This is a genomic window from Kitasatospora sp. NPDC098652 (assembly GCF_044760155.1).
GTDB lineage: Bacteria > Actinomycetota > Actinomycetes > Streptomycetales > Streptomycetaceae > Kitasatospora.
Map to the genome: position 1 here is coordinate 92,241 of NZ_JBIWAQ010000004.1, position 57,671 is coordinate 149,911.

The 57,671-nt window shown below is 73.0% G+C and carries 40 protein-coding genes, 3 tRNA genes and 1 pseudogene (1 of these 44 only partly in view); 11 read left to right on the forward strand and 33 right to left on the reverse strand.

Features of this window, described 5'->3' with window-relative positions:
- Window positions 1-21 precede the first annotated feature (21 nt).
- The 6 genes from ACIQWA_RS11260 to ACIQWA_RS11285 all read right to left on the reverse strand — a co-directional run bounded on the left by ACIQWA_RS11260 (window position 22) and on the right by ACIQWA_RS11285 (window position 3,332).
- Window positions 22-94: transfer RNA gene (locus ACIQWA_RS11260), tRNA-Glu, on the reverse strand.
- Window positions 95-120: 26 nt separating this feature from the next.
- A tRNA-Glu gene (locus ACIQWA_RS11265) sits at window positions 121-193 on the reverse strand.
- Window positions 194-252: 59 nt separating this feature from the next.
- Window positions 253-324, reverse strand: a tRNA-Gln gene (locus tag ACIQWA_RS11270).
- A 251-nt stretch (window positions 325-575) separates the two neighbouring features.
- Window positions 576-2,075 carry a glutamate--tRNA ligase gene (gene gltX / locus ACIQWA_RS11275; protein ID WP_360233049.1) on the reverse strand — a complete coding sequence of 500 codons (1,500 nt, stop codon included), beginning with the start codon at window positions 2,073-2,075 and terminating at the stop codon, window positions 576-578.
- The gene (locus ACIQWA_RS11280; protein ID WP_360233045.1) at window positions 2,068-2,868 is read right to left on the reverse strand and encodes a fumarylacetoacetate hydrolase family protein; all 801 of its coding nucleotides are present in this window, start codon (window positions 2,866-2,868) and stop codon (window positions 2,068-2,070) included. Before ACIQWA_RS11280 ends, gltX begins: the two co-directional genes overlap by 8 nt.
- 245 nt (window positions 2,869-3,113) lie before the next feature.
- The gene (locus ACIQWA_RS11285; RefSeq protein ID WP_360233043.1) at window positions 3,114-3,332 is read right to left on the reverse strand and encodes a hypothetical protein; all 219 of its coding nucleotides are present in this window, start codon (window positions 3,330-3,332) and stop codon (window positions 3,114-3,116) included.
- A 639-nt stretch (window positions 3,333-3,971) separates the two neighbouring features.
- Here ACIQWA_RS11285 and ACIQWA_RS11290 point away from each other — a divergent pair.
- The 8 genes from ACIQWA_RS11290 to ACIQWA_RS11325 all read left to right on the forward strand — a co-directional run bounded on the left by ACIQWA_RS11290 (window position 3,972) and on the right by ACIQWA_RS11325 (window position 15,035).
- Window positions 3,972-7,859 carry a nitrate- and nitrite sensing domain-containing protein gene (locus tag ACIQWA_RS11290; RefSeq protein ID WP_402481000.1) on the forward strand — a complete coding sequence of 1,296 codons (3,888 nt, stop codon included), beginning with the start codon at window positions 3,972-3,974 and terminating at the stop codon, window positions 7,857-7,859.
- A 10-nt stretch (window positions 7,860-7,869) separates the two neighbouring features.
- Window positions 7,870-8,283 (forward strand): roadblock/LC7 domain-containing protein, encoded by a 414-nt coding sequence (locus ACIQWA_RS11295; protein ID WP_030291361.1) that lies wholly within the window; start codon window positions 7,870-7,872, stop codon window positions 8,281-8,283.
- Window positions 8,284-8,444: 161 nt separating this feature from the next.
- Entirely contained in the window at window positions 8,445-8,870 is a 426-nt protein-coding gene (locus ACIQWA_RS11300; protein WP_350508230.1) for a DUF742 domain-containing protein, read from the forward strand.
- Complete coding sequence (locus tag ACIQWA_RS11305; protein ID WP_360233037.1) at window positions 8,851-9,429, forward strand: ATP/GTP-binding protein; 579 nt, start codon at window positions 8,851-8,853, stop codon at window positions 9,427-9,429. The genes ACIQWA_RS11300 and ACIQWA_RS11305 overlap by 20 nt, the downstream gene beginning before the upstream one ends.
- Before the next feature lie 436 nt (window positions 9,430-9,865).
- Window positions 9,866-13,228 (forward strand): nitrate- and nitrite sensing domain-containing protein, encoded by a 3,363-nt coding sequence (locus ACIQWA_RS11310; protein WP_402481004.1) that lies wholly within the window; start codon window positions 9,866-9,868, stop codon window positions 13,226-13,228.
- Between the two features lie 10 nt (window positions 13,229-13,238).
- Window positions 13,239-13,652: a roadblock/LC7 domain-containing protein gene (locus ACIQWA_RS11315; RefSeq protein ID WP_097236138.1), complete on the forward strand. Its 414-nt coding sequence runs from the start codon at window positions 13,239-13,241 to the stop codon at window positions 13,650-13,652.
- 161 nt (window positions 13,653-13,813) lie between these two features.
- On the forward strand, window positions 13,814-14,470 hold the full coding sequence (locus ACIQWA_RS11320; RefSeq protein ID WP_402481007.1) for a DUF742 domain-containing protein: 657 nt from the start codon (window positions 13,814-13,816) through the stop codon (window positions 14,468-14,470).
- Window positions 14,451-15,035, forward strand: coding sequence for an ATP/GTP-binding protein (locus ACIQWA_RS11325; protein ID WP_360233028.1), 585 nt, complete (start codon window positions 14,451-14,453; stop codon window positions 15,033-15,035). The genes ACIQWA_RS11320 and ACIQWA_RS11325 overlap by 20 nt, the downstream gene beginning before the upstream one ends.
- Window positions 15,036-15,213: 178 nt before the next feature.
- Here ACIQWA_RS11325 and cimA read toward each other — a convergent pair whose 3' ends face one another.
- The 4 genes from cimA to ACIQWA_RS11345 all read right to left on the reverse strand — a co-directional run bounded on the left by cimA (window position 15,214) and on the right by ACIQWA_RS11345 (window position 20,223).
- Window positions 15,214-16,836, reverse strand: coding sequence for a citramalate synthase (gene cimA / locus ACIQWA_RS11330; RefSeq protein WP_402481011.1), 1,623 nt, complete (start codon window positions 16,834-16,836; stop codon window positions 15,214-15,216).
- 387 nt (window positions 16,837-17,223) lie between these two features.
- Complete coding sequence (locus ACIQWA_RS11335; RefSeq protein WP_402481014.1) at window positions 17,224-18,336, reverse strand: branched-chain amino acid aminotransferase; 1,113 nt, start codon at window positions 18,334-18,336, stop codon at window positions 17,224-17,226.
- A gap of 215 nt (window positions 18,337-18,551) precedes the next feature.
- A complete protein-coding gene (locus ACIQWA_RS11340; protein ID WP_402481017.1) occupies window positions 18,552-19,589 on the reverse strand; it encodes a 3-isopropylmalate dehydrogenase in 1,038 nt (345 codons plus the stop codon).
- Between the two features lie 46 nt (window positions 19,590-19,635).
- Window positions 19,636-20,223 carry a Uma2 family endonuclease gene (locus ACIQWA_RS11345; protein WP_402481020.1) on the reverse strand — a complete coding sequence of 196 codons (588 nt, stop codon included), beginning with the start codon at window positions 20,221-20,223 and terminating at the stop codon, window positions 19,636-19,638.
- A 157-nt stretch (window positions 20,224-20,380) separates the two neighbouring features.
- Here ACIQWA_RS11345 and ACIQWA_RS11350 point away from each other — a divergent pair, with 157 nt between their 5' ends.
- On the forward strand, window positions 20,381-22,855 hold the full coding sequence (locus tag ACIQWA_RS11350) for a YfhO family protein (protein ID WP_402481021.1): 2,475 nt from the start codon (window positions 20,381-20,383) through the stop codon (window positions 22,853-22,855).
- Between the two features lie 337 nt (window positions 22,856-23,192).
- On the opposite strand, the gene ACIQWA_RS11355 is transcribed toward ACIQWA_RS11350, so the two are convergent.
- The 22 genes and pseudogenes from ACIQWA_RS11355 to ACIQWA_RS11460 form a co-directional block, all read right to left on the reverse strand.
- Window positions 23,193-26,543, reverse strand: coding sequence for a S8 family serine peptidase (locus ACIQWA_RS11355; protein ID WP_402481023.1), 3,351 nt, complete (start codon window positions 26,541-26,543; stop codon window positions 23,193-23,195).
- Between the two features lie 255 nt (window positions 26,544-26,798).
- Complete coding sequence (locus ACIQWA_RS11360) at window positions 26,799-26,957, reverse strand: hypothetical protein (protein WP_360233010.1); 159 nt, start codon at window positions 26,955-26,957, stop codon at window positions 26,799-26,801.
- A gap of 290 nt (window positions 26,958-27,247) precedes the next feature.
- A complete protein-coding gene (gene serA / locus ACIQWA_RS11365) occupies window positions 27,248-28,834 on the reverse strand; it encodes a phosphoglycerate dehydrogenase (RefSeq protein WP_402481593.1) in 1,587 nt (528 codons plus the stop codon).
- Window positions 28,835-29,067: 233 nt separating this feature from the next.
- Window positions 29,068-30,066: a ketol-acid reductoisomerase gene (ilvC, locus tag ACIQWA_RS11370; RefSeq protein ID WP_360233004.1), complete on the reverse strand. Its 999-nt coding sequence runs from the start codon at window positions 30,064-30,066 to the stop codon at window positions 29,068-29,070.
- A 106-nt stretch (window positions 30,067-30,172) separates the two neighbouring features.
- Window positions 30,173-30,697, reverse strand: a complete 525-nt coding sequence (gene ilvN / locus ACIQWA_RS11375) for an acetolactate synthase small subunit (RefSeq protein ID WP_097236150.1) — start codon at window positions 30,695-30,697, stop codon at window positions 30,173-30,175.
- A gap of 36 nt (window positions 30,698-30,733) precedes the next feature.
- Window positions 30,734-32,581, reverse strand: a complete 1,848-nt coding sequence (locus tag ACIQWA_RS11380) for an acetolactate synthase large subunit (RefSeq protein ID WP_360233001.1) — start codon at window positions 32,579-32,581, stop codon at window positions 30,734-30,736.
- 329 nt (window positions 32,582-32,910) lie between these two features.
- Window positions 32,911-35,844, reverse strand: coding sequence for a putative bifunctional diguanylate cyclase/phosphodiesterase (locus ACIQWA_RS11385; RefSeq protein ID WP_402481595.1), 2,934 nt, complete (start codon window positions 35,842-35,844; stop codon window positions 32,911-32,913).
- 477 nt (window positions 35,845-36,321) lie between these two features.
- Entirely contained in the window at window positions 36,322-39,369 is a 3,048-nt protein-coding gene (locus ACIQWA_RS11390) for a helix-turn-helix transcriptional regulator (protein ID WP_402481028.1), read from the reverse strand.
- Between the two features lie 134 nt (window positions 39,370-39,503).
- Entirely contained in the window at window positions 39,504-39,662 is a 159-nt protein-coding gene (locus ACIQWA_RS11395; protein ID WP_360232995.1) for a hypothetical protein, read from the reverse strand.
- Window positions 39,663-39,918: 256 nt separating this feature from the next.
- Window positions 39,919-41,427 (reverse strand): Asp-tRNA(Asn)/Glu-tRNA(Gln) amidotransferase subunit GatB, encoded by a 1,509-nt coding sequence (gatB, locus tag ACIQWA_RS11400; RefSeq protein WP_402481031.1) that lies wholly within the window; start codon window positions 41,425-41,427, stop codon window positions 39,919-39,921.
- Between the two features lie 72 nt (window positions 41,428-41,499).
- The gene (locus tag ACIQWA_RS11405) at window positions 41,500-41,757 is read right to left on the reverse strand and encodes a hypothetical protein (RefSeq protein ID WP_360232989.1); all 258 of its coding nucleotides are present in this window, start codon (window positions 41,755-41,757) and stop codon (window positions 41,500-41,502) included.
- The gene (gene gatA / locus ACIQWA_RS11410) at window positions 41,754-43,247 is read right to left on the reverse strand and encodes an Asp-tRNA(Asn)/Glu-tRNA(Gln) amidotransferase subunit GatA (RefSeq protein ID WP_360232986.1); all 1,494 of its coding nucleotides are present in this window, start codon (window positions 43,245-43,247) and stop codon (window positions 41,754-41,756) included. The genes ACIQWA_RS11405 and gatA overlap by 4 nt, the downstream gene beginning before the upstream one ends.
- A gap of 5 nt (window positions 43,248-43,252) precedes the next feature.
- Window positions 43,253-43,549: an Asp-tRNA(Asn)/Glu-tRNA(Gln) amidotransferase subunit GatC gene (gene gatC, locus ACIQWA_RS11415; RefSeq protein ID WP_030057414.1), complete on the reverse strand. Its 297-nt coding sequence runs from the start codon at window positions 43,547-43,549 to the stop codon at window positions 43,253-43,255.
- Between the two features lie 195 nt (window positions 43,550-43,744).
- Window positions 43,745-45,496, reverse strand: a pseudogene (locus ACIQWA_RS11420) (putative bifunctional diguanylate cyclase/phosphodiesterase); the annotation flags it as partial.
- Between the two features lie 385 nt (window positions 45,497-45,881).
- Entirely contained in the window at window positions 45,882-48,170 is a 2,289-nt protein-coding gene (gene ligA, locus ACIQWA_RS11425; RefSeq protein ID WP_402481035.1) for an NAD-dependent DNA ligase LigA, read from the reverse strand.
- Window positions 48,171-48,189: 19 nt separating this feature from the next.
- A complete protein-coding gene (locus ACIQWA_RS11430) occupies window positions 48,190-49,200 on the reverse strand; it encodes a methionine synthase (RefSeq protein WP_360232977.1) in 1,011 nt (336 codons plus the stop codon).
- Window positions 49,201-49,276: 76 nt separating this feature from the next.
- Window positions 49,277-49,966 carry an SDR family oxidoreductase gene (locus ACIQWA_RS11435; RefSeq protein ID WP_402481038.1) on the reverse strand — a complete coding sequence of 230 codons (690 nt, stop codon included), beginning with the start codon at window positions 49,964-49,966 and terminating at the stop codon, window positions 49,277-49,279.
- A gap of 13 nt (window positions 49,967-49,979) precedes the next feature.
- Window positions 49,980-50,504, reverse strand: a complete 525-nt coding sequence (locus ACIQWA_RS11440) for a TIGR00730 family Rossman fold protein (protein ID WP_402481040.1) — start codon at window positions 50,502-50,504, stop codon at window positions 49,980-49,982.
- A 57-nt stretch (window positions 50,505-50,561) separates the two neighbouring features.
- On the reverse strand, window positions 50,562-51,023 hold the full coding sequence (locus ACIQWA_RS11445) for an NUDIX hydrolase (RefSeq protein ID WP_402481598.1): 462 nt from the start codon (window positions 51,021-51,023) through the stop codon (window positions 50,562-50,564).
- 78 nt (window positions 51,024-51,101) lie between these two features.
- Entirely contained in the window at window positions 51,102-52,286 is a 1,185-nt protein-coding gene (locus ACIQWA_RS11450; protein WP_402481043.1) for an alpha/beta hydrolase family protein, read from the reverse strand.
- A 121-nt stretch (window positions 52,287-52,407) separates the two neighbouring features.
- On the reverse strand, window positions 52,408-53,544 hold the full coding sequence (gene mnmA, locus ACIQWA_RS11455) for a tRNA 2-thiouridine(34) synthase MnmA (protein ID WP_402481046.1): 1,137 nt from the start codon (window positions 53,542-53,544) through the stop codon (window positions 52,408-52,410).
- Window positions 53,545-53,594: 50 nt separating this feature from the next.
- Window positions 53,595-54,776, reverse strand: coding sequence for a cysteine desulfurase family protein (locus tag ACIQWA_RS11460; protein ID WP_402481049.1), 1,182 nt, complete (start codon window positions 54,774-54,776; stop codon window positions 53,595-53,597).
- 183 nt (window positions 54,777-54,959) lie between these two features.
- On the opposite strand from ACIQWA_RS11460, the gene ACIQWA_RS11465 reads away from it, so the two are divergent.
- A complete protein-coding gene (locus tag ACIQWA_RS11465) occupies window positions 54,960-55,736 on the forward strand; it encodes an IclR family transcriptional regulator (protein ID WP_360232958.1) in 777 nt (258 codons plus the stop codon).
- On the opposite strand, the gene ACIQWA_RS11470 is transcribed toward ACIQWA_RS11465, so the two are convergent.
- Window positions 55,642-56,301 carry a trimeric intracellular cation channel family protein gene (locus ACIQWA_RS11470; protein WP_360232955.1) on the reverse strand — a complete coding sequence of 220 codons (660 nt, stop codon included), beginning with the start codon at window positions 56,299-56,301 and terminating at the stop codon, window positions 55,642-55,644. The two genes, ACIQWA_RS11465 and ACIQWA_RS11470, sit on opposite strands and share 95 nt — an antisense overlap.
- 129 nt (window positions 56,302-56,430) lie before the next feature.
- Between ACIQWA_RS11470 and ACIQWA_RS11475 the strand changes: the two genes are divergently transcribed.
- A protein-coding gene (locus ACIQWA_RS11475) for an acyltransferase family protein (protein WP_402481052.1) crosses the window boundary here: on the forward strand, window positions 56,431-57,671 show its 5' portion. The gene runs 178 nt beyond the window's last position; 1,241 of the gene's 1,419 nt are visible here — the first part of the coding sequence; the start codon lies at window positions 56,431-56,433; its stop codon lies off the right edge, out of view.

A 57,671-nucleotide genomic window follows, 5' to 3' on the forward strand; every position in this document is an offset into this window, starting at 1 on the left:
GGCGATCCCTTGCGGGATCAGTACCCCCGACCGGATTCGAACCGGCGCTACTGCCGTGAGAGGGCAGCGTGCTAGGCCGCTACACAACGGGGGCTTCCAGGCGATCCCTTGCGGGATCAGTACCCCCGACCGGATTCGAACCGGCGCTACTGCCGTGAGAGGGCAGCGTGCTAGGCCGCTACACAACGGGGGCTTGGATCTTCATTTGTACTGCTGGTGTACTGCTGGGTGATCGTTGCCGATCGTACAGCGCTGGGGTACCAGGACTCGAACCTAGACTAAATGAACCAGAATCACTCGTGCTGCCAATTACACCATACCCCACCAGAGTTGAACCCCTGCGGGCCCTTCTCAGGCGTTGCGCCTCTCGGTCGGTCCCGTTCCGAGGGGCTTTCGCTCCCTCGTCCGTTCCCTCCCGGGCGGCGCAGAAAGAACATTACCCGACGTCTGCCCTGGCTCCAAAATCGATAACCGCAGGCAGCGGCGGGGAGGCCGTCCGGTGACCTCCGGGTGCGCCGCGGGCCCGGCACGGAGCCGGGCCCGCGGGCTGCTCAGGAGGCGCCTGCGCGGCCCGTTCAGGCCGCCGGCAGGGCGTCCAGGGCGGAGCGGAGCCGGCGCAGCGTCTCGGGGCGGCCGAGCAGCTCCATCGACTCGAAGAGCGGCGGCGAGACCCGGCGGCCCGTGACGGCCACCCGCAGCGGCGTGAAGGCGAACTTGGGCTTGATGCCCAGGCCCTCCACCAGGGCCTCGCGCAGCGCGGCCTGGATCGGCTCCGGGGTGAAGTCCGCGAGCTCCTCCAGCGCCTTGACGCTGGCCTCCAGCACCGGGCGGGCGTCCGCGGTCAGCACCTTGGCGGCGTCGTCCGGGTCCACCGCGAAGTCGGCCGGGTCGACGAACAGGAAGCCGGCCATGTTGACGATCTCGCTCAGCACGACCATCCGCTCCTGGGTGAGCGGCGCGATCCGGGCGAGCAGGTCCAGCTGCTCGGCGGTCGGCTCGGCCGGCAGCAGGCCGGGGCCCTGGAGGAACGGCACCAGGCGGCGGACGAAGTCCTCCGGGGCCAGCCGGCGGACGTGCTCGGCGTTGATCGCCTCGCACTTCTTGAGGTCGAAGCGCGCCGGGTTGGAGTTCACCTTGGCGACGTCGAAGGCGGCGACCATCTCGTCCATGTCGAACAGGTCGCGGTCCTCGGCCAGCGACCAGCCCAGCAGGGACAGGTAGTTGAGCAGGCCCTCGCGGATGAAGCCGCGCTCGCGGTACAGGTTGAGCGAGGACTGCGGGTCGCGCTTGGAGAGCTTCTTGTTGCCCTCGCCCATCACGTACGGCAGGTGGCCGAAGCGCGGGGTGGTGCCGTCGCCGACGCCGATCTCGGCGAGCGCCGCGTACAGCGCGATCTGGCGCGGGGTGGAGGACAGCAGGTCCTCGCCGCGCAGCACGTGGGTGATGCCCATCAGGGCGTCGTCCACCGGGTTGACCAGGGTGTACAGCGGGGCGCCGTTGGCCCGGACGATGCCGTAGTCCGGGACGTTCTCCGGCTCGAAGGTGAGCGTGCCGCGCACCAGGTCGTCGAAGGAGATGGTCCGGTCGGGCATCCGGAAGCGCAGGATCGGCTCGCGCTTCTCCAGCTTGTAGACCGCGACCTGGTCGTCGGTCAGCTCGCGGCAGTGGCCGTCGTAGCCGGAGGGCTTGCCGGCCGCGCGGGCGGCCTCGCGCCGGGCGTCCAGCTCCTCGGTGCTGCAGTAGCAGTGGTACGCGTGGCCGGCCTCCAGGAGGCGGCGGGCGACGTCGGCGTAGATGTCCATCCGCTGCGACTGGCGGTACGGCGCGTGCGGGCCGCCGACCTCCGGGCCCTCGTCCCAGTCCAGGCCGAGCCAGCTCATGGCCTCCAGCAGCTGGCCGTACGACTCCTCGGAGTCGCGGGCGGAGTCGGTGTCCTCGATCCGGAAGACCAGCTTGCCGCCGGTGTGGCGGGCGTAGGCCCAGTTGAACAGGGCCGTGCGGACCATGCCCACGTGGGGGTTGCCGGTCGGGGAGGGACAGAAGCGAACCCGGACGGCCGGGTCAGTGTTAGCCACGCTTGATCACCTTGTTGGTGAGAGTGCCGATGCCTTCGATGGAGACGGCGACCTCGTCGCCGACGTTGAGCGGGCCCACCCCTGCGGGCGTGCCGGTGAGGATGACGTCGCCGGGCAGCAGCGTCATGGCCTCGGAGATGTGGACGACCAGTTCGGCGACCGAGCGGATCATCAGGGAGGTGCGGCCGGTCTGGCGGAGCTCGCCGTTGACCGTGCAGGTGATCGCGAGGTCGGCCGGGTCGAGGTCGGTCTCGATCCACGGGCCCAGCGGGCAGGCGGTGTCGAAGCCCTTGGCCCGGGCCCACTGGCCCTCCCGCTGCTGGACGTCCCGGGCGGTGACGTCGTTGGCGCAGGTGTAGCCGAGGATCACCTCGGGCACCCGGTCCAGCGGCACCTCGCGGCACATCCGGCCGATCACCACGGCGAGTTCGGCCTCGTGGTGAACGTCCGAGGAGAACGGCGGGTACGCGATGTTCTCGGTCGGGCCGATCACCGAGGTGGACGGCTTGAAGAAGGTGAGCGGGACGTCCGGGACGTCGTTGCCCAGCTCCGCCGCGTGCGCCGCGTAGTTGCGGCCGACCGCCACGATCTTGTTGGGGAGCATCGGGCTGAGCAGCCGGACGTCCTGGAAGCGGTAGCTCTCACCGGTGGGCTGGGGTTGGCCGAACGGGTGACCGGCCAGCTCGTGCACGACCAGCGAGTCGGGCCGGGACGGATCCCCCTCGACCACGCCGAAGGAAACGCTGCCGGCGGCAGGGCTCCCTTCCCGGACGGAAAACCTGGCAATGCGCACGGTTGGGCTACCCCTCGCTTCGTCGGCCGCCCGGGGCGCCCCCGGGCGCTGCTGGGCGCCTCGCCCGCCACGGGCGCGGCCCCGTCAATCGCGCCCAGGCTATCGCGTGGGGCCTCCCGTGACCGCTTTGCCCCTGTTCAGCGCGGTTGGGGCGGACGGCCTCCCGACGGCCTCCCCGGGACGCACCAGGGCGCCGCCACCGCTGCTCGCGGTGACGGCGCCCTCGGGTCGCGCCCGGGTCGGGGTCAGTCCCGGGGGGTGATGACCGGGGCGACCATCAGCTGGGTGCGGCGCGGGTTGGCGGTGACGGCCGGCAGCTCGGTGCCGTAGGTGACGACGTCCTCGGGCTTGCGGGCCCCGGGGATCCTGCTGAAGTCCTCGACCGAGGCCAGCGTGGTCCGGCGCGGGTTCGCCGTGGAGCGGCAGGACAGCGTCGACTTGGTGGCCTTCTTCGCCAAGGACATCGAGAGCACCTCGTGGTCGTGGCCGGGCGGTCCGCCAGGGATCCGCACCGGCCTGCGTGATTCCGATTGATTCGGAGGGGTTCTGGGCAGGCTGATCGGGGCCGTGCTCCGGAGACAGCCAAGGTTACGAGATCTCTTTCCATACCGGCCGTGACCAAAGCTACACATTCACCTGTGATTTTGCTCACAAATTGACGCACAAATCACGAATATCCGACATATCGCCGGATCGGAATTTCCCGACAATTCGCCCGGAACGGGCATTCCGGCAGGTCTGCGACTCTTGTCGATCTCCGGCCACGTTGGCATGTATCCGGCGAGTGTCCGAAAAAGGCGGTATTCCGGTCCGGTTACCGCACAGTCAGTGAGATCGCGCATGCGGTCGGTAGTACCCGGCGCCCGGTTCCGGCGGCCCTTGTTGGGATTCCCTCGCTGTGCTGGAATGCCACGGACCGTGGGTAGGGAGCAGTCCACCCCGGCGACCCGCTCTCCCGGACCGGCCGGGGTGCGGAAGGAAACTCGACACCGTCCAGGCCGTGGCGACGCGGCGGGACGCCCGGTCCAGAGGTTGCGACGCCAGTGCAGGGACGTTTCAAAAGGGGTAGCGGCGCCGCGGGTAACCCGGAGTCGCGCGAGCCTGTGGCAGCCCCTCAACAGGCGGCGGCCCCCGGCGGCCCGGCCGACCCCGTGACGCCCGAGGCCCCCGCCCGGCCGGAGGACGACGGCCAGGAACGGAAGTCCGCCCGGGACAAGCTCCGGACCACCCTGACCAGGCGCCGCGCCACCGGTCTGAGCCGGCTCGCAATGCGCAACTGGCGCATCCGCACCCGCCTGATCGCCCTGCTCGCGCTGCCGGTCATGGTCTCGCTGGTCCTCGGCGGCCTGCGCATCCAGACCTCGATGCAGAACTCGCAGCAGCTCGCCCAGATGGCCAACCTCTCCGACCTGGCCAAGAAGGCGACCAACCTCGCGGACGCCCTGCAGACCGAACGCGACATCAGCGCCGGCTACATCACCAACCGGCCGAACGACCCGCTGGACGACGAGATCATCGCCGCCCGCAAGAGCACCGACGACCTCAGCCGCACCTTCACCGCCTCCTCCGACAAGTTCGAGAACCTCCAGCTCTCCGGCGGGAAGGCGCTGCTGTTCCAGATCCGCAAGGACCTGAACTCGATCGCGGACGCGCGCAACACGCCGTACCAGAACAACCAGAACATCCAGGCGACGATCACCGCCTACGACGTGATCATCCGCGACCTCCTGGGCATCACCCAGGACATCGCGCTCGCCTCGAACAACCAGGACCTGCTCATCGCCACCCGCGCGCTGCAGCAGTTCTCGCTCGCCAAGGACGCCACCTCGCAGCAGCGCGCGCTGATCAGCGCCGGTCTGGGCAACCCCAAGGCCCCCGACCTGAGCGCGAGCGACGAGTCCTTCGGCATCCGCCTGCGCACCACGTACGACAACGCGCTCACCAGTTTCAACAACATCTACACCTCGCACGACCTGGACAACCTGCGCGGCCAGCTGAGCTACAACAACGTCATCGCCGAGGCGGACCGCTACTCGCGCTCGATCCTCCAGCCGGGCGGCATCCACCAGACCGAGGCGGTCTCGTACAAGGACTGGTACGAGAAGGCCACCACCAAGATCACGGCCGAGCGCCGGATCGAGGCCAAGCTGATCGAGGACCTCGACGGAAAGGCCCAGGACCTCCAGTCCCAGGCCGACACCGAGGCCCTGATCATCGGTGCCGCCGTCGCCCTGACCCTGATCATCGCCCTCGGTGGCGCCGGTCTGATCGCCCGCTCGATGGTGCGCTCGCTGACCCGCCTGCAGACCGCGGCCGAGGACGTCGCCGAGCGCCGCCTGCCCGAACTGGTCAAGACGCTCTCCGAGAGCGACCCGCACGACGTCGACACCACGGTCGAGCCGGTCGCCGTCGACTCGACCGACGAGATCGGCCACGTGGCCCACGCGTTCGACATGGTGCACAGCGAGGCCGTCCGCCTCGCCGCCGAGCAGGCCCTCCTGCGCGGCAACATCAACGCGATGTTCACCAACCTCTCGCGCCGCAGCCAGGGCCTCATCCAGCGCCAGCTGTCGCTCATCTCCGAGCTGGAGAGCCGCGAGGCCGACCCGGACCAGCTGGCCAACCTGTTCAAGCTCGACCACCTCGCGACCCGCATGCGCCGCAACGGCGAGAACCTCCTCGTCCTCGCCGGTGAGGACCCGGGCCGCCGCTGGACCCGCCCTGTCCCGCTGGTCGACGTGCTCCGCGCCGCCGCCTCCGAGGTGGAGCAGTACGAGCGCATCGAACTCGCCGCCGTGCCGTCGGCCGAGGTCGCCGGCCGCGTCGTCAACGACCTCGTCCACCTGCTCGCCGAGCTGCTGGAGAACGCCACCTCGTTCTCCAGCCCGCAGACCCGCGTGCGGGTCACCGGCCACGCCCTGCCGGACGGCCGGGTGCTGGTCGAGATCCACGACACCGGCATCGGCCTCAGCCCGGACGACCTGGCCGAGATCAACGAGCGCCTGGCCAACCCGCCGACGGTGGACGTCTCGGTCTCCCGCCGCATGGGCCTCTTCGTGGTCGGCCGCCTGTCCCTGCGACACGGCATCCGGATCCAGCTGCGTCCGAGCGACTCCGGCGGCACCACCGCGCTGGTCATGCTCCCGGTCGACGTCACCAACTCCGCCGACCGGCGCGGCCCCGGCGGCCGTCCCGGCCCCGGCGGGCAGGGCAAGCAGCAGCGCGCGGCCGCCCCGACGCCGCGCCAGCAGCGCCAGGTCCCGCCCGGCCGCCAGAACGGTCCGGCCGCGCTCGGCCAGGGCCCGGCGGGCGGTGCCCCGCAGGGCGGCCGTCCGCAGCTCGGCCAGGGCGGTCCGGCCGCCCCCGCCGCACCGACCGGCCCGGGTGCGCCCGGCGGCCGTCCCGGCGGGCCGGCCGGACTGCCGACCCGTCAGGTCGGCCAGTCGCTGCGCGAGACCCCCCCGGCCCCGCAGGGGCAGCAGTCCGGTCCGCAGGGCCAGCCCGGTCAGCAGGGCCCGGGTCAGCCGGGTCAGCCGGGCCGGCGCGGCCAGGGCCGACCGGCCCAGGCACCGCAGGGGCCCGGCCAGCAGCTCCCCGGCCAGCCCGGTCCGCAGGGCCGGCAGGGTCCGCAGGGGCCGCAGGCGCCCGGTCAGCCCGGTCAGCCCGGCCAGCCCGGCCAGCAGATCCCCGGCCAGCCCGGTCAGCCCGGCCAGCCGCAGCAGTCGCCGCAGGGCGCGCTGCCGCAGCGCGCCCCCGGCCGTCAGGGCCCGCCGCAGGGCGGCCCGAACGGCCTGCCGCGCCGCGGCCAGGGCCGCCCCGGCCAGGAACGTCCGCGCCCCGGCGGCGAGTTCGACGGTGCTCCGGGCGCTCCCGCGCCGCGGACCGGCGAGCAGCCGCAGCACGGCCGCCCCGGCGGTCCCGGTGCCCCGCAGCAGGGTGCCCGTCCGGGCAACCGTCCGCAGGACGGCCTGCCGCAGCGCGCGCCCGGCCAGCAGGGCCCGCAGGGCGCCCGGCCCGGCCAGCAGGGTCCGCAGGGTCCGCAGGGCCAGCGCCGTCCGCAGCGTCCCGGCCCGGAGGCGCCCCAGCAGGGTCGCCAGCCCCAGCCCCAGCTGCCCCCGCAGCAGCAGCCCCAGCCGCTGCCGTCGGCCGAGCCTGCGCCGGTGGAGAGCACCCAGCAGTTCGCCCGGCCGCGCTTCGAGGCCAGCCAGATCGACCCGCGCGACCCGCTGGGCCTCGGCCTGGTGGAGCCGGTGCTGCCGAACGTGCCCGGCCCGGCCCAGCCCCAGCAGCCGCAGCCGTTCCCGCAGCAGCAGGCGCCCCAGCAGCCGCAGCGTCAGGAGCCGATGGCCCTGCCGACCGGCCCGTCCGAGGCCACCGGCGAGCAGCCCTGGTACCCGCAGCAGGCCGACGGCCAGCCGCAGGGCCGGCCCCGCTCGTACCAGCCGCGCCGCCCCGGCACCTCCGCGCCGGACCTCCAGCAGCCGGACCTCCAGCAGCCGGGCCGGCCGCAGCGGGCCCCGCAGCAGCAGCCCCGGCCGGAGCGCCCCCAGGCCCCGCAGGCCCAGGCGCCCCAGCAGCAGGCGCCCCAGCAGCAGGCCCCGCAGGGCCAGCCGCTGCCGCCGCAGCCGGGCGTCGGTGACGCGCCCTGGCGCCCGTCCGCGAACGACGAGCGCTGGCGCCGTGCCGAGCAGGTCCGCGAGCCCTCGACCAGCGGGGTCACCATGTCCGGCCTCCCCCGGCGGACCCCGCAGGCCAACCTAGTCTCCGGCACCGCCGAGGCCTCGCCGCTGACCGGCCCCCAGGTCTCCCGGGCCCCCGAGGAGGTCCGCGGCCGCCTGACCAACCTGCGCCGCGGCATCCAGCAGGGCCGGCGGGCCGGGGCCGAGCAGGCCGCCAACCAGCCGGGCGCCCAGCATGGTGCCCAGCAGCCCGGATTCGATAGTTTCGGTGGCCGGAGCGACGGCAACGGCGCAGATCACCAGGAGCGTTGAGTTGAACCAGATGAGCCAGGCCGCACAGAACCTGAACTGGCTGATCACCAACTTCGTGGACAACACCCCCGGGGTGTCCCACACCGTGGTGGTCTCCGCGGACGGCCTCCTGCTGTGCATGTCCGAGGGGTTCCCGCGTGACCGCGCCGACCAGCTCGCCGCCGTCGCCTCCGGCCTCACCTCCCTCACCTCCGGCGCCAGCCGGATCTTCGAGGGCGGCGAGGTCAACCAGACCGTCGTCGAGATGGAGCGCGGCTTCCTGTTCCTGATGGCCATCAGCGACGGCTCCGCCCTCGCCGTCCTGGCCGCGCCCGACTCCGACATCGGTCTGGTCGGGTACGAGATGGCCCTGCTCGTCGACCGGGCCGGCGCCGTCCTCACCCCCGCACTCCGCGCGGAACTCCAGGGCAGTCTCCTGCACTGACCGGAACCCACGCGGACCATCCACCGTTCCACCCCGCACCGGGTCCGACCCGACCGGACCCGGCGCCTCACCCTCAGCTACCCTCAGGCAGCTGATCCCGCCTCAGCTGGCACCGCCCCAGCTGGAACCGGCTGCCCAAGGCCGCAGCACAAGGAGGACCCATGACCCCGCCCTCGACACCCGCCGGCCCGTACGGCAACGGGTACGGCAGCGGCTACGGCGGGCAGCAGTCCGACGGCTACGAGCAGCAGCCGCTGGTCCGCCCCTACGCGATGACCGGCGGCCGGACCCGCCCCCGGTACCAGCTCGCGATCGAGGCCCTGATCTCGACCACGGGCTCGGCGGAGCGCACCACCGGGCTGCTGCCCGAGCACGCCCGGATCGTCGGCCTCTGCCGCGAGGTCAAGTCCATCGCGGAGATCTCCGCCCTGGCCGGCGTCCCGCTCGGTGTGGCCCGCATCCTCGTGGCCGACCTGGCCGAGGCCGGTCTCGTCGCCATCCACCAGCCCGCCGCCGCGGGCGAGTCGGGCGGAACGCCCGATGTCACGCTGCTCGAAAGGGTCCTCAGTGGACTTCGCAAGCTCTAACGGACCCGCCCGTGCGACGACCTCCGCGAAGATCGTCATCGCGGGCGGCTTCGGCGTCGGCAAGACCACGCTCGTCGGCGCCGTCTCCGAGATCAACCCCCTGCGCACCGAAGCCGTCATGACCTCGGCCTCCGCCGGCATCGACGACATCAGCCACGTCTCCGGCAAGACGACCACCACCGTCGCCATGGACTTCGGCCGCATCACCCTCGACGAAGACCTCATCCTCTACCTCTTCGGCACCCCCGGACAGGACCGCTTCTGGTTCATGTGGGACGACCTCGTCCGAGGCGCCATCGGAGCCGTCGTCCTCGTCGACACCCGCCGCCTCGCCGACTGCTTCCCCGCCCTCGACTACTTCGAGAACAGCGGCCTGCCCTTCGTCGTCGCCCTCAACGGCTTCGACGGCCACCAGCCCCACACCGCCGACGAAGTCCGCGAAGCCCTCCAACTCGGCCCCGACACCCCCGTCATCACCCTCGACGCCCGCCGACGCGACAGCGCCAAGAGCGCCCTCATCACCCTCGTCGAACACGCCCTCCTCGCCCGACTCCGCTAGCGCACCGGGCACACGGGCACCGGCGGGCGCGCGAGCACCCGCGGGAACCGGGCGGCCCCGGCGAACCGTCACACTGACGGGGCGCCGGGGCGGCGGTGCTTTACCGGCCGGTGTCCTCCCGGGGCCGCGCGCAAGACCCGTGTATAAGCAGCGGATAACAGTTCGGTAGGCATTTTGTGATCAACAATGACGCAGCGTGGCGAATCAGCGTCACTCAGCGCCAGATCACCACGGTTTTGCTCCGTCATGTCGTTGATTGTCCGTATTGTTCCGGCGCGGGTGCCTTGCGACGGCTGTTTGTCCCCCATCCCTGCACGTGCTGAAATTCCAGCTACCCCTGAACATCCCGCGCCGGTCGTCCGGCGGCGGGCCAGGGCCCCGGGGGTAGCGCTGGATTGATCCATGGCCGGCAAGTCGGCCGAGAGGTAGTAGTCGAGTGAGGCGTAAGCAGCAACCCGCCCCGCAGCGGCGCTCCGAGCCCCGCCAGAGCGCGCCGAACGGCAGCGCCGCGGAACCGGCCGGATTCTCCGCGTTCACTCCCACCGAGGAGCGCCAGACCACCCCGGCCCCCAAGCCCCCGACGGCCTCCACGGAGCCCCGCACGGGCGCCGCGGGCCAGTCCGGCGAAGGCGGGTCGTCCAGCCGGTACGACTTCCTCCGCCCGCGCAACTGGCGCGTGCCGACCCGACTGATCGCGATCCTGCTGATCCCCGTGATCATCAGTCTCGTCTTCGGCGGTCTGCGAGTGAACACCTCGGTCGACGGCTACATCAAGGCCTCCCGGGCCGAGAAGACCGCCGAGCTCGCCAAGGCGGCGACCGAACTCGCCGAAGCGCTCGAGAACGAGCGCGACAAGACCCTGATACCCCTGATCACCGGGCAGGACCCGAACAACGAGGTCGCCAAGCGCCGCGCCGACACCGACGCCGCGCTCAAGGCCTACAACGCCGCGTACGACGCCTCGGACAAGTCCGGCGAGCTCCCGCGCCGCCACGAGGCCTTCCAGACCCTGGTGATCGACCTCCCGCACCTGCGGCAGGCCGCCTACGGCAAGGAGCTGTTCGCCAGCGCCACCGCGAACGCCTACTCGGCGATGTTCGCGCCGCTGCTGGCCTACGACAACTCGGTCGGCAACGGCTCCGCCAACGCCACCAGCAAGGGCCGCGCGATCTACGCGATGTCGCTGGCCAAGGCCTCCGCCTCGACCCAGCGCTCGCTGATGCTGAGCCTGCTGGTCGGTGCCTCGCAGGGCGTGACCACGCGCTACGAGAACCAGGACATGACCCAGCAGATCCTGGTCGCGGAGAAGCTGGAGCAGGTCTCGCTCTCCGAGTTCAACACCGGTGCCGCCCCCGAGGACGCCCGCAAGTACGCGGACGCCCAGGTCGCCCTGGCCACCGCCCAGGACCGCTCGGCCTACAAGATGCCGAACGGCGCCGCGCCCACCATGCAGGGCCTGCTGGCGCTCGCCGCCAACTACGCCGAGGCCGCCGCCATCGGGCAGCAGAAGGGCAAGGCCGCCGCCGACGCCGCGTACGCCGAGGCGAAGAACGCCGGTCTGACCCCGGACAACTGGAACCAGGCCGCCGGAAGCCACATCCAGGCCCTGCGGAACACCGAAGTCGCGCTGCTGGACGCCGTCCTCAGCGACTCCCGCGACCTCAAGGACAACGCGCTCTACGACGCCATCCTCAACACGGTCATCGTCGTCGCCGCACTGATCCTGGCCGGCCTGCTGACCGGCTACGTCGCCCGCTCGATGATCCTCGGCATGCGCACCCTGCGCAGCGCCGCCCTGGAGATCGCCGACCACCGCCTGCCGGACCTGGTCGAGAAGCTCTCCAAGACCGACCCGGACCGGGTCGACACCTCGGTGACCGCGATCCCGCTGCACGGCAAGGACGAGATCGGCGAAGTCGCCCGGGCCTTCGACCAGGTCCACCAGCAGGCCGTGGCGCTCGCCGCCGAGCAGGCCCTGCTGCGAGGGAACGTCAACGCGATCTTCACCAACCTGTCGCGCCGCAGCCAGGGCCTGATCCAGCGCCAGCTGGCGCTGATCACCGACCTGGAGAACAACGAGGCCGACCCGGACCAGCTGGAGAACCTCTTCAAGCTGGACCACCTCGCGACCCGTATGCGCCGCAACGGTGAGAACCTCCTCGTCCTCGCCGGCGAGGAGGCCGGCCGCCGCTGGAACACCCCGGTCCCGCTGGTCGACGTGCTGCGCGCCGCCGCCTCCGAGGTGGAGCAGTACGAGCGCGTCGAGCTGTCCGGCATCCCCGAGGTCGAGGTCGTCGGCGCCGCCGTGACCGACCTCGTCCACCTGCTCGCCGAGCTGCTGGAGAACGCCACCTCGTTCTCCAGCCCGCAGACCCGGGTGCTCGTCAACGCGACCCGCCTGCCGGACGGCCGGGTGCTGGTCGAGATCCACGACAAGGGCATCGGCCTCACCGCCGACGACTTCGCGGAGATCAACGAGAAGCTGGCCGAGCCGCCCACGGTCGACGCCACCATCTCCCGCCGCATGGGCCTCTTCGTGGTCGGCCGGCTCTCCCAGCGGCACGACATCCGCGTCCAGCTCCGCCCGTCCGGCGAGTCCGCCGGCACCACCTCGCTGGTCATGCTCCCGCCGTTCGTCACCAAGTCCGCGGTGGCGCCGGAGCCGGAGGAGCAGTTCACCGTCTCCCGGATCTTCGCCGACCAGGAGCCGACCTCCGAGTGGGCCCCGGACAACCGCAACCGCAGCGCCGCCGAGCTCGGCTTCGACGACCACCTCACCGGCATCGGCAACGCCGGCTCCTCCGGGTTCAGCCCGGCCCTGGAGGCCGTCCAGCGCTCGCAGCGCCTCGACCAGGTCCGCCGCGCGGCCCTGGAGGGCGGCCCGCAGGAGCAGGTGCTGGACGCCGAGGTCGAGGAGGACTACCAGCAGGGCTACGACCAGTACGCCCCGCAGCAGGACTACCAGCAGGGCGCCTACTCGGACGACCGGTACAGCGCCGACGACCAGTACGGCTACGACCAGGGCGGCTACCAGCAGGACGAGTACGCCCAGGACGGCTACGGCCAGTACCCGCAGCAGGGTTACGACCAGGGCTACGCCGACGACCGGTACGGCTACGACCAGGGCGGCTACCAGCAGGACGAGTACGCCCGGGACGGCTACGGCCACCAGGCCCAGGAGGCCCCCGCGGGCCACCCGTACACCCCGGAGCCGCCCGCCCTGCCCGCCGCCGAGCCCGCGCCGGCCCCCGCCACCACCCTGCCGTCCGGGCTGCCCCAGCGCCGCCCCGGCCAGCAGCTGGCGAGCGGCCCGGGCAGCGCCCCGGCCGGCCTGACCCCGTCCGGGGACACCCCGAACTGGTTCGCCGGCGCCAAGGACACCTCGTCGGCGCCCGTCGAGTCCCGCGGCCACGACGTGTCCGCACTGGGCGGCTACGGCCCGACCGGCCCGACCGCCTCCCCCTGGCAGTCGCCGAACGACGGTGACTGGCAGCGGGCCGAGCAGCTGCGCGAGCCCTCGTCCGCCGGCACCACCGGGGCCGGACTGCCCCGGCGCGTGCCCAAGCAGAACCTGGTGCCCGGCAACGCCAAGCCGACCCCGCAGGAAGGGCCGCAGGTCTCCCGCAGCCCCGAGGAGGTCCGTGGCCGCCTCACCAACCTGCGCCGCGGTGTCGAGCAGGGCCGCAGCGCCGGCAACACCGGAAGCTTCCGGATCGACCCCGATCAGGTAGACCAGTCCGGCAACGGACAGAACCGGAGCACCGATCTCTTCGGCGGCTCGAACCACCAGGAGCGTTGAGTTGACTCAGATGAGCCAGGCCGCACAGAACCTGAACTGGCTGATCACCAATTTCGTGGACAACACCCCTGGGGTGTCCCACACGGTGGTGGTCTCCGCGGACGGCCTCCTGCTGTGCATGTCGGAAGGCTTCCCGCGCGACCGCGCCGACCAGCTCGCCGCCGTCGCCTCCGGCCTCACCTCCCTCACCTCCGGCGCCAGCCGGATCTTCGAAGGCGGCGAGGTCAACCAGACCGTCGTCGAGATGGAGCGCGGCTTCCTGTTCCTGATGGCCATCAGCGACGGCTCCGCCCTCGCGGTCCTCGCCTCCCCCGACTCCGACATCGGTCTGGTCGGGTACGAAATGGCCCTGCTCGTCGACCGGGCCGGCGCCGTCCTCACCCCCGCGCTCCGCGCAGAACTCCAGGGCAGTCTCCTGCACTGACGGTTCGTCGGATACCGTCCAGGTATTCGAAGTACCTCCGCGTCCTTCCCGGGCCCGCTTCGGCGGGCTCGGGTTCGGACGTTGTACGGCCTTCGCACCACCGGCTCCGGACTCGTACCGAAGCCCGCACCGCACCGCCGCACCTTGTGAGGAGAGGAACCGTGACACCGCCCGACGACCGCAGCGGCCAGTACGGCGTTCCGTACCCTGGCACGGGCCACGACGCCTTCGGAGCACCCGGCGCCGGCCACGGTCAGCAGTACGGTCGGCACCAGTACGGGCAGCCCCAGCAGCACCCGTACGCCCGGCCCGAGGAGCAGTACGGCCAGTACGACCCGTACGCCCGGCCGCAGCCCGCCTTCGACACCCCGCCGCCCGGCTACCCGACGCCGCCCGGCCAGGTGCCCGCCCAGGACCCCGGCCACCGGCCGACCCAGGAGCCCGGGCACGTCGAGGAGTTCGAGGACGAGCAGGACTCCGGCCCGCTGATCCGGCCGTTCGCCATGACCGGCGGTCGCACCCGGCCCCGCTACGAACTCGCGCTGGAGGCCCTGGTCTCCGCCGACGTCGATCCGCAGCGTCTGGCCACCCTCCTCCCCGAGCACCAGCGGATCTGCACGCTGTGCACGGAGGTCAAGTCCGTCGCCGAGGTCTCGGCACTGCTCTCACTTCCCCTGGGAGTCGCCCGGATCCTCGTGGCCGACCTGGCCGAGGCCGGCCTCGTCGCCATCCACCAGCCCGCTTCCGGGGGCGAATCCGGAAACCAGCCCGACGTCACGCTGCTCGAAAGGGTCCTCAGTGGACTTCGCAAGCTCTAACGCGGCCGCCCCCACCCGCGCCACCACCTCCGCGAAGATCGTCATCGCGGGCGGCTTCGGTGTCGGCAAGACCACGCTCGTCGGCGCCGTCTCCGAGATCAACCCCCTGCGCACCGAAGCCGTCATGACCTCGGCCTCCGCCGGCATCGACGACATCAGCCACGTCTCCGGCAAGACGACCACCACCGTCGCCATGGACTTCGGCCGCATCACCCTCGACGAAGACCTCATCCTCTACCTCTTCGGCACCCCCGGACAGGACCGCTTCTGGTTCATGTGGGACGACCTGGTCCGAGGCGCCATCGGAGCCGTCGTCCTCGTCGACACCCGCCGCCTCGCCGACTGCTTCCCCGCCCTCGACTACTTCGAGAACAGCGGCCTGCCCTTCGTCGTCGCCCTCAACGGCTTCGACGGCCACCAGCCCCACACCGCCGACGAAGTCCGCGAAGCCCTCCAACTCGGCCCCGACACCCCCGTCATCACCCTCGACGCCCGCCGACGCGACAGCGCCAAGAGCGCCCTCATCACCCTCGTCGAACACGCCCTCCTCGCCCGACTCCGCTAGGGGGCGCAGGAGGGCGCGACGGCCGGGGCCTCGCGGCAGCAGCGCCGCACGGCCGCAGGGCGTCACGGCAGCGGTGCCTCACGGCAGCGGTGCCTCACGGCAGCGGCCCGCCGGACCCGTTTCGGGTCCAGCGGGCCGCCGTCGGGCCGCCGTCGGGTCTCCGTCGGGCCGGGCGCGGTCAGGCGGACGGCTCCGAGCGCTCCGCCGGCTCCAGCCCGGCCCGGATCAGGCCGTAGGTGTACGCGTCCTCCAGGGCCAGCCAGGAGGCGGCGACCACGTTGTCGGCCACGCCGACCGTGGACCAGCTCGCGGTGCCGTCGGTGGACTCGATCAGCACCCGGGTCTTGGAGCCGGTGCCGTGCTGGCCCTCCAGGATGCGGACCTTGTAGTCCACCAACTCGAAGGTGGCCAGCGGCGGGTAGGTGCCCTCCAGGGCCGTCCGCAGCGCCTGGTCCAGCGCGTTGACCGGACCGTTGCCCTCGCCGACGGCGATCCGGCGCTCGCCCTTGGCCCACAGCTTCACCGTGGCCTCGTTGCCGGAGACCCCGCCCGGGCCCTGCTCGCTGATGGTCCGCCAGGACTCCAGGCGGTAGAAGCGGTCCCGGCTGCCGCGGACCTCGTCGCGCAGCAGCAGCTCGAAGGAGGCGTCGGCGGACTCGTAGGTGTAGCCGAGGTTCTCCTGCTCCTTCACCTTGGCCACCACCCGGCCGGCCAGGTCGCGGTCGGTGGAGAGGTCGTAGCCGAGCTCCTTGCCCTTGAGCTCCACCGAGGCCCGGCCGGCCATGTCGGAGACCAGCATCCGCATGGTGTTGCCGACCAGTTCGGGGTCGGTGTGCTGGTACAGGTCCGGGTCGACCTTGATCGCCGAGGCGTGCAGGCCGGCCTTGTGGGCGAAGGCCGAGAAGCCGACGTACGGCTGGTGGGTGGACGGGGTCAGGTTGACCAGTTCGGCGATCGCGTGCGAGATCCGGGTCATCTCGGCCAGCCGGCCCGCGGGCAGGACCCGGCGGTCGTACTTCAACTCCAGCGCGCCGACCACCGGGAACAGGTTGGCGTTGCCGACCCGCTCGCCGTAGCCGTTCGCGGTGCACTGCACGTGGGTGGCGCCCGCGTCCACCGCGGCCAGGGTGTTGGCCACCGCGCAGCCGGTGTCGTCCTGGGCGTGCATGCCGACCCGGGCGCCGGTCGCGGCGATCACGTCCGCGACGGTGTCCCGGACGCCGGCCGGCAGCATCCCGCCGTTGGTGTCGCACAGCACCACCACGTCCGCCCCGGCCCGGTGCGCGGTGCGCACCACGGCGAGGGCGTACTCGCGGTTGTCCCGGTAGCCGTCGAAGAAGTGCTCGCAGTCGAGGAAGACCCGGCGGCCCTGGCCGCGGAGGAACTCGACGCTGTCCCGGATCATCTCCAGGTTCTCGTCCAGCGTGGTGCGCAGCGCCAGCTCGACGTGGCGGTCGTGGGCCTTGGCCACCAGGGTGACCACCGGCGCGCCGGAGGCGACCAGCGCGGCCAGCTGCGGGTCCTCGGCGGCCTTGCCGCCGGCCCGGCGGGTGGCGCCGAAGGCGACCAGCTGTGCGTGGCGCAGCTCCAGTTCGGCGGCGGCGCGGGCGAAGAACTCGGTGTCCCGGGGGTTGGCCCCCGGCCAGCCGCCCTCGATGAAGCCGACCCCGAACTCGTCCAGGTGCCGGGCGATGGCCAGCTTGTCCGCCACCGTCAGGTTGATGCCCTCACGCTGCGCGCCGTCGCGCAGGGTGGTGTCGAACACGTGGAAGCTGTCGTCGGTACGGCTGACCTCGGTCATGACCCCTGGTTCTCCGTTCGGGGAGGTTGGTACTGCTCTGCCGGATTTCTCGTCCCGGCTCCACTGTCCAGGATCCCGCGCGCGGCCCCGGTGTCCCCGGGCCCCTTGTGGGGGCCCTCGGCCGGTCCGGGCTGTGCTCACCGGGACGGAGCCCAGAAAGCGAAAAGACCCCTCGCGGGTGCGAGAGGTCTGCGCGCGGGTCTGGACGCTCGTGGTCGCTCCGCATCGGGTCCTGCGGGAGCGGTCACTGCGGACCGGCGCGCCTGCTGCCAATAATCAGCGAAAGCGAGGACACGCCCGCAGTCTGGCACAGCCTCCGGGATCCGGCCCGCCCGTCTCGCGATGCGGAACGGGGCAGGCCGGAGGGGGTGCCCGGCGTCCGCGGAATCAGACGATCTTGTGCAGCCAGCCGTGGGTGTCGGGGCTCTGGCCGCCCTGGATGGCCAGCAGGGCCTTGCGCAGCTCCATGGTGACCGGGCCGGGCTCGCCGGTGCCGACGGTCCAGTCGGCGGCCGCGGACTTCACCGAGCCGACCGGGGTGATGACGGCGGCGGTGCCGCAGGCGAAGACCTCGGTGAGGGTGCCGTCGGCGTTCGCCTGCTGCCACTCGTCGGTGGAGATCTTCCGCTCCTCGACCGCGTAGCCGAGGTCGGCGGCGAGCTGGAGCAGCGAGTCGCGGGTGATGCCGGGCAGCAGGGCGCCGGACAGCTCCGGGGTGACGATCTTCGCGCCCTCGCCCTCACCGAAGACGAAGTACAGGTTCATCCCGCCCATCTCCTCGACCCACCGGTGCTCGGCGGCGTCGAGCCAGACCACCTGGTCGCAGCCCTTCTCGGCGGCCTGGGCCTGGGCGACCAGCGAGGCCGCGTAGTTGCCCGCGCACTTGGCGGCGCCGGTGCCGCCGGGCGCGGCGCGGACGTACTCCTTGGAGAGCCAGACCGAGACCGGCTTGACGCCGCCCGGGAAGTAGGCGCCGGCCGGCGAGGCGATGATCATGAACAGGTAGGAGTTCGCCGGACGCACGCCCAGACCGACCTCGGTGGCGAACATGAACGGGCGCAGGTAGAGGCTCTGCTCCGGCTCGTTCGGGACCCAGGCCCGCTCCTGCTGGACCAGCAGCTCGACCGCCTCGACGAAGGCCTCCACCGGCAGCTCCGGCATCGCCAGACGGCGGGCCGAGGCCTGGAAGCGGAGGGCGTTGGCCTCGGGGCGGAAGGTCGCGATGGAGCCGTCGGCCTGGCGGTAGGCCTTGAGGCCCTCGAAGATCGCCTGACCGTAGTGCAGGGTCATGTTCGCCGGGTCCATCTCCACCGGCGCGTACGGGACCAGCTGCGCGTCGTGCCAACCACGGCCCTCGGTCCAGCTGATGGTGACCATGTGGTCGGTGAAGACGCGGCCGAAGCCGGGGTTGGTCAGCCGGGCCTGGCGCTCCGCTGCCGACAGCGGGTGGGCGGAGGGCTTGAGGTCGAACGTGATGGGCGCCTGGGTGGGCGTGCTCATGGCTGTTTCCTTCACCGTGGGGTTCGTTCGGGCCGCCACCGCCGAAGGAACGATACGGCTCTCCAACGCCGGAACGAACGCACAACGGCACGGCCCCACTGTCGATACTCGCATCCAGAGGGCCGTGCCGAACAGTTGCCCGCCCCTTGGGGAGCTGCAAACTGCGGTTATGCGGAGCGGCCCGGCCGGCCGGATCCGCTCGGGTTCCGGCCGGCCTAGCCGGCTACTCGCTCGGCGAGCGCGTCGCCGACCTCGGAGGTGGAACGGGCGGCGGAGCGCTCGGCGAGGTCCGCCGCGACGGCGGCCTCGACCCTGGCGGCCTCGGCGGCGAAGCCGAGGTGCTCCAGCAGCATGGCGACCGACAGCACGGTGGCGGTCGGGTCGGCCTTGCCCTGGCCGGCGATGTCCGGCGCCGAGCCGTGCACCGGCTCGAACATGGACGGGAACTCGCCGCTCGGGTTGATGTTGCCGCTCGCAGCCAAGCCGATGCCGCCGGTGACGGCCGCGGCCAGGTCGGTCAGGATGTCGCCGAACAGGTTGTCGGTGACGATGACGTCGAAGCGCTCCGGCTGGGTGACGAAGAAGATGGTCGCCGCGTCGACGTGCAGGTAGTCGGTGGTGACCTCGGGGAACTCCTCGCCGACCTCGGCGAAGATCCGCGTCCACAGGTGCCCGGCGTGCACCAGCACGTTGTTCTTGTGCACCAGGGTGAGCTTCTTGCGCGGCCGCGCCTGGGCCCGGCGGTAGGCGTCGCGCACCACGCGCTCGATGCCGTACGCGGTGTTCAGGCTGACCTCGGTGGCCACCTCGTGCGGGGTGCCGGTGCGCAGCGAGCCGCCGTTGCCGACGTACGGGCCCTCGGTGCCCTCGCGGACGACCACGAAGTCGATCGCCGGCTGACCGGCCAGCGGGGAGGCGACCCCGGGGAAGAGCCGGCCCGGCCGCAGGTTGATGTGGTGGTCGAAGGCGAACCGCAGCTTGAGCAGCAGCCCGCGCTCCAGCACCCCGGACGGGACGCTCGGGTCCCCGATGGCGCCCAGCAGGATCGCGTCGAAGGCCTTGAGCTCGGCCAGCACGTCGTCCGGCAGCGTCTCCCCGGTCCGGTGGTAGCGCCGGGCCCCGAGGTCGTACTCGGTGGTCTCCAGCTTCACGTCGGCGGGGAGCACGGCGCCGAGGACCTTGAGGCCTTCGGCCACCACCTCCTGGCCGATGCCGTCACCCGGGACAACTGCGAGACGAATGGTGCGAGACATGCTCGGACCCTACTCCCGCGTCCCAGGTACTGACACCTCGCGTCCACTATTCGGACGGGTCGATCAGGTCGACCTCAACCGGAAACGGCCGATCGACCTTCAGCTGCTTGTGGTAGATGCCGGTCAGGCCATAGGCCCTGGTGGCCGGGTCCAGCTCGTACACGTAGACGACCGGGCGGCCCTCGTCATCGTCCTCGACCCTCCAGAAGTGGGCGATTCCAGCAGCGGCATACTTCCGGGGCTTGGTGTCACGGTCACGTTCCTGCGACTCCTCAGACACAACCTCCACCGCCAGCAGCACATCCTCCGGTTGGCAGGAGGTCACCTTTCGTCCCTTGGGGCTGGTGTTGGCCCGCTTGTCGACGATCAGAAGATCCGGTTCCAGCCTGTTGCGCCGGTTCAGCGTGACCGTCATCTCTCGCCACACAGCCCATCCGGGCGGAACCGCCGCCACCAGCGCCCACTCCAGAATCCGGAGCGTCGACATATGGAACATGGTCTGCGGACTCACGAAGATCAGGCTCCCGTCGATCAGCTCGGTGTGCGGCGGGAGATCCGGCAGCCGGTCCAGGTCTTCGGCGGTGTATCCGCCGACCGGCGGGCGAAGCCAGTCGGGGTACTGCTCGATGCTCATGGTTCCTCCCATACGGGCATCCTGGCGGCCTTCTCAGGCTACTCGGCAAAGCGTCCTCGGGCGTCACTCCTTTGAGGGGGCGCGGGTGGCCAGGGGTGCGCCGGGGGCGCGCTTAGGGTGGCGGGGTCCGGGATTCCTGGCAGAACGGGGCGCGTGGGTGAAGGCCGAACGGCGGCGGGAGGTGCTGGTCTGCGGGGCCGCGGCCGGGCTGGCGATGGGTGCTTTCGCATTGGCCGCGGCGGTGCGCGGGCGGTGGCCGGGCGGGGCCGGCGCGATCGCCGTGCCGTACCACGCGCACCTGTGGGACCTGCTGCACGGGCAGGCCACCGGGGACCTGCTGTTCAACTGGAACAGCGGCTACGGCGTCCCGTTCCTGGCGGACTTCTTCGCCTACCTGATGAACCCGTTCTCCTGGCCGACCGCGCTCCTCCCCCGCGACCAGGGGCAACTCGCCGTCTTCCTGGTCGCCCTGGCCACCATCGGCCTGGGCACCGCCCTGATGGCCCACCTGCTCGGCCGGCTGCACCCCGGCCCCCGGTGGCTGCGGGTGTTCGCCGCCGTCGGGTACGGGCTCTGCGCCTGGGTGCTGGACATCGGCGGCGGGGCGCCGATGTGGCTGTGGGGCCTGGTCTCGCTGCCGCTGCTCGGCCTGGTCGGGGACTGGTGCCTGCACGAGCGCCGCTGGGTGGTCGGCGCGCTGTGCGTCGCGCTCGCCTGGGCGGGCAACCTCTACACCGCGGCGCTGGCCACCCTGGTCGCCGGACTCCTGTTCGCCGTACGGCTGTTCGCCACCCCGCGCGCGTTCCGGCACCGGGTCCGGGCGGCCGGGCGGGCGGTCACCCTGACCACCGCCGGGGTGCTGCTCGCCGCCCCCGTGCTGTTCGTCGCCGTCCGGGCCGCCCGCGGCGCCCAGCCGGAGTCCCCGGTGCAGCCGCTCGGCCCCTCCGGCCTGGACGGGCACCTCGCCCAGCTGCTGCCCGCCATCACCGGCGGCCGGCCGCTGCCGGACGTGGCGATCGGGGTGCTCGGCCTGCTGCTGGTGTGCGGGCTGCCGTTCAACCGCCGGGTGCGGGTCCGCGAGCGGGCGGCCTGGTGCACGGCGCTGCTGCTGGTGGTGCTGAGCTTCGTCTGGACCCCGACGGTGCTGGTCTGGCACGGCCTGGCGATCCCGGCCGGCGGGCCGTACCGGGTCTCCTTCGTGCTCAGCGGGCTGCTGGTGCTGGCCGGTTGGGTGTCTCTCGCGCACCGGCCGGACCTGACGACCCTGCTGGGCGGCGCCGCGCTGACCGCGGCGATCGCCGCCCTGGCGGCGGCCCGGGGCTCGGTGCACGCCTCCACCTGGGCGCTGCTGGGGGTCGGCGGCGCCGTCCTGCTGGCCGCGCTCGCGGCGCTGGACCGCCGGCACACCGACCGCCGGGTGACGGCGCTGGCCACCTGGGTGATCGGCGGCGCGGTGCTCGGCAACGCGGTCTGGTCCGGGTACGCGGCGCTCGGCGCGGCCCCGGACGACGGCGTCTCCCCCGCCGCCGTCCGGGCCGGGCACGCCGCGGTACGGGCCGGCGCCGACTGGCCGGACCTGCGCAGCGACCCCGGCCCGCACGCCTTCACCCCCAACGACCCGCTGCTGCTGAACGGCCAGGGCGGCGGCTACTCCAGCGGCTACCTGCCGACCGTCGCCGCCCTGCTGCTGCACGACCTCGGCGCGGGCTGGACGGCCGGCGGCCGGCAGACCGGGGGCGTCACCGACCCGGTCGGCCAGGCGCTGTTCGGGGTCGGCGCCCACCTGGACGACGCATCGCGGCCCCCGGGCTTCACCGCCGTCCGGGCCCCCGCGCCGCCCCTGGTCACCGTGCTGCCGCCGGGCGCCCGGCCGGCCACCTCCTCGGTCTGGTCCCGCCAGGAGTCGCTGCTCGGCAGCCAGGTGTACGACGTCCCGCTGCCCGTCCCGGCCGGCGGCCCGGCGCCCACCCTGCACGGCACCAGCGGCTGGTCGGTGCCGGGCGGTGCGGAGGGCACGGTGTTCACGGCCGCCTGCACCCCGGGCTCGACGGCGTACATCCACCCGCTCTGGTACCGCGGCGCGGTCAGCGGCCTGGGCACCGACTTCCCGAGCGACGGCGAGCAGCCCACCACGGCCGTGCCCGTGCACCGGCTGGGGACCGTCCCGGCCGACGGCACGGTCCGGGTGACCCTGCGCTCGGACGTGGTCAGCCAAGTCCCCGCCCGCCCGATCGGCTGCCTGCGGGCCGACGCCCTGGCGGCCGCCGTCACCCGGCTGACCGCCACCGGCGCCACCCGGGTCGAGGCCGGCGGCCACAGCCTGACCGCCGCCCTGCCGGCCGGCTCCACCGGCACCGCGCTGTTCTCCGTCCCCGCCACCGAGGGCTGGACCTGCGCCGTCGACGGCGGCACCCCTGCCGTGCCCACCCCGGTCCTCGGCATGATCGGCGTCCCGCTCGGCGGCGGCGCCGGCCGGGTCTCCTGCGGCTTCCGCCCGCCCGGCCTCACCGAGGGCCTCACCGTCGCCACCGGCACCGCCGCCGTGCTCGTCCTGGTCGCGGTCTTCGCCCGGCTCTCCCGCCGCCCCACCCGCGTCCCGCGCCGCGAACGCCGGCTGGCCGCCCGGGACTGAGCGGGCAGCGGTTGAGCGGACAGCGAGAGGGGCGGACAGCGCGAGGGGCGGACAGCGTCAGGGCCCGTCTTCAAACCCCCGGTCGTCCGCCCGGAGGGCGGGCGGGGCGGCGTTGGGGTGCGTGCATCGCAAGGCGGAGGAGGGAGTCCATGCGGTGGGGGCACCTCCCGGCCGAAGGCTGGGGGCCATCGGCGACCGACGACAACGCGGCGAGGTGCGTGCCCTGGGGGTACCTCCCGGCCGAAGGCTGGGGGAGCGTCGGCCCGCAGGCGGGGGTTTGAAGACGGGCCCTAGGGGCGGCCCGCCGGAGGTTCCGGCGGGCCGCCCCTGCGCCGGGTCACGGCAGGTCGAGCACCTGGGCCCGGCGGTCCGCCGGGTTGAAGTGGTACAGCAGCAGGAGCCGGGAGCCGTCGCCGGGCGCGCGGTGCACGTCGAGCAGGGTGCCGGGGCTCGCCGGGGTGGCCATCACGGCCGGACCGGTGAGGCCGGCCCGCACGGTGAGGGCCGGGTGCAGGACGTCCAGCGGGACGGTCGGGCGGGTGCCGCGCAGGCCGATCGCGGAGAAGGAGTCGGCCGGGTCGGGCGTGCCGGGGGCGGCCACGCCGGTCCAGACCCCGTACCGGACGGTGCTGTGCCCGGGCCCGACGCCGGGCAGGGCGCTCAGCCGAACCGGGAGCACCACCACGTCGCTGTCCAGCAGTTCGGTGTCGGTGTCGCCCCAGCGGGCGTTCAGCGGCTGGACGTCGAGTTCGGCGCCGGTGCGGGCGTCCAGCGCCCGGGAGACCAGGACGTCGCTGCCGCGCAGCCGGTCGGCCTTGAGGACCACGTCGGTGACGCCGTCCCCGTCGGTGTCCAGCGACACCCGCACCCCGTACAGCCCGACCGGGGTGGCCGCGGGGGCCCACAGCCGGGCGCCCACGTACAGCAGGTCGGCGTCGGCGGCCGCGCCGACGGCCCGCAGGTCCGCGACCCGGTCGCCGGGGTGTTCGACGCAGGGTTCCTGGGACGGTTCGGCCGACTCCCCGGTGTCCTCGGGCCGGATGCCCGCGCCGGGGCCGACGGCCTTGCCGTCGCCGGGCCGGCAGTCCGGCCAGCGGGCGCCCTCGCCGCCGAGGGCGAAGGCGCTGACCAGTCCGGGGGCCGCGCCGGGCGCGGCCCGGCCCCCGAGGGTGACCAGGGTGCCGTCCCGGGCGGTCCGGGCGGAGGCGGCGACGCCGAGGTCGCCGGTGGGGCGCGGGGCGGCGAACACCGGGACCCGCAGCTGCGGCAGGGCCCGGTCGGTGACCGGGCTGAACAGCACCCGGCCGGACAGCTCGCCCCGGTAGCTGCGGGCCCGGCCGCCCTGCTCGGTGTCGATGGTCGGATCGGGCACGCGCCCCAGCCGCCCCGGGACGGACAGCGTGACCCGCACCCGCGCGGTGCCGCCGGCCGGCACCTCCACCTGTCCCGGGCTCACCTCGAAGGCGGCGCCCGGCAGTTCGGTGGCGGCCGCGTAGCCGGTGCGGTAACTCAGCGGCGCGGACGAGTGGTTGGCGAGCTCGATCTCACGGACCAGGGCGGTCGGCCCGCCGACCTCGACCGGCCCGTAGGAGACCCCGACGCCGCCCGGCGCCGCGCCCTCCCCCGCCGCGTAGGCCACCACCGGGGTGCGGACCGCCCCGTCGACCCGGGCCCGCCCCGCGCCGGTGCGCTCGGGCCCGTAGACCGGCCCGCTGTGGTCGTCGCCGAGGTAGGTGTCCGTGCCGGTGTTCATCAGGGCGGCCTTGACCTGCTCGACCGGCCAGTCCGGGTGGGCGGCGCGGACCAGCGCGGCCAGTCCGGCGACGTGCGGGCTGGCCATCGAGGTGCCGTTCTCGCGCTGGCCGCCGGTGCCGCTGCCGACCAGGGCGGACCAGATGGTCTCCCCGGGGGCGGCGAGGTCGGGCTTGACCACGCCGGGCAGGCCGATGCCCCGTGAGGTGAAGTCGGTGAGGGTGTCGACCCGGGCCGGCTGGTTCCGCGCGACCGAGCCGTGCAGCGGGTTGCCGGGCGCGGCGAGCCGCACCTGGACGTCCCCGTCGGCGGCGGCCTTCAATAGCCGTTCGCCGTCCGCCCGGCCGAGCAGGACGGCCGGGATCCGGTCGTCGCCGGAGATCTCGGCCAGGTGGTCGGTGTCGGCGGCGTAGAGCGCGCCGATCGCCCCGGCGTCGGCGGCGTGGTCGGCCCGCGGGCCGGAGTTGCAGGCCCGGTCGGGGTCGCGGGTGTTCCAGGTGAGCACCGCGATCCGGCCCTTGAGGCGCTGCTTGTCGGCCTCGCTGAACTCGGTGCAGCCGTCCGCCTGGTCGGCGGGCACGGCGAGTCCGCCGGTCACCTCGGCGGTGGTCCAGCCCCGGTAGCGCTCGCTCCAGTGGCCGGGGACGACCCCGGCCTGCGCGGCGGGGGCGAGCACGGTGATGCCGTCCACGTCGGCGTGCCCGTGCACGGAGGCGGCCACGGTGACCGCCCGCACGGCCGTGCCGGGGCTGCCGCCGATGCCGTACACGTCGCCCTCGTTGCCGGCCGCCGCGACCACCACGGTGCCCAGTTCGGCGAGCCGGTCGACGGCCAGCGCGTCGGCGTCGTCGGGGCTGCCGAAGCGGCTGCCGAGGGAGAGGTTGACCACGTCGAGCCGGTCGCCGAGGTCGCCGTCGCCGTTCGGATCGGCGGCCAGGTCGAGGGCCTGGGCGAGCCGGTCGGTGGAGCCGTCGCAGCCGAACACCCGGATCGCGTACAGCTGCGCGCCGGGGGCGGCGCCGGGGCCGATCCGGAACGAGGCCGGGTCGAGCCCGGGCCGGTAGGGCCCGGCGTACGGGCGGCCGTCGGCGGTGACGCCGTACCCGGCGGCCGTCCCGGCGACGTGGGTGCCGTGCCCGTTGCGCACGCAGTCCAGCGGGTTGTCGCTGGGGTGCGGCACCGGCTGGTGGTTCGGGGCGGCCGGGTCGGGGTTGTAGTCGTCGCCGACCAGGTCCTTGCCGCCGACCACCTTGGCGTTGGGGAACAGCGCGGCCGGGGCGGGCTTGCCGCGCTCGACGGAGCGGAAGGCCTCCTCGGTGCCGGGGCCGCCGAAGTCGGCGTGGGTGTAGTCGATGCCGCTGTCGATGATGCCGATCCGCACGCCCCGACCGGTGTTCCCGTCCGGCGCGGTGTCCCCGGACCAGACCTGCGGGGCGCCGGTCAGCGGGACGGAGTAGGCGTTGTCGCGCTGCTTGTTCACGATCGGGTGGACGGCCCGGACGCCGGGCAGCGCCCGCAGGGCGGGCAGCCGGTCGGCGGGGAGGCTGACCGCCAGGCCGGTGAGCAGGGTGCGGGTGCGGTAGAGCTCGCGGGCGGCGGGCGCCGAGCGGTGGACGGCCCCGGCGAGCCGGTCGAGCGCGTCCCCGGCCCGGGAGCGCTGGGCGGCGCCCGCCCGGGCGGCCTCCCGGCGGACGGCGTCCGGCGAGCGACGGGCCCGCCGGGCGCCGTCGGCGGCGCTGCGCCAGGCCGGTCCGGCCGCCTCGGTGTCGAGTTCGAGCAGGACGGAGGCCGTCCGGCCCGGCGGTCCCGCGCTGGGCGGTCCGGCGCTGGGCGGGCCGCCCGCGGCCGGGGTGGCGGCGAGCGCCGCGCCGGTGGCCAGCAGGACGAGCGTGAGGCCGATCCGGGCGACCGGTCGGCGGACGGGTGGCAGACGCACTGGTGACTCTCCCCCGGGAGGGGGACTGATCCGCACACCGTGTCGCAGACGCCCGCCCGCGCGGACGTCGATCACCCTTCCGGGGGCCCCAAATTAGGATGATCGCGATGACGGGGGCGAGTGACTTCCCTCGAACGGGTCCCGTTCGCACCCGATGGGGTGACGCGACGTCAGCCCGGTCGGCCCAGTAGTCCGATCAACGCCGATCGACGGCGATCAACGCCGGTCGACGGCGCCGGCCGGCCCCGGCCGCGCTCAGTGGCCGGTGGCGCCGCCGTTGTCCCGGCGGTCCAGCGAGCGCTGCAGCGCGGCGGCGGCGAAGGGGTTCCGCTCGGCGGCCCGGCGGCGGCGCGGGGCGCGGACGGGGGTGGCGGCGGGGGCGGTGGTGGCGTGGCGGTCGGCGGTGGTGGGCATACCGGGCTCCTTGGAAGCGGCGCGCGGGCAAGCGCGGCAGGGGGTGGGAGGGGTACGCGCGGGGGCAGGGATCGCCTGCCCGTGGGGGCGCACGCGCACACGGGCCGCACACCCTGGCTACAGGGGCGGCACACCGTATGGCCCTTCCACGGTACGACCCCGCCCCGGCCGTGTCTGCACGAATACTCGGATTTCCTAGTATCTGAGACGGCGGCCACCCGGGGGGACGCAGCAGGGCCCGGACCGCCGTTGGAACGGCGGTCCGGGCCCTGGTCAGGGCGGTGCGGGGGTCAGCCCAGGTCGACCGAGCGCGCGAAGCGGGCGCCGATCTCGGCGGCGATCGCCGTCAGCACGTCCTGCGGGATCTCGCTGTCCACGGTGATCGAGGCGAGCGCGCTGCCGCCGTCCCGGGCGACCTGCATGCCCGCGATGTTGATGCCCGCGTCACCGAGGTGGCGGCCGAGCACGCCGACCACGCCGGGGCGGTCCTCGTACTTGAAGAAGGCCATGTGGTCGGTGAGCGCCACGTCGACGTCGAAGGTGTCCACGCCGACGATCTTCTGGGCCTGCTTGGGGCCGGCCAGCGTACCGGAGATGGCGATCTCCTCGCCGTTGCCGAGCGTGCCGCGCACGGTGATCACGTTGCGGTGCTCGGCGCTCTCGCTGGAGGTGGTCAGGCGGACCTCGACACCGCGCTCCTGGGCGAACAGCGGGGCGTTGACGTAGGACACCGTCTCCGCCACGACGTCCTCGAACACGCCCTTGAGCGCGGACAGTTCGAGCACCTTCACGTCGTGCTGGGTGATCTCGCCGCGGACCTCGACGTCCAGCCGGACGGCCACCTCGCCGGCCAGCGCGGTGAAGATCCGGCCGAGCTTCTCGGCCAGCGGCAGGCCCGGGCGCACGTCCTCGGCGATCACGCCGCCCTGGACGTTGACGGCGTCCGGTACCAGCTCGCCGGCCAGCGCCAGGCGCACCGACCTGGCGACCGCGATGCCGGCCTTCTCCTGCGCCTCGTCGGTGGAGGCGCCCAGGTGCGGGGTGGCGACCACGTTGTCGAAGGCGAACAGCGGGGAGTCGGTGCACGGCTCCTTGGCGTAGACGTCCAGGCCCGCGCCGGCCACCCGGCCCTCGCGCAGGGCGGCGGCGAGCGCCTCCTCGTCCACGATGCCGCCGCGGGCGGCGTTGACGATGCGCACGCTCGGCTTGACCTTGTGCAGCGCCTCGTCGCCGATCAGGCCGATCGTCTCGGGGGTCTTGGGGAGGTGGACGGTGATGAAGTCCGAGACCTCCAGCAGCTCCTCCAGCGAGACCAGCTTGACGCCCATCTGGGCGGCCCGGGCGGCCTGGATGTAGGGGTCGTACGCGACGATCTTCATCCCGAACGCGGACATCCGCTGGGCGACCAGGACACCGATCCGGCCGAGGCCGACCACGCCGAGGGTCTTCTCGCTCAGCTCGACGCCGGTGTACTTGTTGCGCTTCCACTCGCCCTGCTTGAGCGCCGCGTTGGCCGGGGCGATGTTGCGGGCGACGGAGATCAGCAGGCCGCAGGCGAGCTCGGCGGCGGTGACGATGTTGGAGGTCGGCGCGTTCACGACCATCACGCCGGCCTTGGTGGCGGCGGACACGTCCACGTTGTCCAGGCCGACGCCGGCCCGGGCGACGACCTTGAGCTTGCGGGCGGCGGCCAGCGCCTCGGCGTCGACCTTGGTGGCGGAGCGGATCAGGATCGCGTCCACGTCGGCGATCGCGGTGAGCAGCTCGGTGCGGTCGGCGCCGTTGCAGTGGCGGATCTCGAAGTCGGGGCCGAGGGCGTCGACGGTGGCGGGCGAAAGCTCTTCGGCGATCAGAACGACGGCGCTTCTGGATGTCACAGTGCTCACGACAGTGGGTCCTTAACTGTCCGGTTCCCCGGCGCACGTAGGTGGCGTGTGAGGGCGGGGAAGGTGGCATGCCGCGTAAGTAGACGCACGACGCTGTGGGCCTGACGCGCACTCGGAGTGTATCGACGGGCTGGGTGCCCGGCTGCTCCCGTCCGGCGAAATCACCCGGACGAGAGCAGCCGACTTGTACAAGGGCGTTACAAAATGCCCCGCCCCGAGGAGGTTCAGGCCTTCTCGTTGACCCAGCTCATCAGCGAGCGCAGCTTCTTGCCGGTGGTCTCCAGCAGGTGGTCCTCGTCGGCCTTCTTGTACTCGTTGTACTTGGGCAGACCGGCCTTGTACTCGGCGATCCAGGTGTTGGCGAAGGTGCCGTCCTGGATCTCGGCCAGGACCTTCTTCATCTCGGCCTTGGTGTCGGCGGTGATGATGCGCGGGCCGGTGACGTAGTCGCCCCACTCGGCGGTCTCGGAGACCGACCACCGCATCTTCTCCAGGCCGCCCTCGTACATCAGGTCGACGATCAGCTTGAGCTCGTGCAGGCACTCGAAGTAGGCGATCTCCGGCTGGTAGCCGGCCTCGACCAGGGTCTCGAACCCGGCCTTCACCAGGGCGGCGGTGCCACCGCAGAGGACGGCCTGCTCGCCGAACAGGTCGGTCTCGGTCTCCTCGGTGAAGGTGGTCTTGATGACGCCGGCCTTGGTGGCGCCCAGGCCCTTGGCGTAGGACAGCGCGAGGGCGAAGGCGTTGCCCGAGGCGTCCTGCTCGACCGCGACGATCGCGGGGACGCCGCGGCCCTCCTCGTACTGGCGGCGGACCAGGTGGCCCGGGCCCTTCGGGGCGACCATGCAGACGTCGACGTCCGCCGGGGGCTTGATGAAGCCGAAGCGGATGTTCAGGCCGTGGCCGAAGAACAGGGCGTCGCCCGCCTTGAGGTGCGGCGCGATGTCGGCCTCGTAGACGTCGGCCTGGATCGGGTCCGGCACCAGGATCATGATGACGTCGGCCTCGGCGGCGGCCTCGGCGGGGGTGACCACGCGCAGCCCGGCCTCCTCGGCCTTGGCGCGGGACTTGGACTCCGGCTTGAGGCCGACCCGGACGTCGGCGCCGGAGTCGCGCAGGGACAGCGCGTGGGCGTGGCCCTGGCTGCCGTAGCCGATGACCGCGACCTTGCGGCCCTGGATGATGGACAGGTCGGCGTCGTCTTCGTAGAACAGCTCGGCCACGGGGGCACATCTCCTTGCGTGTGGGTGCCGGGTACGCGGTTTCCTACCGTATGCGCACCCGGCGGGGTGCGGTCGTTTTACTTCAGAAGGTGAGACAGCGCTGGGGTCAGGCGCTGCGGTCGAGGGCGCGCAGCGAGCGGTCCGTGATGGAACGCGCGCCGCGGCCGATGGCGACCAGGCCGGACTGGACCAACTCCTTGATGCCGTAAGGCTCCAGCATCCGGAGCATGGCCTCCAGCTTGTCCGAGCTGCCGGTGGCCTCGATGGTCACCGCCTCCGGCGACACGTCGACGGTCTTGGCACGGAACAGCTGGACGATCTCGACGATCTGCGACCGGGTCTCGTTGTCGGCGCGGACCTTCACCAGGACCAGTTCCCGCTGGATCGCAGCGGCCTGGTCGAGTTCGACGATCTTTATCACGTTCACGAGCTTGTTGAGCTGCTTGGTGACCTGTTCCAGCGGGAGGTCCTCGACGTTGACCACGATCGTCATCCGGGACACGTCCGGGTGCTCGGTCGGGCCGACGGCGAGGGAGTCGATGTTGAAGCCCCGACGGGAGAACAGCGCGGCGATGCGGGCGAGCACGCCGGGCTTGTTCTCGACCAGGACGGAGAGGGTGTGCTTGGACATGTGGTTCCTCAGTCGTTCTGGAGGGTTTCGGGGCGGTCAGTCGAGATCGTCGCCGAAGTCGGGCCGGACGCCCTTGGCGAACTGGATCTCGTCGTTGCTGGTGCCGGCCGCGACCATCGGCCACACCATCGCGTCCTGGTGGACGATGAAGTCGATGACCACCGGGCGGTCGTTGATCTCCATCGCCTGCCGGATCACCGCGTCGAGGTCCTCGGGGCGCTCGCAGCGCAGGCCGACGCAGCCCATCGCCTCGGACAGCAGGACGAAGTCGGGGATCCGGGTGCCCTGGGCCGGCGGCTCGATGCCGTCGTGCTCCGGGCCGGAGTGCAGCACGGTGTTGGAGTAGCGCTGGTTGTAGAACAGCGTCTGCCACTGCCGGACCATGCCCAGCGAGCCGTTGTTGATGACCGCGACCTTGATCGGGATGTCGTTCAGGGCGCAGGTGACCAGTTCCTGGTTGGTCATCTGGAAGCAGCCGTCGCCGTCGATGGCCCAGACCGCCGACTCCGGGCGGCCCGCCTTGGCGCCCATCGCCGCCGGGACGGCGTAGCCCATGGTGCCGGCGCCGCCGGAGTTGAGCCAGGTGCCGGGCTTCTCGAAGCGGATGTACTGCGAGCTCCACATCTGGTGCTGGCCGACGCCCGCCGCGTAGATCGCCTCCGGGCCGACCAGTTGGCCGATCCGCTCGATGACCTGCTGCGGGGAGAGCTGGCCGTCCGGGGCCGGCTCGAAGCCCAGCGGGTAGGTCTTCTTCCACTCGTCGAGCTTCTCCCACCACTCGGCGTAGTCGCCCTTGTGGCCGGCATCGAACTCGGCCTGGACGGCGACGATCAGGTCGGCCAGCACCTCGCGGGCGTCGCCGACGATCGGCACGTCCGCCGGGCGGTTCTTGCCGATCTCGGCCGGGTCGATGTCCGCGTGCACGATCTTGGCGTACGGGGCGAAGCTGTCCAGCTTGCCGGTGACCCGGTCGTCGAAGCGGGCGCCGAGGGTGAACAGCAGGTCCGACTTCTGCAGCGCGGTGACGGCCGGGACGGAGCCGTGCATGCCGGGCATGCCCAGGTGCTGCGGGTGGCTGTCCGGGAAGGCGCCGAGCGCCATCAGGGTGGTGACGACGGGGGCGCCGGTCAGCTCGGCGAGGATCCGCAGCTCGGCGGTGGCGTTCGCCTTGAGCACGCCGCCGCCGACGTAGAGCACCGGGCGCTTGCTGGCGACCAGCAGCTTCGCGGCCTCGCGGATCTGCTTGGCGTGCGGCTTGGTGACCGGGCGGTAGCCGGGCAGCGCGGTCTCGACCGGCCAGCGGAAGGTGGTGGTGGCCTGGAGGGCGTCCTTGGCGATGTCGACCAGGACCGGGCCGGGGCGGCCGGTGGCGGCGATGTGGAAGGCCTCGGCGATCACCCGGGGGATCTCGGCCGGGTCGGTGACCAGGTAGTTGTGCTTGGTGATCGGCATCGTGATGCCGCAGATGTCCGCCTCCTGGAAGGCGTCGGTGCCGATCGCCTTGGAGGCGACCTGGCCGGTGATCGCGACGATCGGCACGGAGTCCATGTACGCGTCGGCGATCGGGGTGACCAGGTTGGTGGCACCGGGGCCGGAGGTGGCCATGCAGACCCCGACCCGACCGGTGGCCTGGGCGTAGCCGGTGGCGGCGTGACCGGCGCCCTGCTCGTGCCGGACCAGGATGTGGCGCACCTTGACCGAGTCCATCAGCGGGTCGTACGCGGGAAGGATGGCCCCGCCCGGGATGCCGAAGACGGTGTCGGCGCCCACGGCCTCGAGCGAGCGGATGAGCGACTGGGCGCCGGTCATGGTCTCGACGACGTGCTGGGGAGCCTGGGCGGCCGGGGTGTCCCCGCGGCGGGGGGATGCGGCGTGCTCGGTCATCTGCCTGTCTCTTCTCGGGTTTTGCCGGCCCGGTGCTGCGGGCCCCGGTGCTGCGAGGGTGGGGTCCCGGTCCGGGCCGATCGCCGGCTCTGCCTCAATCGTCCCGCCGATTCCGACAAGTCGGACGCTTCGGGGCGGTCGGGGCCAGGGGTCTTGCGGTGGGAACAGCGTCAGTGCAACAAAAAACCCCTCGTGCCCAAGGGCATGCGAGGGGTGGCGCGTCGGTCTGTCACGAGCGGGGCGTGCGAGCCCACTCAGCCGACGCGCCCGCCAAGTACGAGAATTCGGGTGCGCATGGCAACGACCTTCCTCCCGTCCGGGGTGGCGTGTCAAGCAGGTGGGATGACCGTCTCGCCATGCGGACCGGCTCCCGGACCGGCCACGGCCCGGTGTTCGGGCAGGTCGGGGGCCCCGTGGTGAGGTACGACACGTCCTCCCTGGGCGTCCGTGCGGCCACTCGTCCGGGTGTCCGGGGCGAGGTGGGCGCGGCGGGCGGAGAGCGGGCCGAGCGGCTTGGGCAGCGGATAGCCGCGGCGGGCCAGCGCCCGGCGCAACCGGGTCTCGTCCAGCGGCGGGGCGAAGGCCGAGCCCTGGCCCAGCCGGCAGCCCAGCTCCTGGAGGACGGCGACCTGCCGGGGCAGGTCCACCCCCTCGGCGGCGGTGGCCATCCCGAGGTCCCGGCCGAGCCGCAGGGCGTGCCCGGCCAGGGTGCGGCTGAGCGCGGACTCGCCCAGGTCCTGGACCAGCGTGCGGTCCAGCTTGAGCCCGTCCAGCGGCAGTCTGCCGAGCGCCCCCAGCGAGCCGCTGCCCGCGCCGTAACCGGCCAGCCAGGTGGAGACGCCGAGCCCGCGCAGCGCGGCCAGCCGGCGGCCGAGTTCGTCCGCGAGCTGGTCCGGGCCCATCCGGGCCACCTCGATCACCAGCTCGCCGGCCGGCAGCCCGCTGTCGCGCAGCGCCGCGGCCACCGTCTCGTACAGGCCGGGCGAGCAGAGCCGCTCGACCGAGAGCCGGACGGCCACCGGGACGGGCGCCGGGGCGCCGGGGCGCCGGCCGGCCGGGTCGCGGCGGTCGGCCGCGGCCGCCACCGCCTCGTGCACCAGCCAGCGGGAGAAGCGGGTCGCCGCGTCGCCGTGCTCGGTCGAGCGCATGAACTCGGCCGGGGTGAGCAGCAGCCCGCCCGCCGAACGCCAGCGGGCCTGGGCCTCGACGGCGGTCACCGCTCCGCTGGCGAGGTCCACCACGGGCTGGTGGAGCAGGGTGAAGCCGCCCTCCCGGACGGCCACCCGCAGCCGTTCCTCCAGCTCGGTGCGGCGCTCCAGGTCGGCCCGCATCGCGGGGGCGTAGAGCACCACCCGGCCCTTGCCCTCGGACTTGGCCCGGTACATCGCCAGGTCGGCGTTGCGCATCAGCTCGTCGGCGGCGGCCCTGGGGTCGGCGGCCGGGCCGCGTTCGGGGGTGCCGAAGGCGATGCCGATGCTGGCGGCGACGCCGAGTTCGACGCCGCCGATCCAGTACGGCTCGGACAGCGCGACCCGCAGCCGCTCGGCCAGTTCCTGGACCTGGAGCCGGCCGAGCGGGCCGCAGACCAGCGCGGCGAACTCGTCGCCGCCGAACCGGGCCACGGTGTCCCCGCAGCGGACGGCGCCCTGCAGCCGGCGGGAGGCCTGCACCAGCAGTTCGTCGCCGACCTGGTGGCCGGCGGTGTCGTTGACCGCCTTGAAGCCGTCCAGGTCGAGGAAGAGCACCGCGACGCCGGCGCCCGTCCCGCCCTGCTGGCCGCGGGTGCCGAGGGCGCCGCGCAGCCGCTGGGTGAACAGCGCCCGGTTGGGCAGGTCGGTGAGCGGGTCGTGGAAGGCGTTGTGCTGCAACTGGGCCTGGAGCATGACGCGTTCGGTGACGTCCCGGCTGTTCAGCAGCAGCCCGTCGCGGTGCCGGCTGACGGTCGACTCGACGTGCAGCCACTCCCCGATCCCGGAGCTGATCCGGCACTCCACCCGGGCCGAGGGCTCGACCGTGCCCGGGGTGCGGTGGGCGGCGAGCCGCACCCGCGCGAGGTAGCGGCGGACCTCGGCGAGCACCCGGTCCACGTCCTCGGGGTGGACCAGGTCCAGCAGGTTGCCGCCGACCAGTTCCTCCGGGTCCCGCCCGTAGACGCCGAGCGCCGCCGGGGAGACGTACGAGAGCACGCCGTTGGCCCCGGCGATCATGATGACGTCGCTGGACCCCTGCACCAGGGAGCGGAAGTGCGACTCCTTGTGGGCGAGCTCCTGGGCCAGCGAGAGGTTGTCGAGCAGCATGACGCCCTGCCTGAGGATCAGTGCCAGCCCGACGGTGCACGCGGCCGCGGCCACCACGCGGTCCAACTGCCGCCCGCCGAGGGCGTTGTAGAGGATTCCGGCGGTGCACACCGCGGCGGCCGCGTACGGCGTGAGCGCACTGAACGTGGTGGCCACCCGGCGGCGCGGCAGGCCGCCGGCCGAGGGGTGCTCGCGCAGCGGGCGGCGCCAGCGCGACGACCACGGCGCCCAGGCGAGCAGCAGGCTGCCGGAGAACCAGCCGGCGTCCAGCAGTTCGCCGGAGTGGTAGTTGCTGTGCAGCTCCGGGGAGGTGAACAGGGCGTCGCAGATGACCGTGACGGCGAGCGCGAGCATCGCGGTGTGCACCGCCGCCCGGTTGCCGTCCCGGCCGCCGAAGCGCAGCCCCACCACCAGGCTGACCAGCAGGATGTCCAGCACCGGGTAGGCCAGGTTGAGGGCCAGCCGCAGTGGGGAGCCGGCCTCGCCGGCCGCGATCCGGCCGAGCGCCAGGCTCCAGCTGAGGGTGAACAGCGAGCCGGCGATCAGCCAGCCGTCGAGCAGCAGGCACAGCCAGCCGGCCGCCGTCCGCGGGTGCTGGGCGAGCACCAGCACACCGGTGATGGCGAGCGGGGCGAACAGCAGGAAGGCGTACGGGGCGAGCGAGTCCTGCGGCAGCGCGGTGCGCACCACCACCTCGTACCAGCCCCAGGTGCCGTTGCCGAAGGCCACCATGAGCGAGGAGAGGCCGAACAGCAGCCAGGCCGGGCGGGCGTGGCCGGCGACCGTGCAGCCGTACACCAGGCAGGACAGCGCGGCCGCCAGGGCTGCCGCGGCGAGCCCGAAGTCGCCCATGAAGGAGGCGAGTTGGCTGGATCCCCAGTTGGTGGCGGCGCCCAGCGCATAGGCCAGGCAGAGCGCGCCGAGGACCAGTCCGGGCAGCGAGCGGCTCTCCCGGAGCCGGCCCAGCGGGCCGCGCCCGACCGGCCCCGGCGGCTCGGGCTCGGACGTGTCGGCGGGCGGTACGCCCGGTCGTCCGGATCCGGGCAGCACCGTATCGGTGGAGCTCACTCGGCCTCTCCCCCTCCGGCCCGGGGCCTGGCGCCCCGGCCACGGACCACCGGCCGCGCACCTCTCGACCGTACGCGGTGGCCTGGCGCCCCGTCGGGACGGCGGCCCAGGGGGTGGGCGGCCGTCCGGCCACCGCACCGCACCGATGCTCCCGTTCGGGACCCTACACCAATTCCGTCACTCAATGACACGCACACTCAACTTAGAGTAATGGCGACAGAGCGGGGAAAGGCACCCCATTCCGACCGATCGGCCCGGTTGGCGGCGGCGCGCGGACAGGGGCTCACGCGGCGCGCACGGGAGCACGCGACGGCGCCCACCCACCCCGGGGGCACCGGTCGCCGACCGTCCGGACACGGTCGGCGACCTGCGGGTTCACCGCCCCGAGGGGGCCAGGTCGTCGGGGAACAGACGCAACCGGTGGGCCAGCGCGGCGGCCTCGCCTCGACCGCCGACCTCCAGCTTGCCCAGGATGTTGGACACGTGCACGCTTGCGGTCTTCGGAGAGATGTACAGCTCCTCGGCGATCTGCCGGTTGGTCCAGCCCCGGGCGAGCAACCGGAGCACGTCCCGCTCACGGGGGGTGAGCCCGAAGGAGTCCCCGACCGTCGGGGCCGGTCCGCCCGCGGCGGCCGGGCGTTCCACCGGGGCCAGGGTGAGCCCCGCGCGCTCCGCCAGTGCGGTGACCTGCGCCCCGAGCGGTCGGTCCCCCCGGGCGTCCGCCAGTTCGCCCGCCTCGCGCAGCAGTTCGGTCGCGGCCTCGCGCCGCCCCGCCCGTACCTGGGCCTCGGCGCCGCGCAGCAGGGCGAGCGCCAGCGGGTACGGCAGGCCGGTCGCCCGCAGCTCGGTGGCCGCCTGCGCCCAGTGCTCGGCCGTGTCGGCGGCCGCGGCCCGGGCCAGCTCGGCCTCCAGCAGCCGGGCCCAGCCGTGGTGCAGCGGCGACTGGGGCCGCAGCTGGGTGGCCGCGGCGGCGATCGCGGTCAGCGCCTCGGCCCGGCCCGCCGCGGTCTCCGGCACGCCCAGGCTGTCCGCCTCCACTCCGGCGGCCTCCACCAGCAGCGGGTAGACGTCGGACTCGTAGCCGAGCCGCCCCTCCTCCGCGAGCGCGGCGAGCAGTTCCGCCCGGGCGTCCAGCGGCCGCCCGGTGTGCGCGGCGATCCGCACCGCCAGCCGGCTGATCGGCACGCTGTGCTGCGCCTGGCCGGTCCGGTTGGCGGACCGGGCCTGGGCCAGCATGGTCGCCGCGGTCGCGAGGTCGCCCCGCAGCAGGGCGAGGTCGCCGCGCATCCGGTCCAGAAACTCCGCGTGCGAGCCGGGCAGCCCGATCAGCTCGCTGGCGTCGAGCAGCTCCTCCGCCTCCCGCACCTGCCCGAGGTCGGCGAGCGCCTCCACCAGGTTGCCCGTCAGGATGTTGCCGATGTTGCGCTGCAGGCCGTTGCCGTCCGCGAACTCCAGGCCCTCCCGGGCCAGTCGGACGGCCTCCTCGGCCCGGCCCAGTCCGCGCTGCATGCTGGCCAGGTTGTTGATGCCGCGCAGCAGGAGGTCGGGGATGCCCAGCGCCCGGGCCCGCTCGACCGCGGCCGTCAGCTCGGCCAGCCCGCCCTCGGCGTCGCCCAGCAGGTCGTAGCGCAGGCTGCCGAGCGTCATCCGGGCGTGCACCTCGACCGAGTGGGCGCCGACCTGCCGGGCGATCCCGATCGCCCGCTCGGCCAGCTCCAGGTGTTCGGGGCGGGGCCCGCGCACCACCGACACGCCCGCGGCCAGGGCGAACACCTCGGCCTGGGTCGCGGACGGCGGCAGGTGCTCCACCAGCCGGTGGGCGCGGGTGATCTCCTCGTCGTCCCCGGAGCGGCGCAGGTTGCCCAGCATCCGGGCCCGGTTGATCCGGAACCAGGCGGCGCGCACCGGGTGCTCGGCCTCGTCGACCAGCCGGATGCCGCGCTTGGCCAGGCTCAGCCCGCGCTCGCGGTCGCCGCAGCGCCGGGCCGCGACCACCGCCTCGGCCAGCACGTCGACCAGTTGGATCCGGTCGCAGTCCGCGTCCGCGGGGCTGTGGTCGCAGGCGCCGGGCGGGTAGGTCTCGGCCCAGTCGTACGGACGCAGGGTGTGCGCCAGCACCTCCTCGGAGACCAGGTCCCACAGCTCCAACGCCCGCTCCAGCATGCCGAGTTGCTCGGCAAAGGCATTGCGGCGACGGGCCGCGCGGGCGGCGTCCAGGGCGGTCGGCAGGGCCCGGGCCGGATCGTGGGCGTGGTACCAGTAGTTGGCCAGCCGGGCGGGCAGCGCGTCCGCCGGGACGAGCTGCGGCCGGGCCTCCACGGCGAGCGCGAACCTGCGGTTGATCCGGTGCCGTTCGCCGGGCAGCAGGTCGTCCGAGACGGCCTCGCGCACCAGCGCGTGCCGGAACCGGTAGCCCTCGCCCTCGCTGTCCGGGCGCAGGATGTTGGCGCCCACGGCCGCCCGCAGCGCCTCGATCAGCGCCTCCTCGTCGTCGGCCAGGACGGCGGCCAGCAGGGCGTGTTCGACGTGCGAGCCGCCCTCGGCGGCGATCCGCACCACCTTCTGGGCCTCCTCGTCCAGGCTCTCCACCCGGACCAGCAGGATGTCGCGCAGCGAGTCGGTCAGACCGGCGCCGCAGCCGTCCTCGAAGGCGGTGGCCAGTTCCTCGACGAAGAACGGGTTCCCCTCCGAGCGGCGCAGGATCCGGTCCACCAGCTGGCGGTCGGGGGCGCCGGTGCCGAGGATGCCGGCCAGCTGGGCCGCGACCTCGCGGCGGCCGAACCGCTCCAGCTCCAGGCGCTGCACGGTGCGCAGCCGCTCCAGCTCGGCCAGGAAGGGGCGCAGCGGGTGGCGGCGGTGCAGGTCGTCGGTGCGGTAGGTGGCGACCAGCAGCACCCGGGAGCGGTGCAGGGTGCGCACCAGGAAGGCGAGCAGCTCGCGGGTGGAGCGGTCGGACCAGTGCAGGTCCTCCACCGCGAGCACGAGGGTACGTTCCGCGCCGAACCGTTCGAACAGTCTTGCGGTGTGCTCGAACAGTCGGGCCCGGCCGTACTCGTCGTTGGGTTCGCCGTCCCCCTCGCCGAACTCGGAGAGCAGCCGGGCGAGATGGCCCTCGCTGCCGGCCGCGGCCGCCTCGAACTCGGTGCCCAGCGAGCGGTGCAGCCGGCGCAGCGCGGCGGCCAGCGGGGCGTAGGGCAGGCCCTCGGCGCCGACCTCCAGACAGCTGCCGAGCGTGGTGACCGCTCCCCCGTCGGCGGCCCGCTGCAGGAACTCCTCCAGCAGCCGGGTCTTGCCGATCCCGGCCTCGCCGCCGATCAGCACGGCCTGCGGGCTGCCGCTGCCCGCCCGGCGCAGCGCGTCGGTCAGTTCGGTGATCTCGCTGCCGCGACCGACGAAGACGGGACTCACCGATATCTGCTGCATGGAGGCGAGCATGCCATAGCCGGAGCCACTGGTGAGAGGGGTTATCTCGCGGGGCGAACGCCCGGAGGGGGAGGCGCTCACCCGCTGCGCCTCCCCCTCCGGAACTGCATCGGCACCGTCCTGGTGCCGGGTCGTCAGCATTCCGTCTGACGCACGGGGCGCCGCTGGAAGCGGGCGGCCACCGGACGGCGGCGCAGCCGGGCGACCTGCCTGGCCTCGCGGACCAGACGCTCGTGCTCGGCGCGGGCTTCGAGCTCGTGGGCCTGCTGCTGGATGAGCTGGTACTCGATCACTTCGGGTTCCCCCTGGGGTTTCACCTTCGTTTCCCTGACATGTAAGAGCTTCCTCCCCCAGTGGGGGGTGCCACATCGGGAGCGTGCCCCATCTTCCGAAGGCCGAGTGCCTTAGATTCGGCGCCAGAAAAGGTTTAAGGCCCCGTCTCACCTAGATACGTAGGTGAGACGGGGCCTTAGGCCTTACTTAGAGAGCCTTAGATGCCTTAGGTGCCTTAGGAAGGTGGGCTTGACGACCTAGGAACCCATGAATGACTCAGCCGGAGACGCCGAGCCGCTCCAGGATCAGATCCTTGACCCGGGCCGCGTCCGCCTGGCCACGGGTGGCCTTCATGACCGCGCCGACCAGCGCGCCCACGGCGGCGACCTTGCCGTCGCGGATCTTGGCGGCGATCGCCTCGTTCTCGGCGATGGCCTGGTCGACCGCGGCGCCCAGCGCGGAGTCGTCCGAGACCACGGCCAGGCCGCGCTTCTCGACGACCTCGTCCGGCTCGCCCTCGCCGGCCAGCACGGCCTCGATGACCTGGCGGGCCAGCTTGTCGTTCAGCTTGCCCTCGGCGACCAGCGCGGTGACCCGGGCGACCTGCGCCGGGGTGATCGGCTGCTCGCTCAGCTCGGTGCCGGTCTCGTTGGCGCGACGGGCCAGCTCGCCCATCCACCACTTGCGGGCCTGGTCGGCGGGGGCACCGGCCGCGATGGTCTCCTGGATCGGCTCCACCGCACCGGCGTTGAGCACCGACTGCATGTCCTTGTCGGACAGGCCCCACTCGGCCTGCAGCCGGGCGCGACGCACCCGCGGCAGCTCCGGCAGCCCGGCCCGCAGCTCCTCGACCCACTCCCGGGCGGGGGCCACCGGCACCAGGTCCGGCTCGGGGAAGTAGCGGTAGTCCTCGGCGTTGTCCTTGATCCGGCCCGAGGTGGTGGTGCCGTCGTCCTCGTGGAAGTGGCGGGTCTCCTGGACGATGGTGCCGCCGTCGGTCAGCACGGTGGCGTGCCGCTGGATCTCGAACCGGGCGGCCCGCTCCACGCTGCGCAGGGAGTTGACGTTCTTGGTCTCCGAGCGGGTGCCGAAGGTCTCGGTGCCGTTCGGGCGCAGCGACAGGTTGACGTCGCAGCGCATCTGGCCCTTGTCCATCCGGGCCTCGGAGACGCCCAGCGCCTTGATCAGCTCGCGCAGCTCGGCCACGTACGCCTTGGCGACCTCGGGGGCGCGCTCGCCGGCGCCGACGATCGGCTTGGTGACGATCTCGATCAGCGGGATGCCGGCCCGGTTGTAGTCGAGCAGCGAGTGGGTGGCCCCGTGGATGCGACCGGTGGCGCCGCCGACGTGGCTGGACTTGCCGGTGTCCTCCTCCATGTGGGCGCGCTCGATCTCCACCCGGAAGGTCGAGCCGTCCTCCAGCTGCACGTCGAGGTAGCCGTTGAAGGCGATCGGCTCGTCGTACTGCGAGGTCTGGAAGTTCTTGGGCATGTCCGGGTAGAAGTAGTTCTTCCGCGCGAACCGGCACCACTCGGCGATCTCGCAGTTCAGCGCCAGGCCGATCTTGACGGCCGACTCCACGCCGACCGCGTTGACCACCGGGAGCGAGCCCGGCAGGCCCAGGCAGGTCGGGCAGGTCTGGCTGTTCGGCTCGGCGCCCAGCTCGGTCGAGCAACCGCAGAACATCTTGGTCTTGGTACCCAGCTCGACGTGGACCTCAAGGCCCATCACCGGGTCGTACGACGCGAGAGCGTCCTCGTAGGAGACCAGGTTCATGACGCTCACAGCGTCCCTTCTCACTTGAAGCTTGGGAGGTACGGGCCCGGCCGCCGCGTCGCGCGGGGCCGGGCCGGGGCGTCAGCCCAGCAGTACGTCGTCGGAGGCGAGCTGACGCAGCTCGCGCACCAGCAGGGCGGTGCCGGTGATCAGCGCGGCGGCACCGACCAGGGCGTTGACCAGCTTGAGGGTGTCGCTCTCCTCGCGCGCCTTGCGGACGTCCTTGACCACGGAGACCGCACCGAACGCGCTGGTGCCGATGGACAGCCACAGGCCGGGCTTGCTGTGCTTCCACCCCTTGAGGGAGCTCGGGGCCTTGGCCTTCTCGATCTTGCTCACAGTGCCGGTACCTCCTCCAGCAGGGTGTGCCCCCACTTGTCGTTGAGTGCGGCCTCGACGGCGCCGCCCACGCGGTACAGGCGGTCGTCCGCCATCGCGGGAGCGATGATCTGCAGGCCGACCGGGAGATTGTCCTCCGGCGCCAGGCCGACCGGCAGCGACATGGCCGCGTTGCCCGCCAGGTTGGACGGGATCGTGCACAGGTCGGCCAGGTACATCGCCATCGGGTCGTCGGCGCGCTCGCCGATCGGGAAGGCGGTGGTCGGCGTGGTCGGCGAGACCAGCACGTCCACACCGGCGAAGGCGGCGTCGAAGTCCCGCGAGATGAGCGTGCGGACCTTCTGGGCCGAGCCGTAGTAGGCGTCGTAGTAGCCCGAGGAGAGGGCGTAGGTGCCCAGGATGATGCGGCGCTTGACCTCGTCGCCGAAGCCGGCCTCGCGGGTCAGCGCGGTGACCTCCTCGGCCGAGCGCGAGCCGTCGTCGCCGACCCGCAGGCCGTAGCGCATGGCGTCGAAGCGGGCCAGGTTGGAGGAGCACTCCGACGGCGCGATCAGGTAGTACGCCGGCAGCGCCAGGGTGAAGGACGGGCAGGACACCTCGACGACCTCGGCGCCCAGCTCGCGCAGCAGCTCCACCGACTCGGCGAAGCGCTGCATCACGCCGGCCTGGTAGCCCTCGCCGGCGAACTCCTTGACGACGCCGATCCGCATGCCGCGGATGTCGCGCATCTTCGCGGCCTCGACCACGGCCGGGACGGGCGCGTCGATCGAGGTGGAGTCCAGCGGGTCGTGGCCGGCGATGGCCTCGTGCAGCAGGGCCGCGTCCAGCACCGTACGGGCGCACGGGCCGCCCTGGTCCAGGCTGCTGGAGAAGGCGACCAGGCCGTAGCGGGACACCGAGCCGTAGGTCGGCTTGACGCCGACGGTGCCGGTGACGGCGCCGGGCTGGCGGATCGAGCCGCCGGTGTCGGTGCCGATCGCCAGCGGGGCCTCGAAGGCGGCCAGCGCGGCGGCCGAACCGCCGCCGGAGCCGCCGGGGATGCGGGTGAGGTCCCACGGGTTGCCGGTCGGGCCGTAGGCCGAGTTCTCGGTGGAGGAGCCCATCGCGAACTCGTCCATGTTGGTCTTGCCGAGGATGACCACACCGGCGTCCTTGAGACGGGTGGTCAGGGTGGCGTCGTAGGGCGGGATCCAGCCCTCGAGCATCTTGGACCCACAGGTGGTCGGGATGCCCTTGGTGGTGAAGACGTCCTTGAGCGCGAGCGGGACGCCGGCCAGCGGGCCCAGCTCCTCGCCCTTGGCGCGCTTGTCGTCGACGGCCTTGGCGGCGGCCAGCGCGCCCTCGGTGTCGACGTGCAGGAAGGCGTTGACCTTCTTGTCGACGGCCTCGATGCGGTCCAGGTGCGCCTGGGCGACCTCGACGGCGGAGACCTCACCCTTGGCGATGGCGCCCGCGGTCTCGGCCGCGGTGTACTTGATCAGCTCGGTCATCTCGCTCAGTCCTCCCCGAGGATCTGCGGCACACGGAAACGCTGCTCCTCGGCGGCGGGGGCGCCGGACAGCGCCTGCTCCGGGGTCAGCGACGGCCGCACCTCGTCCGCGCGCATGACGTTGGTCAGCGGCAGCGGGTGGGAGGTCGGCGGGACGTCCTGTCCGGCGACCTCGGAAACGCGGGCGACCGCGCCGATGATCACGTCGAGCTGCTCGGCGAAGTGGTCCAGCTCTTCGGGCTTCAGCTCAAGACGCGACAGCCGGGCGAGGTGGGCGACCTCCTCGCGCGTGATGCCAGGCATGCAGCGATCCTCAGGGTGAGTTCTGGTGAGACCCGGCGACGCCTGCGCGGTGCCGGGCCCGGGCAGGAGCAGCCGGGTTCGGCGCTCCGTCCTCGTGGTCTTTGGACCCCATCCTATGGGGCCCGGCCCGGCCACCGGCCAACGAGTGGAGCCGCGGCCCCGTTACCGCCCCCGTCGCCCCCGTCACCCCTGCGGCTACTGCGGCCCGGTCCGGGCCCAACCCTGCGCGCCCGGCGTCTGGAAGCCGACCTGCGCGGCGGGCAGCGCCTGGCCGCGCTGCCCGGCCTGCAGGGCGGGCGGCAGCACCGGCGGGAGGGTCGGCGGCAGCACCGGGGGCAGCGTGGCCGGCCGGTCGGCCGGCTTGACCGCGGCGGACCGGTCGACCGGCTTGATGATCGACGGGAGCTGCGGCGGGGCGCCGAGGCGCTCCACCGTCGGGGCACCGGTGGTGCGGTGCACCCGCAGCCAGGCGGTGGCCTGCTCCGCGGGCAGGGCCGCGGACACCAGCCAGCCCTGGACGGCGTCCACGCCCATGCAGTGCAGCCGCTCCCAGGTCTCGTCGTCCTCGACGCCCTCGGCGACCACGGTCAGGCCGAGCGAGTGGGCCAGCTCGACCGAGCAGCGGACCACCGCCGCGTCGTGGTCGTCGGCGACCATCCGGGAGACGAAGGAGCGGTCGATCTTGAGCTCGCCGACCGGCAGGCTGCGCAGCCGCACCAGCGAGGAGTGCCCGGTGCCGAAGTCGTCCAGGGACATCCCGACGCCGTAGCCGCGCAGCTCCGCCAGGGTGTCGGCGGCGCGCCGGGAGTCGTCCAGCAGCAGCCGCTCGGTGATCTCCAGCTGGAGTGCGTGGGCCGGCACCTGGTGGCGGACCAGGTGCCCGGCGACGCGCTGGGCGAAGCCGGGGTTGAGCACGTCGCGCGGCGAGACGTTGACCGCGACCTGCACCTGGAGGCCCTGGTCGCGCCAGTAGGCGAGCTGCCCGACCGCCGCCTCCAGCACGTAGTCGGTGAGCCGGGGCATCAGTCCGCTGGACTCGGCGAGCCCGACGAACTCGTCCGGGGAGACCTTCCCCTGCCCCGGGCGCTCCCAGCGCAGCAGTGCCTCCAGGCCGACCACCCGGCCGTCGAAGGCCACCTTCGGCTGGTAGTGCAGCTGCACCTCACCGGTCTCCAGGGCCCGGCGCAGGTCCCCGAGCAGGCCGATCCGGTACGGGGTGTCGGCGTCCTGGGTCTCGTCGTACTGGGCGACCCCGCTGCACTCGCGCTGGGCGTGGCCCATCGCCACGTCGGCGCGGCGCAGCAGCGACTCGGCGTCCTGGGCGCCCTGCGGGTAGACGCAGACGCCGGCGCTGGCCTCCAGCACCAGCAGCAGGCCGTCCAGCCGGATCGGCGCGGCGAGTTCGGCGATCAGCGCCTTGGCGACCCGCTCCAGGCTGTCGGGGCAGTTGATGCCGGGGAGCAGGACGGCGAACTCGTCGCCGCCCATCCGGGCCACCATGGGGCGTCCGCGCCGGTAGTGCCGGGGCAGACCGGCGAAGACGTCGTCGATGGACTCCCGGGTGGCGCTGCCGGCCGGGCCGCCGGAGCGCAGCGCCCGATGGAGCCGGCGGGCGATGTGAACCAGGAGGCGGTCACCGGCCGTATGACCAAGTGTGTCGTTGAGTGATCGGAAGCGGTCGAGGTCAAGCAGGATGAGACCGACGCTGTAACCCTCCTCTCGCTCGACGATGGCCTCCTGGGCGGCCAGCAGTAAGGCCTGACGGTTGGGCAGATCCGTCAGGGGGTCGGTCAGCTGGTCGCGGGCCCGGTCCCGGGCGATCCGCCAGGCCGCCACCAGGACGGCCAGCGGTACCGCGAACAGCGGCAGCAGTTCGGGTTCGAACCGGTAGACCAGGACGGCCAGCGGGATGAGCGGCGCGGCTCCGGCCAGCAGCACGCCGAGCAGCAGGACCGCACCTGCCACCCCCTGCGGCGGGCGTGTGGGCGCGCCGCCGGTCGAACGATCCATAAGCCCTGTCCTCCGTCGGGCCCGCCCCGTCAGGCCGCCTTACGGTGAGGCACCGTGCCGGTACCGACAGCTGCCGGGCATGGAGCGACCCCGAGGAGCACCGGCTCAGCCGGTGCCCCCACCCCTGCTGACACTCTGTTGCGCTCCAGGGTATGCCGGGGTCTCCCCGGTGGGCAGACTTTCGGACAACCGGAAACGCGCCACCGCGCCCGGGTGTCGCACAGTGACACAATGCCCGCTTTCACTGGACGGCACCCGGTGACGCCGCATCAGGACGATAACAACCCGGATCCGGCCGGCGGCCGCTCGGGTCCGCCCGGGCTCAGCCCTCCGCGGGTGCCTCGACGGCCGCCTCCGCCGCCGCGGGCTCCGGAAGTCCCAGGTGGGCACGGGCGGCAGACGGTCCGTCGGCGAGCAGCACCGCGAAGCCGGCGTCGTCCAGGACCGGCAGGCCGAGCTGAACTGCCTTGTCATACTTGGACCCGGGGTTGTCACCGGCGACCACGAAGTCGGTCTTCTTCGAAACCGAACCGGTCACCTTCGCTCCACGCGAGGTCAGCGCCTCCTTGGCGCCGTCCCGGGTGTGGCCGGCCAGCGTCCCGGTGACGACCACGGTCAGGCCCTCCAGCGGACGCTCCGCCGCCTCCTCGTCCGCGAACTCCTCGACGAAGCGGACCCCGGCGGCCCGCCACTTCTCCAGGATCTCCCGGTGCCACTCCTCCTCGAACCACTCCCGGATCGAGCGGGCGATGGTCGGTCCCACGCCCTCGACCGCCGCCAGCTCCTCCTCGGTGGCCGAGAAGACCCGGTCCAGGTCACGGAACTCACGCGCCAGCTCCTGCGCCGCCACCGGGCCCACGTGCCGGATCGACAGGCCGTTCAGGAAGCGCCAGAGCGGACGGTCCTTCGCCGCCTCCAGGTTGTCCAGCAGGGTCTGCAGCGACTTCTTCGGCTCGCCCTTGGTCGTGGCGAAGAAGAAGACCTCCTTCTCCTTGCCCGTCCGGTCGTCCAGCTTGGGCATGCCGGTCTTCTGGTCGCGCACCAGTACCTTGATCGGCAGCAGCTGCTCCGCCGTCAGCCCGAAGACGTCCCCCTCGTTGTGCACCGGGGCCTCGGCCGGCTCCAGCGGCTGGGTCAGCGCGGTGGCCGCGACGTAGCCCAGGCCCTCGACGTCCAGGCAGGAGCGCCCGCCGAGGAAGGCGATCCGCTCCCGGATCTGGGCCGGGCAGTGCTGGGCGTTGGGGCAGCGCAGGTCGATGTCCCCCTCGGACATCGGGCGCAGTTCGGTGCCGCACTCCGGGCAGTGCGAGGGCATCACGAAGGCCTGCTCGGTGCCGTCCCGCAGGTCGTAGACCGGGCCGAGGATCTCCGGGATGACGTCACCGGCCTTGCGCAGCACCACGGTGTCCCCGAGCAGGACGTCCTTGGCCTTGACCACGTCCTGGTTGTGCAGCGTCGCGTACTGCACCATCGAGCCGGCCACCTTCACCGGCTCGGCCAGCACCGCGTACGGGGTGGCCCGGCCGGTTCGCCCGATGCCGACCTTGATCTCGGCCAGCTTGCCGGTGACCTCCTCCGGCGGGTACTTCCAGGCGATCGCCCAGCGCGGGGACTTGGAGGTGGCGCCGAGCCGGCCCTGGAGGGCGATCTCGTCCACCTTGACCACGACGCCGTCGATCTCGTGCTCGACCGAGTGCCGCTGCTCGCCGAAGTGCTCGATGAAGGCCCGCACCTCGGCCAGCGTGCCGACCACCTTGTTGTGCCGGGCGGTGGGCAGGCCCCAGTCGTGCAGCAACTGGTAGGCGTGCGACTGGTTGTCGATGTCGAAGCCGACCCGGGCGCCGATGCCGTGCACCACCATGTGCAGCGGGCGGGAGGCGGTGACGTGCGGGTCCTTCTGGCGCAGCGAACCGGCGGCGGCGTTGCGGGGGTTCATGAACAGCCGGATCATCGCCCGGGGCCGCTTGCCCTCCTTGGCGCGCTCCTCGTTCTCCTGCCGGCGGCGCTCGTTCTCCGCCGCGAACGAGGCGTTGAGCGCGTCGAACTCCTCGGTCGGGAAGTAGACCTCGCCGCGGATCTCCACCAGCTCGGGGACGTTCTCGCCCTTGAGCCGGTGCGGGATCTCCTTGATGGTGCGGACGTTGGCGGTGATGTCCTCGCCGACCCGGCCGTCGCCGCGGGTCGCCGCCTGCACCAACTGGCCGTTCTCGTAGGTGAGGTTGACGGCCAGGCCGTCCACCTTGAGCTCGCACAGGTAGTGGTACTCGATGCCGTGCAGCTCGGTGGCGACGCGGTCCGCCCAGGCGCCGAGCTCCTCGTCGTCCATCGCGTTGTCCAGGCTGAGCAGCCGCTCGCGGTGCTCGACGGCGGCGAACAGCGCGGTGGGGGCGCCGCCGACCCGCTGGGTCGGCGACTCCGGCGTCACCAGGGCCGGGTGCTCGGCCTCCAGCTCCTCCAGTTCGCGCATCAGCGCGTCGAACTCGGCGTCGCTGACGACCGGCGCGTCCTGCTCGTAGTACCGGGCGCGGTGGTCGGTGATCTCCTGCGCCAGCTCGGCGTGCCGCCGGCGCACCTCCGCCGGGACGTCCTCCCAGCCCTCGACAGCCGTCACCGCAAGCCCTCCTACGTTCTCATTCCGGGTTGTCCACCAGGCTCTGCGCCGCCCGCGCGGCGAGCGACAGCGCCTTGCGCGCGTACGCCGGGGAGGCCCCGGCGAGCCCGCAGGTCGGCGTCACCAGCACGCGGCGGCCCAGCAGCTCCGGAGCGAACCCGAGCCTGCGCCACAAGGTCCTGATCCCCTGGACACTACCGGCCGGGTCCGACACCACCTGGTCAACGGAGGGGACGACACCAGCGAGGATCGCCGTGCCGCCCTCCACCGCCTCGCCCAGGTCCTCGTCCTGGCGCTCGGTGAGGAGGGAGAAGTCCAGCGAGATCCCGGCGGCACCGGCCCGGCGCAGCAGCGGAATCGGGACGTCCGGCGCGCAGGAGTGCACCACGACCGGCGCGTCCAGGCCGCGGACCAGCTCGCGCAGCACCTCCTCGGCGACCTGCCGGTCGACGGCGCGCAGCCGCTGGAAGCCGCTGGCGGTCTTCACCTGCCCGGCCAGCACGGCGGGCAGCGAGGGCTCGTCCAGCTGGAGCACCACCTCGGCCCCCGGGACGCGCTTGCGGACCTCGGCCAGGTGGCGGCGCAGCCCCTCGGTGAGCGAGCCGGCGACGTCCCGGCAGGCACCGCGGTCGGCGAGGGCCTTCTCGCCGTGCTTGAGCTCGATGGCGGCCGCCAGCGTCCACGGGCCCACGGCCTGGACCTTGAGCGCCCCCCGGTACCCCTGGGTGAACTCCTCCAGGGCGTCCAGGTCCTCGCCGAGCCAGGAGTGGGCGCGGCGGGTGTCCCGGCCGGGGCGGTCGGCGAACCGCCAGCCGCTGGGCTCGGTCTGCGCGAAGAGTTCCACCAGCAGGCCGGCGCTGCGGCCGATCATGTCGGCGCCCGGCCCGCGGGCGGGCAGCTCGGGCAGGAACGGGAGCTGCTCCAGCGCGCCGGTGGAGGTCTTGGCGGCCTCCCGGGCATCGGTGCCGGGCAGCGAGCCGACGCCGGTGGCGGCGCCGCGCAGGTCGGGGAAGGCGTTCGGAGTGCTCACCCGTCCGAGCCTAGTGCGCGGCGCCGGGCCGGTTCGTCAGCGGGCCTCGGCGGCCCTCAGCTGCCCTCGGCGGCCCTCAGCGTCCCGGGCGGACGGTGATGTCGGTGATCTCGGCGTCCCGGGAGGCGTCCAGGGCCGCGAGGACGGCCTTCGCGACGGACTCCGGCTCGATCCAGCGGGCGGGGTCGTACTCCTTGCCCTCCTGCTGGTGCACCTTGGCCTGCATCGCGGTGGCGGTGCGGCCCGGGTAGACCGAGGTGACCCGCACGCCGTTCGCGTGCTCCTCCTGGCGCAGCGCGTCGGCGAGCGCCTTGAGCCCGTGCTTGCTGGCCGCGTACGCCGACCACTCGGCGTGGGCGGTCAGGCCCGCGCCGGAGTTGACCAGCACCACATGGCCCTTGGCCAGGCGCAGCGAGGGCAGCAGCAGCCGGGTCAGCTCGGCGGGGGCGACCAGGTTGACGTTCAGGGTGTCCTGCCAGGCCTTCACCGGCAGGTCGCCGACCGTGCCGAGCTCGACCGTGCCCGCGACGTGCAGCAGCGAGTCGAGGGTGACGGGCAGCTGCTGCTGCCCGAAGGCCCAGGAGAGCTTGGCGGGGTCGCCGAGGTTGCCGACCAGGGTGCGGGCGCCGGGGAAGCGGTCCCGCAGCTCGCCGGCCCGCCGGGCGTCCCGGGCGAGCAGCCAGAGCTCGTCCCCGCGCTCGGCGAGCTTCTCGGTCAGGACGGCGCCGATGCCGGAACCGGCACCGGTGATCAGATGTGCAGCCATGGCCCCGATCCTCTCAGGCCTTGAGCAGCGTGAAGACCTCGGCGGGTGTGTCGGCGAAGCCGACCAGCTCGGAGAGCGGGCGCGGCAGGAAGCCCTCGGCGTCCATCCGGTCCAGCTGGGTGCGCAGGCCCGCGTAGAAGCCCTCGGTGTCCAGCAGGACGACCGGCTTGTCGAAGATCCCGTGCTTCTTGAGCTCCAGCACCTCGGTGACCTCGTCCATCGTGCCCAGCCCGCCGACCAGCACCACGACGGCGTCCGCCCGGGCGGCCAACTCCCGCTTGCGCTCGGCCAGATCGGCGGTCATCACCAGCTCGTCGGCGCCGACGTAGCCCTTGTGCTTGAGCATCTCGACCAGCACGCCGACCAGCCGGCCGCCCGCCGCCTTCACCTCGTCGGCGAGCAGCCCCATCAGGCCGGCGTCGGAGCCGCCCCAGACCAGGGTGTGGCCGCCCTCCCCCAGGAGCCGGGCGAACTCGGCGGCGGGGGCGGTGTAGCGGTCGTCGAGCGAGTACGCGGAGCAGAAGACGCAGATGTTCATAATGCCGACTGGTCTATCACGCCCGCCCGCCCCCGCCCACCGGGTTTGGCCGCCGGGTCACAGCAGGTGGCGGCCGTCGTGGGTTCGGATGCTCGGTGCCGTGTCGTCCCGGAACGCATCCAACAGGCGCACGGAGTAGACCTCGGCCATGCGGTCGGAGACCTCGGCAGGTGTGAGCCAGTCGACTTCGACCGACTCCTCGGAGAGCCGCTCCGCCCCGGCCTCCGGTCGGCAGCGGAAGACCAGGGCGACGATTCCGCGACTCACGTTCTTGTAGACGCCGGTCAACCGCTCCACCCGAACCTTGATCCCGGTCTCCTCGTAGACCTCACGGCACACGCCGTCCTCAACCGGCTCGGTCAGCTCCAGCACCCCGCCCGGGGGCTCCCAGGTCCCGTTGTCGGCCCGGCGGATCGCCAGAACCCGGCCGTCCTCGCGCACCACCGCCCCGGCGACGGACACCGAGTGGAGCGGCGTTGACTGGGGATTCCCGGCGCTGTTACTCATGTGCAGGAGGATAGGAGCCCTGAAAGACCATGGCGCTGAACGGGCCCGGCCGTCCGCACCGGACGGCCGGGCCCCGAGAAACACGCGCGATCACGGGTGTTGGAAGAGCACCTCCGGGTTCGCCGTCGACGGGCCGTCGAGGAGGGGCTGGTGGATTCCCTTCAGGGTCCGGTCGAAGAAGGCTCCGACGTACTCCCGGGTCAGCTGCATCCCGCGCTCCGGCGAGGTGGTCGTCCCCGGAGGGAGCGGCATGCCGATCTCGGCAGCCAGCACGGTGACGTCCGTGAAGCTGGCGTGGTTGGTGCCCGCGACGGTCAGCCAGGGCTTGTAGCCCTTCCAACCGGCCCAGGTCTGCGCCCAGGACGTGTCCCCGCCGTTCGAGGAGTGGTCGCTGTCCTTGCCGAGCAGGAGGAACGAGCGCCCGTCGAGCTTGTCGGTCGGAACCGGCGGCCAGAACGTGCCGTCCATGTTCACCCCGGCCAGGATCCGCTGGTCCTCGGCCATCGCGTTGAGCGTCGAGGCGCCGCCGATCGAGTGCCCGGCCATCCCGATCCGGTCGCGGTCGATCAGGTGGGACAGGCGCCAGACCGGGTGCTGCCCGGTCAGCTGGTCCAGGACGAAGGACACGTCCTTCGCCCGGCTGTCCGGGAGCGAGTCCGGTGCGCCGCTGTCGCACAGTGCGCAGCCCGGGGTGCTGCCGTCGGCGAGCGTCTCGCCGGAGTCCTCGTAGGTGTGGCCGACCAGGGCCACCACGTAGCCGCGGCTGGCCAGGTCGGTCGCCAGGCCGGTCAGCGTGGCGCGGGGGTTCTCGAAGCCCGGGGAGAGCACCACCAGGGGGAACTTCCCGCCGGCGGCCTTCGCGCCGGTGTAGGCGTGGGTGTCGACGCCGACCAGGTCCTGCGCCGTGAGCCCGGTGCCGGCCGGCACCCGCGTCGCCAGGAAGCCCTGGGCCTCGCCAGGGGTCATGTACGGAGCGGGCTCCCCGGTGCCCTGCCGGGCCGGGTAGAACATCGACACGGCCAGCTGCCGCGGACCGGCCGCGGGCACCCACGGGTCGGTGCGGCCCTGGTCGGTCAGGTGCAGCACCTCCTCCCCGGCCTCGTACCGCCCGGTCGGGCGGGGCAGTTCGCCGTGGAAGGCGGCCGGATTGCTGGACACGGCGGTGGCGGCCGCGGTGGCGGGCCGCGACGGCGAGGCCGTCGCGGCCCCGGCCAGCGGGAGCGGAAGGGCGAGAGCGAGCGCTGCGACGGCCGCGATGCGGCGGATTCGGGTCATGTCCCAGACGTTAGGTCCGCGGCCCGGACCCCCGAATCAGCCGGACGAATGCCCTGTCGGGCCGCGGTCATCCGGGCGATTCAGCGGCGTCATCCCTTCGGATGACGCCGCCATGGCCCGCTCAGACCCGCGCCGCCGGGCGTTCGGTGGTGGCGATGGTGGCGGAGCCGATGACGCGGGTGCCGTCGTAGAGGACGACGGCCTGGCCCGGGGCGATGCCGCGCGCCGGGGTGTCCAGGCGGACGTGGAGCTCGCCGTCGACCATGGCGGCGGTGACCGGCACCTCCTCGCCGTGGGCGCGCAGCTGGGCGGTGTAGCGGCCCTCGGCCAGGGGCTCGGTGCCGCACCAGCGGGGGCGGATGGCGGTCAGGGCGGTGACGTCCAGACCCTCGACCGGGCCGACGGTGACGGTGTTGTTCACCGGGGAGATGTCCAGCACGTAGCGCGGCTTGCCGTCGGCCGCCGGGCGACCGATCCGCAGGCCCTTGCGCTGACCGATGGTGAAGCCGTACGCGCCGTCGTGCTCGCCGAGCTTGGTGCCGTCCACGTCGAGGATGTCGCCGGTGGCGGTGCCGAGGTGCTTGGCCAGGAAGCCCTGGGTGTCGCCGTCGGCGATGAAGCAGATGTCGTGGCTGTCGGGCTTCTTGGCGACGGCCAGGCCGCGGCGCTCGGCCTCCGCCCGGATCTCTTCCTTGGTGGTGTCGCCGAGCGGGAAGAGGGAGTGGGCGAGCTGGTCGGCGTCGAGCACGCCGAGGACGTAGGACTGGTCCTTGGCGGCGTCCACGGCGCGGTGCAGCTCGCGCGAGCCGTCCGGCAGGTCCACGACGCGGGCGTAGTGGCCGGTGCAGACGGCGTCAAAGCCGAGGGCGATCGCCTTGTCCAGCAGCGCGGCGAACTTGATCTTCTCGTTGCAGCGCAGGCAGGGGTTCGGGGTCCGACCGGCCGCGTACTCGGCGACGAAGTCGTCGATCACGTCCTCGCGGAAGCGCTCGGCGAGGTCCCAGACGTAGAACGGGATGCCGATCACGTCGGCCGCCCGCCAGGCGTCCCGGGAGTCCTCGATGGTGCAGCAGCCGCGCGCGCCCGTACGGAAGGACTGCGGGTTGGCGGACAGCGCCAGGTGCACGCCCGTCACCTCGTGCCCCGCTTCGACGGCGCGGGCGGCGGCGACGGCGGAGTCGACTCCGCCGGACATCGCCGCGAGCACGCGCAGGCGGCCGGTGGACGGAGTGGTCGGGGCACCCGGGAAGTCAGTCATGGTGACTACAAGAGTACGGGGCCGTCGAACATGCCCGGCCCGTACCGGGGCTACCGCCGGACGGACGCCAGCCCCGCGTTGCGGGCCCGCTGCACCGCCGGGCCGATGGCCGCCACCAGTGCCGTGACGTCCTCGCGCACCGAGGTGTGCCCGAGCGAGAACCGCAGCGAGGCACGGGCCAGCAGCGGGTCGACCCCCATCGCCAGCAGCACGTGGCTGGGCTGCGGCACCCCGGCCGAGCAGGCCGAGCCGGTGGAGCACTCGATGCCCTGGGCGTCCAGCAGCATCAGCAACGCGTCGCCCTCGCAGCCGGGGAAGGAGAAGTGGGCGTTGGCGGGCAGCCGCCCCTCCCCCGCCGGGTCGCCGTTGAGCACCGCGTCCGGGACGGCCGCGGCCACCCCGGCGACCAGTTCGTCGCGCAGCGCGCCGAGCGTCACCGCGTGCTCCGCCCGCCGCTCGACGGCCAGCGCGGCGGCGGCCGCGAAGCCGGCGGCGGCGGGGGCGTCCAGGGTGCCGGAGCGTACGTCGCGCTCCTGGCCGCCGCCGTGCAGCAGCGGTACGGGCGTGGCGCCGCGGGAGAGCAGCAGGGCGCCGATGCCGAACGGGCCGCCGATCTTGTGCCCGGTGACGGTGAGCGCGGTGAGGCCCGAGTCGGCGAAGGAGACCGGGACCTGACCGAGCGCCTGCACCGCGTCGGCGTGCATCGGGATGCCGTACTCGGCCGCCACGGCGGCGAGTTCGCGCACCGGCTGGACGGTGCCGACCTCGTTGTTGGCCCACATCACGGTGACCAGGGCGACGGAGCCGGGGTCGCGCTCGATCGCGGCGCGCAGCGCCCGGGGGTGCACCCGGCCCAGCGCGTCCACCGGCAGGTACTCGACCGTCGCGCCCTCGTGCTCGGAGAGCCAGTGCACCGCGTCCAGCACGGCGTGGTGCTCGACCGGGCTGGACAGCACCCGGGTGCGGGCCGGATCGGCGCCCCGGCGGGCCCAGTAGAGGCCCTTGACCGCCAGGTTGTCGGACTCGGTGCCGCCGCCGGTCAGCACGATCTCGCTCGGGCGGGCGCCCAGCGATTCGGCCAGCGACTCGCGGGACTCCTCGACCACCCGGCGGGCCCGGCGGCCGGCCGCGTGCAGGGACGAGGCGTTGCCGACCACCCCCAGGTGCGCCGACATCGCGGCGATCGCCTCGGGCAGCATCGGCGTGGTCGCCGCATGGTCCAGGTATGGCATAACCATCCGATTGTAGAGGGCATGCTCCGGGGCCCCAGCAGGCCCGGGCCCGGGTGCGCACCGATCCGGCCACGGCCGCGGCCGGCGGACGGCGGCGTCCGGCACTGGTTTGTACCACTGCGCCGCCCAGCGGTTAGCCTGACGACCACTTCTCCATCGGGTTCCAGCGTTCCAGGGGGCGCCATGTCGCAGTCGGTCGACCGCGCGCTGACCCTGCTCGGCTCGCTCGGCGACGGGCCGCTCTCGCTGGAACAGGCCGCGAGCAGCCTCGGGGTGCACAAGTCCACCGCGCTGCGGCTGCTGCGCACCCTGGAGGAGCACGGGTTCGTCCGGCGCCAGCCCGACCTGCGCTACCGGGTCGGCGGCCGGGTGCTGTCGCTGGCGCACCGGGCGCTGGAGGACTTCGACGTCCGGCAGGTCGCCGCGCCGTACCTGGCCGCGCTGAACGCGCGCTGCGGCTACACCGTCCAGCTGGCCGTGCTGCACGACGGCGAGGTGCTCTACCTGGACGAGGTGGCCGCGCCCTCGGCCGCCCGCCCGCCGCGGATCGGGCGCCGCGCCCCGGTGACCGGGACGGCCGTCGGGCGGGTGCTGCTCGCCGGGCTGCCGGAGGACGGCGTCCGCGAGGAGGAGCTGCCGGCCGAGCTGGCGGCGGTGCGCCGCCGGGGCTGGGCGGCCGAGTCGGCCGAGCACCGGGAGCCGGTGACCTGCGTGGCCGCGCCGGTGGCGGGCAGCGGCGGACGGACGGTCGCGGCCTGCGCGCTGAGCGCCCCGGCCGGCCAGGTGCCGCCGGCCGAGCTGGCCCGGATGCTGCCGGAGCTGCTCTGCACGGCCGAGGCGATCTCGCTCGCCTGCGGCGGCTCGCCTACTCCTCGCTGGTGCGAGAACCGTTGCGGTGCCAGGCCCGCGGGGCACGCCAGCCGTACCTCAGGGCGAGCATCCGCAGCACGAAGGCGGTGAGCGCGGCGGCGGTGCCGGTGGCGCCGGTGAGCCGGTCGGCCCCGATCAGCACGGCCACCAGGGCGGCGCCGACCAGCGCCGGCACGGCGTAGATCTCGCGGTCCCAGCGCAGCAGCGAGGGGATCTCCCCGGCCAGCACGTCGCGGATCACCCCGCCGCCGGCCGCGGTCACCATGCCGAGCGCGATCGAGGCGACCGCGCCCAGCCCGTAGTCGTGCGCCTTGGCGGTGCCGGTGACGCAGAACAGGCCGAGGCCGAGGGCGTCCAGGGTCTGCACGGAGCGGTTGATCCGCTCGACCTCGGGGTGCAGGAAGAACACCACGAGGCCGGCGGCCAGCGGGGTGAGGAAGTAGCCGAGGTTGGTGAAGGCGGCTACGGGGGTGGCGCCGATCACCAGGTCGCGCATCACCCCGCCGCCGAGGGCCGTGACCTCCGCCAACACGCAGATCCCGAAGATGTCCATGTTCTTGCGGACGGCGAGCAGCGCCCCGGAGAGGGCGAAGACGAAAATGCCGACGAGGTCCAACGATTGCTGCACGTCGGAGGGGAAGATCTGCGAACTCACCGTCCATGTGTACCCGATCCACCCGGTCGTTCCCGACACCGGTCACAGTCCGGATGAAACCGTCTCGCGGACGGGGCAGTCCCCGCCCGGGCGGGTGCACCCCCGGCCCACTCCGCTAACCTCCCGCGTGTGAAGCTCACCGGACGCGCATTCCCACGCCGACAGAACACCCGTGCCGCCGCGGGTGCCGCCCCAGCAGCCTCGGCGAGGCTCGGCTGGCTCGACGCCCTGCGCGGCATAGCCGCGCTCTCCGTGGCGATCTACCACTTCGCGCTGCCGTTCTACTGGCTCCACATCGACCACGCGCCGCGCAACTTCGGGGATCCGGGCATCTTCGGCGTGATGCTGTTCTTCCTGGTGAGCGGGTACATCATCCCGGCCTCGCTGGAGCGGCGCGGCGATGTGCGCTCGTTCTGGGCGGGCCGGTACTTCCGGATCTACCCGGTGGTGATCGTCACCGCGCTGCTGAGCCTGCTGCTCCTGCCCCGCAACCACTCGGTCATCCAGGGCTTCGCCTTCGACCACCCGCTGCTCTCGGTGGTGGGCAACGCCCCGATGGTGCAGGACCTCACGGGCGTCCCGAACCTCATCGGGGTGATGTGGACGCTCACCTACGAGATGATCTTCTACTTCTTCGTGACGGCCCTGTTCGTCAACGGCAAGCACAAGAAGAGCGCCCCGCTCGCGATCGGCTTCGCCGGCGCCGCGCTGCTGCTCGGCTCCTGGCTGCCGCTCGGCCTGCTCACGGCGGACGGCGGCCTGCCCGCCAACCGGCACCTGACGGTGGCCGTCCTGGTCATCGTGATCACCGCGATGGTCTGCTTCCTCACCGGCCGGGTCGACCTGACCCGCTGGGGCGGGACGATGCTCGGCGGGCTGGGCCTGGTGCTGGTCGTGCTGAACGGCCGCTCCGCCGCCTTCGAGACCCTGCTGATCTTCGCCACCATGTTCTCCGGGACGGTGCTGTACCGGCTGGAGCACGGCCAGATCGACCGGCTGCCGGCCCTGCTGTGCTGCGGCTTCGTCCTCACCTCGGGCGTCCTGTGCGGCTTCATGTACAACCGCGACAACGCGCTGTGGCGGACCTGGAGCGAGTCCTGGCAGTCGTTCTCCGGCGCTTACCTGGGCGCCTGGGTCGTCTTCGCGATCGGCATGCTGCTGCGCCACCGCCGCTTCCCGCGCTGGCTGACCTGGACGGGCTCGATCAGCTACTCGGTGTACCTGCTGCACAACCCGATCATCCACTTCATGAACTGGAAGCTGGAGGGCCGTCCGGCCTTCACCTCCTGGCAGGACCGCAGCCTGCAGTTCTTCGGCCTGATGGCCGCCCTGCTGCTGATCAGCTACCTCAGCTACCGCCTGGTCGAGAT

What these genes read in the sequence shown, in the direction of transcription:
- ACIQWA_RS11285 (WP_360233043.1), bottom strand. Translation starts at nt 3,332, where the DNA reads ATGTCCTTGGCGAAGAAGGCCACCAAGTCGACGCTGTCCTGCCGCTCC.
- ACIQWA_RS11295 (WP_030291361.1), top strand. Translation starts at nt 7,870, where the DNA reads ATGAGCCAGGCCGCACAGAACCTGAACTGGCTGATCACCAACTTCGTG.
- ACIQWA_RS11300 (WP_350508230.1), top strand. Translation starts at nt 8,445, where the DNA reads ATGACCCCGCCCTCGACACCCGCCGGCCCGTACGGCAACGGGTACGGC.
- ACIQWA_RS11315 (WP_097236138.1), top strand. Translation starts at nt 13,239, where the DNA reads ATGAGCCAGGCCGCACAGAACCTGAACTGGCTGATCACCAATTTCGTG.
- cimA (WP_402481011.1), bottom strand. Translation starts at nt 16,836, where the DNA reads ATGACCGAGGTCAGCCGTACCGACGACAGCTTCCACGTGTTCGACACC.
- ACIQWA_RS11335 (WP_402481014.1), bottom strand. Translation starts at nt 18,336, where the DNA reads ATGAGCACGCCCACCCAGGCGCCCATCACGTTCGACCTCAAGCCCTCC.
- ACIQWA_RS11340 (WP_402481017.1), bottom strand. Translation starts at nt 19,589, where the DNA reads ATGTCTCGCACCATTCGTCTCGCAGTTGTCCCGGGTGACGGCATCGGC.
- ACIQWA_RS11345 (WP_402481020.1), bottom strand. Translation starts at nt 20,223, where the DNA reads ATGAGCATCGAGCAGTACCCCGACTGGCTTCGCCCGCCGGTCGGCGGA.
- ACIQWA_RS11360 (WP_360233010.1), bottom strand. Translation starts at nt 26,957, where the DNA reads ATGCCCACCACCGCCGACCGCCACGCCACCACCGCCCCCGCCGCCACC.
- ilvN (WP_097236150.1), bottom strand. Translation starts at nt 30,697, where the DNA reads ATGTCCAAGCACACCCTCTCCGTCCTGGTCGAGAACAAGCCCGGCGTG.
- ACIQWA_RS11380 (WP_360233001.1), bottom strand. Translation starts at nt 32,581, where the DNA reads ATGACCGAGCACGCCGCATCCCCCCGCCGCGGGGACACCCCGGCCGCC.
- ACIQWA_RS11390 (WP_402481028.1), bottom strand. Translation starts at nt 39,369, where the DNA reads ATGCAGCAGATATCGGTGAGTCCCGTCTTCGTCGGTCGCGGCAGCGAG.
- gatA (WP_360232986.1), bottom strand. Translation starts at nt 43,247, where the DNA reads ATGACCGAGCTGATCAAGTACACCGCGGCCGAGACCGCGGGCGCCATC.
- gatC (WP_030057414.1), bottom strand. Translation starts at nt 43,549, where the DNA reads ATGCCTGGCATCACGCGCGAGGAGGTCGCCCACCTCGCCCGGCTGTCG.
- ACIQWA_RS11435 (WP_402481038.1), bottom strand. Translation starts at nt 49,966, where the DNA reads ATGGCTGCACATCTGATCACCGGTGCCGGTTCCGGCATCGGCGCCGTC.
- ACIQWA_RS11440 (WP_402481040.1), bottom strand. Translation starts at nt 50,504, where the DNA reads ATGAACATCTGCGTCTTCTGCTCCGCGTACTCGCTCGACGACCGCTAC.
- ACIQWA_RS11450 (WP_402481043.1), bottom strand. Translation starts at nt 52,286, where the DNA reads ATGACCCGAATCCGCCGCATCGCGGCCGTCGCAGCGCTCGCTCTCGCC.
- mnmA (WP_402481046.1), bottom strand. Translation starts at nt 53,544, where the DNA reads ATGACTGACTTCCCGGGTGCCCCGACCACTCCGTCCACCGGCCGCCTG.
- ACIQWA_RS11460 (WP_402481049.1), bottom strand. Translation starts at nt 54,776, where the DNA reads ATGCCATACCTGGACCATGCGGCGACCACGCCGATGCTGCCCGAGGCG.
- ACIQWA_RS11465 (WP_360232958.1), top strand. Translation starts at nt 54,960, where the DNA reads ATGTCGCAGTCGGTCGACCGCGCGCTGACCCTGCTCGGCTCGCTCGGC.